At 42.1% G+C, this 57,671-nt stretch carries 48 protein-coding genes, 1 tRNA gene and 1 riboswitch (2 of these 50 only partly in view); of the genes, 23 read left to right on the top strand and 26 right to left on the bottom strand.

What is annotated here, in order from left to right; genetic code table 11:
- Positions 1–961, bottom strand: partial view of an ABC transporter substrate-binding protein gene (locus M3O96_RS02630; RefSeq protein ID WP_249718501.1) — the 5' portion only. It extends 254 nt beyond the left edge of the window; the window shows 961 of its 1,215 coding nt (coding positions 1–961); it begins with the start codon at positions 959–961; the stop codon falls past the left edge of the window.
- Positions 962–1,021: 60 nt separating this feature from the next.
- Positions 1,022–1,238, top strand: a riboswitch (cobalamin riboswitch).
- Positions 1,239–1,562: 324 nt separating this feature from the next.
- On the opposite strand from M3O96_RS02630, the gene M3O96_RS02625 reads away from it, so the two are divergent.
- Both M3O96_RS02625 and M3O96_RS02620 read left to right on the top strand, forming a co-directional pair.
- Positions 1,563–3,377 (top strand): TonB-dependent receptor, encoded by a 1,815-nt coding sequence (locus M3O96_RS02625; RefSeq protein ID WP_249718499.1) that lies wholly within the window; start codon positions 1,563–1,565, stop codon positions 3,375–3,377.
- Positions 3,374–4,435, top strand: coding sequence for a YncE family protein (locus M3O96_RS02620; protein WP_249718497.1), 1,062 nt, complete (start codon positions 3,374–3,376; stop codon positions 4,433–4,435). The genes M3O96_RS02625 and M3O96_RS02620 overlap by 4 nt, the downstream gene beginning before the upstream one ends.
- A gap of 71 nt (positions 4,436–4,506) precedes the next feature.
- On the opposite strand, the gene M3O96_RS02615 is transcribed toward M3O96_RS02620, so the two are convergent.
- From M3O96_RS02615 to M3O96_RS02600, 4 genes are all read right to left on the bottom strand, one after another.
- Positions 4,507–5,430, bottom strand: coding sequence for an aspartate carbamoyltransferase catalytic subunit (locus tag M3O96_RS02615; RefSeq protein WP_241139804.1), 924 nt, complete (start codon positions 5,428–5,430; stop codon positions 4,507–4,509).
- A gap of 7 nt (positions 5,431–5,437) precedes the next feature.
- Positions 5,438–5,980 (bottom strand): bifunctional pyr operon transcriptional regulator/uracil phosphoribosyltransferase PyrR, encoded by a 543-nt coding sequence (gene pyrR / locus M3O96_RS02610; protein ID WP_249718495.1) that lies wholly within the window; start codon positions 5,978–5,980, stop codon positions 5,438–5,440.
- Positions 5,981–6,255: 275 nt separating this feature from the next.
- Positions 6,256–7,905 (bottom strand): transcriptional regulator, encoded by a 1,650-nt coding sequence (locus tag M3O96_RS02605; RefSeq protein ID WP_249718494.1) that lies wholly within the window; start codon positions 7,903–7,905, stop codon positions 6,256–6,258.
- On the bottom strand, positions 7,902–8,309 hold the full coding sequence (locus M3O96_RS02600; protein ID WP_249718492.1) for an EVE domain-containing protein: 408 nt from the start codon (positions 8,307–8,309) through the stop codon (positions 7,902–7,904). The genes M3O96_RS02605 and M3O96_RS02600 overlap by 4 nt, the downstream gene beginning before the upstream one ends.
- Before the next feature lie 151 nt (positions 8,310–8,460).
- On the opposite strand from M3O96_RS02600, the gene M3O96_RS02595 reads away from it, so the two are divergent.
- From M3O96_RS02595 to M3O96_RS02585, 3 genes are all read left to right on the top strand, one after another.
- Positions 8,461–10,119, top strand: coding sequence for a DNA polymerase/3'-5' exonuclease PolX (locus M3O96_RS02595; protein ID WP_249718603.1), 1,659 nt, complete (start codon positions 8,461–8,463; stop codon positions 10,117–10,119).
- A 2-nt stretch (positions 10,120–10,121) separates the two neighbouring features.
- Positions 10,122–10,409 carry a hypothetical protein gene (locus M3O96_RS02590; RefSeq protein ID WP_249718490.1) on the top strand — a complete coding sequence of 96 codons (288 nt, stop codon included), beginning with the start codon at positions 10,122–10,124 and terminating at the stop codon, positions 10,407–10,409.
- Positions 10,410–10,519: 110 nt separating this feature from the next.
- Positions 10,520–11,173 (top strand): YiiX/YebB-like N1pC/P60 family cysteine hydrolase, encoded by a 654-nt coding sequence (locus M3O96_RS02585; RefSeq protein ID WP_249718488.1) that lies wholly within the window; start codon positions 10,520–10,522, stop codon positions 11,171–11,173.
- Between the two features lie 10 nt (positions 11,174–11,183).
- Here the strand turns inward: M3O96_RS02585 and M3O96_RS02580 are convergent, their stop codons facing one another.
- From M3O96_RS02580 to M3O96_RS02570, 3 genes are read right to left on the bottom strand one after another with little or no spacing between them, the layout of a single operon-like run.
- Positions 11,184–12,560 carry a putative oxidoreductase C-terminal domain-containing protein gene (locus tag M3O96_RS02580; protein WP_502798891.1) on the bottom strand — a complete coding sequence of 459 codons (1,377 nt, stop codon included), beginning with the start codon at positions 12,558–12,560 and terminating at the stop codon, positions 11,184–11,186.
- Between the two features lie 4 nt (positions 12,561–12,564).
- Positions 12,565–13,935: a Gfo/Idh/MocA family protein gene (locus M3O96_RS02575; protein ID WP_249718485.1), complete on the bottom strand. Its 1,371-nt coding sequence runs from the start codon at positions 13,933–13,935 to the stop codon at positions 12,565–12,567.
- Between the two features lie 26 nt (positions 13,936–13,961).
- On the bottom strand, positions 13,962–14,855 hold the full coding sequence (locus M3O96_RS02570; RefSeq protein ID WP_249718483.1) for a DUF6807 domain-containing protein: 894 nt from the start codon (positions 14,853–14,855) through the stop codon (positions 13,962–13,964).
- 154 nt (positions 14,856–15,009) lie between these two features.
- Between M3O96_RS02570 and M3O96_RS02565 the strand changes: the two genes are divergently transcribed.
- Positions 15,010–15,939, top strand: coding sequence for a ThuA domain-containing protein (locus tag M3O96_RS02565; protein ID WP_249718481.1), 930 nt, complete (start codon positions 15,010–15,012; stop codon positions 15,937–15,939).
- 216 nt (positions 15,940–16,155) lie between these two features.
- Here M3O96_RS02565 and tnpA read toward each other — a convergent pair whose 3' ends face one another.
- The 4 genes from tnpA to M3O96_RS02545 all read right to left on the bottom strand — a co-directional run bounded on the left by tnpA (position 16,156) and on the right by M3O96_RS02545 (position 21,055).
- Positions 16,156–16,605, bottom strand: a complete 450-nt coding sequence (gene tnpA, locus M3O96_RS02560; protein ID WP_241139787.1) for an IS200/IS605 family transposase — start codon at positions 16,603–16,605, stop codon at positions 16,156–16,158.
- Positions 16,606–16,945: 340 nt separating this feature from the next.
- Positions 16,946–19,225, bottom strand: coding sequence for a xanthine dehydrogenase family protein molybdopterin-binding subunit (locus tag M3O96_RS02555; RefSeq protein WP_249718480.1), 2,280 nt, complete (start codon positions 19,223–19,225; stop codon positions 16,946–16,948).
- Between the two features lie 25 nt (positions 19,226–19,250).
- Positions 19,251–19,709: a (2Fe-2S)-binding protein gene (locus tag M3O96_RS02550; RefSeq protein ID WP_249718478.1), complete on the bottom strand. Its 459-nt coding sequence runs from the start codon at positions 19,707–19,709 to the stop codon at positions 19,251–19,253.
- Positions 19,710–19,765: 56 nt separating this feature from the next.
- A complete protein-coding gene (locus tag M3O96_RS02545) occupies positions 19,766–21,055 on the bottom strand; it encodes a Gfo/Idh/MocA family protein (RefSeq protein ID WP_249718477.1) in 1,290 nt (429 codons plus the stop codon).
- Between the two features lie 202 nt (positions 21,056–21,257).
- Between M3O96_RS02545 and M3O96_RS02540 the strand changes: the two genes are divergently transcribed.
- The 3 genes from M3O96_RS02540 (at position 21,258) to M3O96_RS02530 (ending at position 22,608) form a co-directional block, all read left to right on the top strand.
- On the top strand, positions 21,258–22,115 hold the full coding sequence (locus M3O96_RS02540; protein ID WP_249718475.1) for a hypothetical protein: 858 nt from the start codon (positions 21,258–21,260) through the stop codon (positions 22,113–22,115).
- A gap of 168 nt (positions 22,116–22,283) precedes the next feature.
- Positions 22,284–22,357: transfer RNA gene (locus M3O96_RS02535), tRNA-Asn, on the top strand.
- Between the two features lie 113 nt (positions 22,358–22,470).
- Positions 22,471–22,608 carry a hypothetical protein gene (locus tag M3O96_RS02530; RefSeq protein ID WP_249718473.1) on the top strand — a complete coding sequence of 46 codons (138 nt, stop codon included), beginning with the start codon at positions 22,471–22,473 and terminating at the stop codon, positions 22,606–22,608.
- Positions 22,609–23,040: 432 nt separating this feature from the next.
- Here M3O96_RS02530 and M3O96_RS02525 read toward each other — a convergent pair whose 3' ends face one another.
- A complete protein-coding gene (locus M3O96_RS02525) occupies positions 23,041–26,214 on the bottom strand; it encodes an Ig-like domain-containing protein (protein WP_249718471.1) in 3,174 nt (1,057 codons plus the stop codon).
- 391 nt (positions 26,215–26,605) lie between these two features.
- Positions 26,606–26,761, bottom strand: a complete 156-nt coding sequence (locus tag M3O96_RS02520; protein ID WP_249718469.1) for a hypothetical protein — start codon at positions 26,759–26,761, stop codon at positions 26,606–26,608.
- Between the two features lie 82 nt (positions 26,762–26,843).
- On the opposite strand from M3O96_RS02520, the gene M3O96_RS02515 reads away from it, so the two are divergent.
- The gene (locus M3O96_RS02515) at positions 26,844–27,191 is read left to right on the top strand and encodes an Lcl C-terminal domain-containing protein (RefSeq protein ID WP_249718467.1); all 348 of its coding nucleotides are present in this window, start codon (positions 26,844–26,846) and stop codon (positions 27,189–27,191) included.
- 306 nt (positions 27,192–27,497) lie between these two features.
- Here the strand turns inward: M3O96_RS02515 and M3O96_RS02510 are convergent, their stop codons facing one another.
- The gene (locus tag M3O96_RS02510) at positions 27,498–28,415 is read right to left on the bottom strand and encodes a TolB family protein (protein WP_249718466.1); all 918 of its coding nucleotides are present in this window, start codon (positions 28,413–28,415) and stop codon (positions 27,498–27,500) included.
- A 369-nt stretch (positions 28,416–28,784) separates the two neighbouring features.
- Here M3O96_RS02510 and M3O96_RS02505 point away from each other — a divergent pair, with 369 nt between their 5' ends.
- From M3O96_RS02505 to M3O96_RS02495, 3 genes are all read left to right on the top strand, one after another.
- The gene (locus M3O96_RS02505) at positions 28,785–29,066 is read left to right on the top strand and encodes a type II toxin-antitoxin system HigB family toxin (protein ID WP_283773940.1); all 282 of its coding nucleotides are present in this window, start codon (positions 28,785–28,787) and stop codon (positions 29,064–29,066) included.
- Between the two features lies 1 nt (position 29,067).
- Positions 29,068–29,424: a helix-turn-helix domain-containing protein gene (locus M3O96_RS02500; protein WP_249718462.1), complete on the top strand. Its 357-nt coding sequence runs from the start codon at positions 29,068–29,070 to the stop codon at positions 29,422–29,424.
- A gap of 490 nt (positions 29,425–29,914) precedes the next feature.
- Positions 29,915–31,072, top strand: coding sequence for a Fic family protein (locus M3O96_RS02495; RefSeq protein ID WP_249718460.1), 1,158 nt, complete (start codon positions 29,915–29,917; stop codon positions 31,070–31,072).
- 56 nt (positions 31,073–31,128) lie between these two features.
- Here the strand turns inward: M3O96_RS02495 and M3O96_RS02490 are convergent, their stop codons facing one another.
- Positions 31,129–31,446 carry a MotA/TolQ/ExbB proton channel family protein gene (locus tag M3O96_RS02490; RefSeq protein ID WP_249718458.1) on the bottom strand — a complete coding sequence of 106 codons (318 nt, stop codon included), beginning with the start codon at positions 31,444–31,446 and terminating at the stop codon, positions 31,129–31,131.
- 149 nt (positions 31,447–31,595) lie between these two features.
- Between M3O96_RS02490 and M3O96_RS02485 the strand changes: the two genes are divergently transcribed.
- Positions 31,596–32,294 (top strand): LytR/AlgR family response regulator transcription factor, encoded by a 699-nt coding sequence (locus M3O96_RS02485; protein ID WP_249718456.1) that lies wholly within the window; start codon positions 31,596–31,598, stop codon positions 32,292–32,294.
- 278 nt (positions 32,295–32,572) lie between these two features.
- On the opposite strand, the gene M3O96_RS02480 is transcribed toward M3O96_RS02485, so the two are convergent.
- The 4 genes from M3O96_RS02480 to M3O96_RS02465 form a co-directional block, all read right to left on the bottom strand.
- Positions 32,573–33,307 carry a LytR/AlgR family response regulator transcription factor gene (locus M3O96_RS02480; protein ID WP_249718455.1) on the bottom strand — a complete coding sequence of 245 codons (735 nt, stop codon included), beginning with the start codon at positions 33,305–33,307 and terminating at the stop codon, positions 32,573–32,575.
- A complete protein-coding gene (locus M3O96_RS02475; protein WP_249718453.1) occupies positions 33,304–34,743 on the bottom strand; it encodes a sensor histidine kinase in 1,440 nt (479 codons plus the stop codon). Before M3O96_RS02475 ends, M3O96_RS02480 begins: the two co-directional genes overlap by 4 nt.
- A 261-nt stretch (positions 34,744–35,004) precedes the next feature.
- Positions 35,005–35,256 (bottom strand): hypothetical protein, encoded by a 252-nt coding sequence (locus tag M3O96_RS02470; RefSeq protein WP_249718452.1) that lies wholly within the window; start codon positions 35,254–35,256, stop codon positions 35,005–35,007.
- Positions 35,257–35,390: 134 nt separating this feature from the next.
- The gene (locus tag M3O96_RS02465; protein ID WP_249718450.1) at positions 35,391–37,484 is read right to left on the bottom strand and encodes a penicillin acylase family protein; all 2,094 of its coding nucleotides are present in this window, start codon (positions 37,482–37,484) and stop codon (positions 35,391–35,393) included.
- 361 nt (positions 37,485–37,845) lie between these two features.
- Between M3O96_RS02465 and M3O96_RS02460 the strand changes: the two genes are divergently transcribed.
- Positions 37,846–40,275 (top strand): TonB-dependent receptor, encoded by a 2,430-nt coding sequence (locus M3O96_RS02460; protein WP_249718449.1) that lies wholly within the window; start codon positions 37,846–37,848, stop codon positions 40,273–40,275.
- Between the two features lie 560 nt (positions 40,276–40,835).
- Here the strand turns inward: M3O96_RS02460 and M3O96_RS02455 are convergent.
- The 3 genes from M3O96_RS02455 to M3O96_RS02445 all read right to left on the bottom strand — a co-directional run bounded on the left by M3O96_RS02455 (position 40,836) and on the right by M3O96_RS02445 (position 44,472).
- Positions 40,836–42,371, bottom strand: coding sequence for a S8 family peptidase (locus tag M3O96_RS02455; RefSeq protein ID WP_249718447.1), 1,536 nt, complete (start codon positions 42,369–42,371; stop codon positions 40,836–40,838).
- Positions 42,372–42,513: 142 nt separating this feature from the next.
- On the bottom strand, positions 42,514–43,008 hold the full coding sequence (locus M3O96_RS02450; RefSeq protein ID WP_249718445.1) for a cupin domain-containing protein: 495 nt from the start codon (positions 43,006–43,008) through the stop codon (positions 42,514–42,516).
- A 144-nt stretch (positions 43,009–43,152) separates the two neighbouring features.
- A complete protein-coding gene (locus M3O96_RS02445) occupies positions 43,153–44,472 on the bottom strand; it encodes a prolyl oligopeptidase family serine peptidase (RefSeq protein ID WP_249718443.1) in 1,320 nt (439 codons plus the stop codon).
- A 220-nt stretch (positions 44,473–44,692) separates the two neighbouring features.
- Between M3O96_RS02445 and M3O96_RS02440 the strand changes: the two genes are divergently transcribed.
- Positions 44,693–45,508 carry a helix-turn-helix domain-containing protein gene (locus M3O96_RS02440; protein ID WP_249718441.1) on the top strand — a complete coding sequence of 272 codons (816 nt, stop codon included), beginning with the start codon at positions 44,693–44,695 and terminating at the stop codon, positions 45,506–45,508.
- A gap of 58 nt (positions 45,509–45,566) precedes the next feature.
- Here M3O96_RS02440 and M3O96_RS02435 read toward each other — a convergent pair whose 3' ends face one another.
- From M3O96_RS02435 to M3O96_RS02425, 3 genes are all read right to left on the bottom strand, one after another.
- Entirely contained in the window at positions 45,567–46,175 is a 609-nt protein-coding gene (locus M3O96_RS02435) for an alpha-ketoglutarate-dependent dioxygenase AlkB family protein (RefSeq protein WP_249718601.1), read from the bottom strand.
- A gap of 105 nt (positions 46,176–46,280) precedes the next feature.
- The gene (locus tag M3O96_RS02430) at positions 46,281–46,898 is read right to left on the bottom strand and encodes a response regulator (RefSeq protein WP_249718440.1); all 618 of its coding nucleotides are present in this window, start codon (positions 46,896–46,898) and stop codon (positions 46,281–46,283) included.
- Positions 46,895–48,850 (bottom strand): tetratricopeptide repeat-containing sensor histidine kinase, encoded by a 1,956-nt coding sequence (locus M3O96_RS02425; protein WP_249718438.1) that lies wholly within the window; start codon positions 48,848–48,850, stop codon positions 46,895–46,897. The genes M3O96_RS02430 and M3O96_RS02425 overlap by 4 nt, the downstream gene beginning before the upstream one ends.
- Positions 48,851–49,123: 273 nt before the next feature.
- Between M3O96_RS02425 and M3O96_RS02420 the strand changes: the two genes are divergently transcribed.
- From M3O96_RS02420 to M3O96_RS02390, 7 genes are all read left to right on the top strand, one after another.
- On the top strand, positions 49,124–51,127 hold the full coding sequence (locus M3O96_RS02420) for an FISUMP domain-containing protein (protein ID WP_249718436.1): 2,004 nt from the start codon (positions 49,124–49,126) through the stop codon (positions 51,125–51,127).
- A 224-nt stretch (positions 51,128–51,351) separates the two neighbouring features.
- The gene (locus tag M3O96_RS02415) at positions 51,352–52,782 is read left to right on the top strand and encodes a hypothetical protein (protein ID WP_249718434.1); all 1,431 of its coding nucleotides are present in this window, start codon (positions 51,352–51,354) and stop codon (positions 52,780–52,782) included.
- 197 nt (positions 52,783–52,979) lie between these two features.
- Positions 52,980–53,246 (top strand): hypothetical protein, encoded by a 267-nt coding sequence (locus tag M3O96_RS02410; protein ID WP_249718432.1) that lies wholly within the window; start codon positions 52,980–52,982, stop codon positions 53,244–53,246.
- Positions 53,247–53,269: 23 nt separating this feature from the next.
- Complete coding sequence (locus M3O96_RS02405; RefSeq protein ID WP_249718431.1) at positions 53,270–55,561, top strand: tetratricopeptide repeat protein; 2,292 nt, start codon at positions 53,270–53,272, stop codon at positions 55,559–55,561.
- Positions 55,562–55,635: 74 nt separating this feature from the next.
- The gene (locus M3O96_RS02400; RefSeq protein WP_249718429.1) at positions 55,636–56,793 is read left to right on the top strand and encodes a hypothetical protein; all 1,158 of its coding nucleotides are present in this window, start codon (positions 55,636–55,638) and stop codon (positions 56,791–56,793) included.
- A 226-nt stretch (positions 56,794–57,019) separates the two neighbouring features.
- Positions 57,020–57,607 (top strand): hypothetical protein, encoded by a 588-nt coding sequence (locus M3O96_RS02395; protein ID WP_249718427.1) that lies wholly within the window; start codon positions 57,020–57,022, stop codon positions 57,605–57,607.
- A gap of 25 nt (positions 57,608–57,632) precedes the next feature.
- On the top strand, positions 57,633–57,671 hold the 5' portion of the coding sequence (locus M3O96_RS02390; protein WP_249718425.1) for a TMF family protein. It continues 1,263 nt past the right edge of the window; the window shows 39 of its 1,302 coding nt (coding positions 1–39); its start codon is at positions 57,633–57,635; its stop codon lies beyond the right edge, outside the window.

Genomic DNA, 57,671 nt, shown 5'->3' with positions numbered 1-57,671 from the left:
AAAAGTCTGCTTGTTGTGCTTGTTCCAACACATACTCATAACTTAACTGCGCGCTTCCTGTTCCTTTTTGGTCTTTGAAAAGGTAATCACCTCCAGCCACCTCCAGCAATCTGGCCCCCCAAGAATCCGCTCCCGGTACATACCAGATATCTTTATACATGACTCCTGCCATTACATTAGGTTTGTTTTGTTGGAGCTCTTTTATCAAATCTGAAGCCTTATTGTAATCTGATTCTATTTGTGAAAAAACCTTTTTTGCTTCCTCAAATTTACCCAATAACACGCCTGTAAACTTGATCCATTCTGCCCTTCCCAAAGGATGCTGCTCCACATATTCTCCATTAAGGAGCGCAGGAATCGCAGCTGATTTGAGGATTTCGAGGTTTTTGAGGTCTTCTCCCAAGGTTGAAATCATTACCCAGTCAGGATCGAGTTCGATGATCTTCTCGATATTCGCCTGCGCACCGGAACCTAGATCCGTAACTTTGCCGGCATCAATCCATTTCCTTGTCTGTGGAGAGGAAATCAAATCCAGGTTAGGAAATCCCATCAATAGATCCGAAACCCCCAAATAGTCCAGATGAGGAACCTGTGTCGTGGACGTCAGCACCACCTTCGATATTGGCAGTGGAATAACAGCGTCAAACGCTGTTTCATCCAATTTTAAATCTGGAATTTCTTTGATTAAATATCTGAAAGGCGGATGTTCATCCGGGAATGCCTGTCGCACCTCAATCACTTTATAGCCTTCCCCCTGAAAAACAGCAAAGCCCTTTGCATATGAATTTGGAATTTCGACCAAGTTCAGTTCTTGAATTTCTTTGGGAGATTGACAAGAAATCAGGATAATAAAAATAGAAAAGATGAAATATGAAAAAGGGTGAAGCAAAGTGATTTTCATCGTGGAAGTGTCAACAAATGTTTTCCAAATATAACACCCGAAGCCAAAGTCTATTTTCAATTTTGGTTTTTGAGCAAGAAATAATCCCTCAGATAGCCGGTCAAAAAATTTCTTTGGCTATGTTTGTCGTAGAATTATGGTTCCCGAACCTGCATCAGGCGCTCGGGATGAAAAGGGAATTCGGTGAAATACCGAAGCTGTCCCCGCAACTGTAACCCCATCCCGATCAACTTGGGATAGTGATTTACCCACCTCCATTGCCATTGTGCGCTGCGGCGTGCGAGAAGGCCGGTAAATCCAAGGAAGCCAGGAGACCTGCCATTTTTCATCAGATTCAAAGCTTTCGGGTGAAAGGCTGAGGTAAAAGGCTGTTGGTTTTCCACAATTTCAAATAGCATAGATGGAGCTTTCTGGAAGGTTTCTCCAAAATTTTGATTTTGAATGCTTAGGTAATTCATAACTCATAATTCTTCATTCTTAATTATTTGTTGACTTTTGTCTTTTCTCTCATAATTCCCTCTATTTGGCTTTGGGTTAAATCGGTGTTTTACTTCATTTAATTCAAAAGATTTTGATCTTCTTCGTTGTTTTTATGTTTCAAACAATCTTTAATCAGGAAATTAGTCCTGTAAAGGAAAGTAAGATCTTTGAAACAGAAATAATGAGTCAAGATACCATCGCCTTGGCTTCAGTGGAGGTTTTTTCATCTTCTCTCGACAAATACGCTTTTGGAAGTACCATCCAAACCATTTCCGAAACAGACCTTGAAATTCACCAAGGATTACCTCTATCTGACTATCTCCTGCAAAGAACCGGACTGTTTCTTCGTCAATATGGATCCGGTATGCTCTCTTCACTCACCATGCGTGGGACATCTGCCGGACACAATGCCGTCTTTTGGAATGGGCTTCCAATCAACAGTCCTTCGCTTGGACAATCGGATTTTTCGATTTTGCCGGTAGGAGGCTTTGACAATGCTGCCATTCATTTTGGAAGTGGTGGAGCGCTTTACGGTACGGATGCCATTGGCGGTGCTGTCCATTTGACCAATAAACTCAGATTTGAAGAAGGTCATAAAACTCAAATTTCTACCCTTTTTGGGAGTTTTGGAAAATGGAACCAACAGTTGGAATATGGCTTTTCAGATAAAAAATTCTCTACAAGAACGAGGATTTACCGAAACTTTTCTGAAAATGATTTTCTCTTCAGAAATATTACCAAAATGGGAACACCCATAGAAAGGCAAGCTAATTCGCAGATTGAACAAGTTGGTGCGATGCAAGATTTTGCATGGAAAATCAACAACAAAAATCTCATCAGTACTTCTTTGTGGTGGAATGAAACAAAGCGGGAAATTCAACCGCTGATGGGTTCCAATACCCGCGATTTTCAATCAGACCAAAATCTGAGATGGGTTTTGGATTATTTCCATTTTGAGAAAAATAAAGTCTGGAATGTAAAAAGTGGCTTGGTCAGGGATGATCAATCATTCAATAATTCATTCAATCAGACTATCCAGTATTTTCTTGCAGGGGACTTGGATTGGAAGATCAACAACAAATGGAATTCAAAATCAGGCATCAGGTTTACACATATTCAAGGTAATTTGAGCACTTATCAGGCAAAAGAATCCCGTGTGGAATTGTACCAATCCACCAATTTTCAGCCTTTTGAAGGTTTGGGTTTTTCATTCAATCTCAGGCAAATGATTTATGATGGGAATTTGGCTCCATTTACACCTAGTCTTGGCGGAGAATGGAAGGTATGGACGAATGAATCCAACCAAATTCGCCTCAATTCGAATTTGGCAAGAAGCTTCAAAGTTCCGACATTGAATGACCGATTCTGGGTTCCGGGTGGCAATCCTGACTTGGAATCAGAAAAGAGCTGGAGTAGTGAATTGGGATTGAACCACATTTTCAAAAAAGAGACATTTGAACTGAACCAAAGGCTGACAGTATACAGGATGAGGGTGGACAATTGGATTATTTGGCTTCCCAAAAGAAATGTCTGGAGTCCCGAAAATATCCGTGAAGTCCATAACACCGGTTTGGAATATGGCTTAGAAGCAAACCAACACGCCGGAGAATGGAACCTCAATCTGAAAGTAAATTATGCCATGACCCGTGCCATCAACCAAACTGATATTTCAGAAAATGACCGTAGCAAAGGAAATCAACTTCCTTATACCCCTTTGCATAAATTCCAGTCAATAATTATGGTTGGGAAAGGGACATTCAGTACATTTCTGAATTACCAAAAGGTAGGGGAGAGGTTTACGGGAACAGATGGCTCTGGGAGATTGGATCCTTACCAACTTTGGGATATCGGTAGTAATTATAATTGGTCCATCCGATATCTGAATGGAAGCCTAGGTTTTCAAATCAATAACTTATTCAACACCGACTATCAGGTCATGCCATTGCGTGCGATGCCGGGAAGAAATTTGCAACTCAATTTAAATGTAAGAATATGAAAAATTTACGCTTGCTTTTGCCATTGATCTGGCTCGCATTTTTTGTCGTTTCATGTAACGATGATACTACAGGTCCAACAGATATCCCTGTTGGCGAATTTGAAAAAGGAGTTCTGATCATGAATGAAGGTGCTTTTGGTGTCAATGATGGGGAGGTTTTTCACTATGATCCTTCAAGCGGAGCGATCAAGGAAGATATTTTTCGGGCAAAAAACCTAAGGCCTTTTGGAGGATTGATTCAGGATATGGTGGAAGCGGAGGGGAGAATGTACCTTGTCGCCAATACCGGAAAGGTGGAAATTGTAGCCCCAAATGACTTCGGCCTTCTTGGAGGTGTGAGTTTGGGTTTGAATATCACCAGGTCTTTGGTTGTTGTCAACCAAAAGCTATTCATCAGCGATTGGGGTCCATATGATGCCGGGTTCAATAATCCCGATTCGTATGTTGCTGTGGTCAATGACCTCAATGGAGGGCCAATCGCAAAGAAGATAGCTGTTTCAAGCCGTCCTGAGGGAATGATTGTTGCCGGAAATTTCATTTATGTGGCTTGTACTGCTGCCCAAAAATATGATGTGATCTCCGCCTCTTCGGAAAATTTGACGGCAAGTATCAAAGTAGAGGGAAATCCAACACAGTTTTTGGAAATCGAAGGAAGGCTGTTCCTCTATGCTATTGATGATAACAATGCAATTTTCCATGAAATCAATCCTGGGAATTATGCCCTTGTGAGAACAGTTAAAATCCCTTTGGCCAACCCAACTCCAATAATCACCTTGGGAGAGGGGAGTGAGATTTTTATCGTAACCTCTACCGGTTGGCCGGATTATACGGATGCCGTGGCGAAAGTTTCCGTCAATACCGGACAGGTTATCAATGGGTCCTTTTATACGGGTTCAGGACTGTATGGAATAGGATTCAAGATTGAAGGAAAGGAAATTTATGTTGCAGAGAATAATGGTTTCCAAGGAAATGGTTCTGTTTCCATTCTCAGTCCGACAGGTCAAAAAATCAAAACTTTGAGCGTAGGGAAAGGTCCTTCAGGGTTTATTTTTAAATGAAAAAATTTAAGTTATAGAATGAATGTAATCAGGGTGAAAAATTAAATTTTCACCTGATTATATAATTTGGACTATTTCGCCCCCGCAAGCAGATACAACACTGCCATCCTGATAGCGACTCCATTTTCAACTTGCTGGAGAATGATGGAATGTTCGCCATCTGCTGCATCCGAATTCAGTTCTACTCCACGGTTGATAGGACCCGGGTGCATGACCACAATTTTCTTGTCAAGGCGGTCAAGCATCTTTTTGTTGATGCCAAAATAAAGCGAATACTCCCTCAGAGATGGGAAATATTTGATCTGTTGTCTTTCGAGTTGGATGCGGAGGACGTTTGCTACATCGCACCATTCAAGCGCTTTTTGGACATCGTATTCCACTTTGACACCTAGACTGTCTATGTGTTTTGGCAAAAGGGTAATCGGTCCGCAGACCATGACTTCAGCGCCGAGTTTTTGCAGGCAAAAGATATTGGAAAGAGCGACCCTTGAGTGGAGGATATCTCCAATGATCGCTACTTTTTTTCCGGCCACATCTCCGAGTTTTTCCCTGATTGAAAAAGCATCTAAAAGGGCCTGTGTCGGATGTTCATGCGTACCATCACCGGCATTGACTACATTGGCTTGGATATTTTTGGAAAGGAAGTGTGGCGCACCAGGACTTGCATGTCTCATCACCACCATGTCCACTTTCATGGAAAGGATATTGTTGACTGTGTCGATAAGCGTTTCACCTTTTTTAACAGAGCTGTTGGAGGAAGAAAAATTGATCACATCTGCAGATAGCCTTTTTTCGGCTAATTCAAAAGATAATCTGGTACGGGTGGAATTTTCAAAAAATATATTGGCAATGGTAATGTCTCTCAGGGAGGGTACTTTTTTGATCGGGCGGTTGAGGACTTCTTTGAAATTGTCCGCAGTCTCAAAAATGAGTTGGATATCATCTGCGGTGATGTCTTTGATGCCTAATAAGTGTCGGGTGCTGAGTTGTGACATGTGTTTTTTATGCTTTTTCTGTTATCCAAATGGCATCTTTTTCAAAGCCTTTTTCTGCCCATTCCACTGAGACATATTGGCTCTCAAGCGTATTGACTTTCACCCCGCAATAATCCGGCATGATGGGATAATCTCTTGTATATTTCCGGTCGATCAATATCATCAGTTCCACTTTCTGTGGCCTGCCAAATGCGATCATGGCATCCAAAGCCGCCCTTACAGAGCGCCCCTTGTACAGGACATCGTCTATCAGCACAACTTTTTTACCCTCGATCAGAAAATCGATTTTGGTTTCGTTGGCTTTGAGAGGAAAATCCCTCCTCCTGAAATCATCCCTGTGAAATGTCGCGTCTAGGTAGCCAAAAGGCACTTTTACCCCTGCGATTTCTTCTAATAACCTCACAATCTTGTCCAAAACAATCGGTCCACGGGGCTGTAAGCCTAAAAGTACGGTATTGTCAAAAGTATCGTGGTTTTCAATCAACTGATGGCAGAACCGCTTGAGGATGATGGAGATCTGCTGTTGGTCCAGAACAAGTCTTTTTTGCATGGCTTTGCTTTGGGAGCAAATATAAAAAGTTTCAAGGTGTTTGGACTGAAAAATTTGAAAATTGAGGATTATGCTCGTCCACTTCTTTGCCACTCGCAAAAAATAAAGATTTAAGATGCGGCAATCAGACCATATCCGCTACCCTGCAACTGACTACTGAACACTTCCACTGCCTGTATACTGAAAACTGCGACTGTCAACTGAACACTGCGACTACTTACTGACACTACGACCTGCCAACTGACCACTGCGACTGCCTACTGCGACTACCCACTCTATTTCTTTGCCCCATCTTCGCTCTCCTCAGGCACATACAAGTCTCCATCCACTTTGATCCTTGTGAGAAAAAAAACCTCTTTGATTTCCTCCTTATTTTCAGCATTCATATACCGGATTTTCTGCTTGCCGGTCAACAAAAAATAATTGTCCATCCAGTGGCTAAGGGAAAGACTACCTTCCTGTGTTTCTCTCAATCTTTCATTTTCATTAATCAATTCAATTTCGAAAGATTGGTTTTGAAAAATCACCTCACCATTTTTGATATAACTCATGTACATATTAATGCCATCAAGGTACATATAATGGATTTTTTCCCCATCAAAACTTACTTCACCATATTTACTTGGGATGCTGGTCGATTTATTGAGAAGGTCAAGAGCACTGTCCCAGATGACATCACCTGCACGGTTTATAAAAAGGAAATAGGAGGATACAAATTCGTATTCACCTTGCTCTTGCCAGTTAAATGAATTCCCATACCTGGTACCGGGAAAGCTATTTGCGTATCGCCCATCTCCGTATCCCACCTGATCCATCATCAGCCTATTGGCGCTATACCGGTAAGACTCATTGGCATAAACCCCATCTCTGGGAATGTAGCGTGGATTGGTTGCCAAAAAATGATCACTGTAAACCAGATATCCCTGATTAAGTGTGATGACTTCTCTTGCAGAAAATACAGGTTTGATGGAAGGTGTTTTTCCTTTGGCAAAATACTTTTCCATATCTTGAAGCTTTTTTTCCTTTTGCTTTTCTTTCATGTAATTGAAAAAACTAGGGAAATCCTGAAGTGTCAGGTATTTTATTTTGTATTCACCAAATTCATTGACATCTGCCAAATAGATTCCCTGATAGGATTCTCTTTTTCTGTTTCCAAAAGTGCCGAGTATGGATTGTTGGTAATTTTGGATGGGGGTGAGGATACCTTCCACCAATTCCAGATTCGGATCTTCAAGTTTTTCAATGACTACTTCCCTTATTTTATTGCCGTTATCGTCAAAAGTCAACAGCGAAATCTGCTTCATTTTGTATTTATCCCTTCGACTGACCAACAAATCCAGAACACCCAGGTCACTTTCTTTTTTCAATTGAAGGATTTTAGTATCCTTGAAATATATACCCTGCACGGTGATAATGTTGTTCTCGGCAATATCAAAAATCTGTACAATAGGTCTTATATCAACTGTACCCATGAAAATCGCACTTCGGTTGAGTACAAAAAACTCCTGAAGTTCCATGGCGTAAAGATTTTCCAGGGGGATTTCTTTGGCAATCTCGCTTTTCAAATCGATTTCAATCATGTACCTATCCGAAGTTGCCACCGTGCCTTTTTGCATCAGGAGGTACAGGAAATCGCCCTCTAAATCGTAGCCCATCAGATCATACCCATCTTTAATTTTGATTTCCTTCAAACTATCCGAATTCAGGTTATTATCAGTCAAAAAATACTGGAGAGCCCGCCTGAGGTTCATTCCTTTTTCGGGCTGTACCCGAAATGCGATCAGACCACCAAGATTGGGAATGACTATGAAATTTTGATCAGAGAAACTTGTAGGAACCTCAAATCGATCTACATACATCACTTGTGAAAAGGCCGAAAAAGCCAATGAGAATAATAAGAGTAGGGTAAATATTGGTTTTTTCATGACCCTAGTTGAATGATGTGGTCAAATTGTATTTTTTCTACTGGCATTGTCGAAAGTCTTGATTGCTTGACCAAATATATTGTTGACAATATGCTGTCAGATTTTATTTGTTCTAATGTAACGGAATTAGCCAAAGCTTTGTGCGGTTTTAACTTCACTGCTACCCAACCTTTGTCTTCCCCATCTTCCAGATCAGGAAAGGCTTCCTGTGAAACCTTCGCTATTCCCACGATTTCTTTGTTTTTGCCGCTGTGGTAAAAAAGGACCTCATCTCCGGTTTCCATTTCCTTCAAAAAATTGCGGGCTTGGTAGTTTCGGATGCCATCCCAAATATCCTCTCCCTTCGAAAGCAGATCTTCCCATCCGTATTCGCTTGGTTCTGATTTGACTAGCCAGTATCTCATATTTGGGTTTAGTTTTGTAAGTGTCAAGTTAAGGGTTAAGATTTTATTTTGAAACATTAATTGATGACATTTGTCTATCTCAGGAACAAACATTTTCAAGATTTTGGACCAAAAAACAATCCTTCGCCTTCTCAAACGCAGCATCCAACTGATGGAACTGCATGATGAAAATTCATTTAAAATCAGAAATTACCAATCAGCGCTTATTAACCTTGACCGGAATGAAATTTCAGTTGTCGGAAAATCAGCCGAACAGTTACAATCGGAAGCAGGGATGGGCAAAAGCATTGCTGAGTTTGTTTTTTCTCTAGCGACAACTGGAACGCACCCTTATCTCGAAGATCTTTTATCCAAAACCCCAACAGGGATTTTGGAGGTTTTAGAGATTAAGGGACTTGGGCCAAAGAAAGTGAAAGCACTTTGGGAAGAGTTGAACATCACATCCACGCATGAATTGCTTGAAGCTTGCCAATCTGGACAAATAGCGAAAGCAAAAGGATTTGGAGAAAAGACGCAGGTTAGCATCCTTGCTTCGCTACAGTTTAGAGAAGCTAATCAAGGGAAATGGCTTTATGCCGACTTGGAGGAAATGGTGGAGGCTTTGGGAGCCAAAATCAAAGAAATAGACGGAGTCAAGGAAGTGATGGCGGTAGGTGAGTTTGGAAGAAAATCTGAGATTATAGAAGTGGTTGAATTGCTCGTCGCTACCGAAAACCATGCTGATACAGTATCCCAACTTTCAGGTTTGGAAAATCTGGAGTATAATAAAAAATTATCCAGTCCATTCAAATGGCGAGGGAAGATTACAGATCCCGAAGTGAACATGTTGATTCATTTTGCCCAACCTTCCCATTTTGTCGAAGAAAAAATTGTAAGGACCGGTACAAAGGCCCACTTACTATACCCTTTGGAAGGTGAGAAAACATTGATTGAAATCCTCAGGGAACCGGCATTGATTACCTCAGAGGATGAACTTTTTGCAAAAGCCGAATTGCCTTGGATTCCTGAGGAATTGCGTGAAGGATACATCGAATTTGATTTGGCAAAGGATGGGAAAATTCCACAATTACTTGAAGACAATGATCTGAAAGGGATTTTGCACAACCACTCTACTTACAGCGACGGCAAGCACACCTTGAGGCAGATGGCCGAATATTGCAAGGAATTGGGGTATGAATATCTGGGAATTTCAGACCACAGCCGCTCCGCTTTCTATGCTGGAGGTCTTGAAAGTGAGAAAGTTCAGAAGCAACATCAAGAGATCGATCAATTGAATCAAGAATTGGCTCCATTTCGCATCTTCAAGGGAATAGAAAGCGATATCTTGACCGATGGAAGCTTGGATTATCCTGCCGAAGTGTTGGCAAGCTTTGACTTTATCGTTTCATCTATCCACTCCAACTTAGGAATGGACCGGAAAAAGGCAACCTCAAGACTGCTCACTGCGATCATGAATCCTTATACCACCATTTTGGGCCATCCTACGGGAAGATTACTCCTGCGAAGAGAAGGCTATCCCATCGACCACAAAGCGATCATTGATGCCTGCGCAATATATAATGTAGTGATTGAAATCAATGCTAATCCATGGAGATTGGATTTGGACTGGAAATGGATAAACTATGCCACGGTTAAAGGGGTGAAGCTATCTATCAACCCGGATGCCCACGAAATGGAAGGCTATGCCGATATGAAATACGGTGTGATCGCAGGGAGAAAAGGAGGGTTGACCAAAGACATGACCTTCAATGCCATGTCAGCGGATGAAATCGGAAAATATTTTCAGGAAAGAAAAAGTAAAATCAAGTAAGGATGAAGTGGTTTGATAAAGATGAGAACCTGCTTTTGCAGCGTTCTTTTATTTTTGGAGTTGTAGGTATTGCAATTTGTTTGGTGCCGCTTTTCAACGGATACTTTCAGTTTATGAATGCTCCGATGGGACCACTTAATGGAGTCGGATTGTTGTTGCAGTTTTTCGGTTTAAGTATCGCCATCATGGTATTGAGGAAAAGGAGAATCTCCGAACAGTCAAAGGACAAAGCCAAAAAAATGATTTTGGTGCTCGGAGTAGCCTTGGTGTTTTTTTTTATGGTGATTTGATAGTTTCACAGTCCATAGTCGACAGACCACGGCAGCTTCTTTCTTAATCAACACTAGACTTATTGAATGGGAGATTTTGGTAAAAAAATATGTCACGAAAACCTTAATCAATGAAAGCTCAGAATTCCATAATTTTTTCAATTGTATTTATGATGCTGGTTTTTTCATGCATCCAAAAGGAGTTTCAATGGCTGGAAGGCGATATCCTTTTTCAGGATGGGGATTGTGGGGATTTTTGTGAGGCCATCAGGAAAGTCACCGAAGGATATCAAGGCATCGAATTTTCGCACAATGGCTTGATGATGAAGGAAAACGGTGATTGGTTTGTACTTGAAGCGATCGGAAAAGGGGTGAGTAAAACACCTTTGCAGGAATTCCTCAATAGACACCTTGACGAAAATGGAAAGCCAAAAGTAATGGTCGGCAGGCTAAAACCGGAATTCCAACATTTGATTCCAACTGCTATTATGGAAGCTCAAAAGTACCTTGGCAAACCGTATGATTCGGCTTTTGATTTTGACAATGATGCTTTTTATTGTTCTGAATTGATCCACTTTGCCTTCAAAGCTGCAAATGGAGGTTCGGACCTTTTCCAACCCAAACCCATGACCTACAATGATCCTGACACAGGGGAACTGTTTCCGATTTGGGAAGCTTATTTTTTGGAATTGGGAATTCCCGTTCCTGAAGGAAAACCAGGTTTGAATCCGGGAGGGATGTCATTAGAACCAGTTTTGGAGATGATGGAAATTTCGGGAAATTGAATTGATGGATTTATTTCCTCGCCATCTCCAGCGCCTTAGTAGTGGTATAATACTTCACGATCATATTGGGAACCTCCCAATCCGGCATTTTTCCCGATTCGAAATACTCCAAAAACTTCTCCGTCACCTGCCCAAAATGCGCTTCATGCCCGATATGGTAGCTGTCAGGAATGACGATCAGGTATTCTCCGGTTTCTTGTTTTTGGAGTCCGAGCCCCGGGTATTTGGTCTGAAGGGTTGAAGCTATCGCATTTTCGAGTGCTTGGTCTTGTCCCTCCAAGAGTGCCACATACAAAGTGGGTTTGAAGTATTCTTCTTTTCCCTGCCGGATAATGAGGTTTGCTTTGGTGCCCTGCATCATGCTGTAATGCGTATCGCCGGCACCCTCAGGCGCCTCAAAATTCCAGATGACGCTGACTTTGGCATATTTTCCTTTCAGCGTGTAATTCATTTCTCCATTGCAAAACACCTCGAGGTTTCCGTTTTTAAGGTTCTTTTGCAAAAACTCTGGAAACTCCGCCTTGCCGGTGACTTTACTGAATTCTTCTATTGTCAGGGAAGTTGGCCATCTTTTGGCAGTCAGCATCTGCACGTCCGTGGTATCCAAAACGACCTCAGGAAAAGCCTCCCATTGGATCAAATCCACCAAATGCGTCGTCACATCAACAATGCCTTCCCCTTCTTTGATCACATCAAAAAACCAATCTGGTCTCACCAATGGATTACCGGAAACATACTTGAAAAAGTGGTGCACGCTCTCTTTGGTAATGGCAGGATTTTCCGGTGTTCCTGTTTCCAATTCTCCAAAAACCTCCGGTAACATGGAGAGCTCCCGCTGAAGCAGAGAAGCGATCTCAAACCGCTCGGTCATGATGTCATACAAGAGGAGATTTTTCTCAGAAGCTTCATTAAATGCTTTGACCAATTTATGAAAACCTTCCTGATTGATGACCAAAGGCTTGTCAGCATAGACATGGACACCATTGGCTATGGCAGCAGTGATATAGTCGATTTTCTGGTCATTCTTTCCGGCGACGACCATCACATTGCCGGGTTTTTTGGAAATCATTTTTGCCAAAAAATCATTCCCTTTTTCCACTTCTATGTTCCATGCTGTCGGGGATTCTTCCCTCGAATTGTAGCCCGAGATCCTTTTGATATAATCTTCCAATTCCGCCCCCTCGGGTGCAAAAACATAAACCGTCGAATCAACCTGCGGATACATGGTCTTGTGGATGAGCCCTGCATGGAAATGTCCAGGGTCAAGACTCATGATGGTGACTTTGCCTTTATCCGGTTGATTCATATTTTCATTTTTTGGTGCAATACAGAATTGGAAGCAAATCAAAAAAGCCAAGAAAGGAAGTGTGCGGAGACGATTATTCATCTGATTAGATTTTGATGTGATCTGTTCCGTAAGGCGCACGCTGTGGTCTGCTTAGGTGGGCGTTTGCTTCCTCGTCATTGACAAAGCGCTCTGTTTTGGGATCCCATTCTAGTTTCCTACCCACTTTCATGGCCACATGGCTGACCAAGCAAACAGAACAAGCACGGTGACCGATCTCGGCAGGAGAAAGCGGTTGCGCTCCGGATTGGATGCAATCGAGCCAATTGCCGTGGTGTTCTTCGCTTTCATATAAGTGTATTTCTCCGGCTCCGATTTCGGATTCAAGGATTTTTGGATCAGAGGCATCCAAAGCTTTGGCGTTGTTGCCTTGAGAGACAGGGTCACTTGCTGATGCGGTATAATTTCCTCTTGAAACCCAAATCCAACCTTCCGATCCCTCAAATCGGATTCCGTTGGGATAGCCGCCGCTTGTGAGCATCGTGATGCCGTTTTCATATTCTGCTTTGACCATAAAGTCGCCGTGGACATTCCATAAGCCTGAGCGCGGAAATTCGGCAACTGCTTCGATAAATCTTGGTCCTGTCAATTCAGTGTCCATTCCCCAAGCCGCTGAATCAAAGTGATGCTGTCCCCAACCTGTGATCATCCCTGCGCCATAATTTTCATGGCGGAGCCAACCTGGACGACCATAATCATGCTGCGGGTGAACGCCGATTTCTGTGTAGGGGACTTCCGGCGTGGATCCAAGCCAGATGTCAAAATTCAGGTTTGTCGGGATCGGCATCGCAGGGGCTTCAGGTCCTGCTGGATCACCGGGCAAGCCTATCCTCACAGTATGCAGCTTTCCGATCCTGCCATTTCTAACCAATTCAGCTGCCCTTCTGAACTGAAAACAGGATCGCTGTTGTGTCCCGAGTTGTAGGATAACCTTGGTTTTGTTGATTGTTTCCACCAACTGCCTGCCTTCCCTGATGGTCAAGGAAGTTGGTTTTTGGAGGTAAATATGTTTGCCAGCCAAAGCCGCTTCCATGGCAGGCTGGGAATGCCAATGGTCCGGCGTGCTGATGATGACTGCATCAATGTCTTTGTCTTGGAGCATTTGATGGTAGTCTGCATACTGCTTCACGGCTAGATAGGGACTGCCCATCTTTTTGGTGTAGAATTGCTCGATCAGTTCTTTTCCTTCGCGCATCCGTTTGCTGTCCACGTCTGATACCGCTACTATTCTGGCCACATCATGCTGCCATGTTCCTGGCAGGTCGTGATCCCTTGCGATCCTGCCGCATCCAATCTGACCGATATTTATTTTGTTGCTTGGAGCATTTTTCCCAAAAACGGAAGATGGGACGATCGTAGGAAATCCGATTATTGCTGAGGCCATGGCGCTGTTTTTAATAAAGTTTCTTCTTTTCATGAGGAGGATCTAAGGATGGTTTGTGGTCAGTTTTTGGAGAAGATTTTCCAATATTCGTCTGCTTCCGCAGTAGTTATTTTTCCGTCAAAGACGACCATTCGGTAATGGAGTGTGTATTTTTTGCCTGGAAGGATTTCCCAGGATTCGTGACGGATGGGGCAAAATTCGACAAAGACATTTTCTTTTCCTTCATTGGAATCTTCCGGCCATACCCGCATCGGTTCGGGGTGTGACCTGTTGTCAGGATGGCTGAGAAAAAGGATTCCACTTCTCCCTGAAGGAGCAGCGCTTTCACCTTCCACGATCAGCCACTTGGCAAATGTCCCATCGGCTGATTTCCTGTCACTACCTTCGGAAGTCAAAATGGTACTGTTGGTATGGTCCCACTCTTCGGTGGCACGAAAACCAATTCCGCCACCATATCGGTATGCTTCAAGCATGATGCTGGATTTCAGGGGGGTGGAGATTGTGGTGGAATAATCGACGATATACTTTTCGCCTTCTTTGCTCCAAACCCGGATGGAAAGGTCTTCCTCGAGCGCCAATTGCGGACCTTTTGGAGCCAATAGGTCCATGTGGTTTTGTCTGACCACCAATTCTGAATACTTGGAATTTGTTTTTCGGGAAAGGATGCGCTCAAAATCTACTCTACCTTTCAAATCTCCAAGGTTCCAAAAATCTACTTCCCGGCCTTCAATGGTGGTTTTGGTCCACGGTCCCCAAATCCCATAGTGGTGGTAATGATCTGGAGGCTGGATTCTCGTAAGAATTTGACCGGAGGGGGAAACAAGGGGATGGATAAATCCTGACTTGCGGAACTCAGGCTTGACATCAGGGGGAACATCTGCTGTCGCAGTCTGATAAGTCAATAGGAGTTGGCCGGAGGCTTTAAAATTGATACCGTTTGAGGTTTCTTCCATGGTTGTATTTAGGGAAAAAGAATTGCAGGAAAAAATAATTGGAGCAAAAGTGATATATAAAAGTCTTTTGAATGTCATTGGTTTTTAAGTTATTCGGATATGTAATTTATCAAATTCCTCAAAAAACCAACCCTCCTTTTACACTAATTCACAGATGATTAAAAAGATTTTGTCTGCATTACTTCTTTTGCTTCAGGTTTATTGGGTGCAGGGACAAGACCTTCCTGAAGTAAAACTGGACCAAACATGGAAAGATAAGATTCATGAACTTGCTCCCGAGAAAGCAACTTTTCCCTTTTCTGAAAAGAATAACATCCTTGTGTTCTCCCTTCATACAGGATATGAACATTGGGTGATTCCGCATACGGAGCAAATGATCAAGATAATTTCTGAAAAAAGTGGCGCTTTCCATGTCAAAGGAAGCAAAGATATCAACATGTTTGAATCAAAAAATCTTGCTAAATATGACGCTGTCGTACTCAACAATACTTGCTCTAAAGAAGATCACCGCAACCTTTTTTGGGATAAACTCCGTGCAGAATCCGATGCAGACAGTGCGGTATTGATGAAGAAGGCACTTCAATTGGAAAAGAATTTATTGAAATATGTTGAGAAAGGTGGAGGCTTATTGTTGGTACATGGGGCTGTAGTCACCCAAAACAATTCTAGAGCTTTTAGCAGGTTGGTCGGTGCAAGTTTTGATTACCATCCGCCACAGCAAGCTATTCAGATCCGGTTAGCGGATCCCAAGCATCCTTTGGTGCAGGCATTTCCTGCTACTGGATTCAACCATGTCGATGAACCTTATTTTTACAAGAATGCCTATGCAGATTTGGATTTCAAGCCTTTGCTTTACTTCAACAATGCAGAAATTATCGATCAGAAAAATCCTTTGACCAAAGGAAAAACTTATGTCGCATGGATAAGGGCACAGGGCAAAGGAAAAGTGATGTATTGCTCTCCTTCCCACAATGCGCAAAGTTTTGAAAATCCAGATTTACTCAGGTTCTATCTGAACGGACTGCAATATGTGGTGGGAGATGTGGAATGTGACGAGACGCCAATAGGGAAGGGAAGCCTTTGAGGGATTGGTTCAACTCCTCCTGAGTTGTCCGTTTCATGCTAGTTTGCTCATCCACTGGTTTCACCCGCGGTTATCATTGTGGAAACCTTTCCAAGGCTTCTTTGGTTTTCAGGTCAAGAGCAAGTACGGAGTACTTGAAAAACAATAACCCCCAATGTAATTGGGGGGCCAGAGATATGTAAGGGTACGGCCAACTCTAAAGGAGTTGAACATATTCTATTTGAAAAGATACTCCTCTTTAAACTCAATTTCATTTTCGATCAATAGCCTCTTATATTCATCATAGAAGGATTCTTTTTTATGGTGTTCTTTTTGATTTTTGATGTATTCAACAAGATTTGGTTTTTCTTTATTTGAGTAGGTAAATGCACCATAACCTAGTGCCCAACCATCCCAATTAGGAAAATCAGGATTTTCCTTCATCCAATTGCTACTTGCAATTTTGATATCCTTGATAAAGTCTGCTAAACTTTGACTTGGGTGTAAATCAGTCAAAATATGGATATGGTCTCCGATCCCATTTATTCGATAGAGGGTGCATTTTTTGTTTTTTGTGATTCCCCAGATGTATTTATAGAGTTCAAGGCAATGAGATTCTGGAATTGTGAATTCTCTTCGTTTAGTTCCAAAAATCAGGTGGTAAATGATCTGTTTGTAACTGCTCATATTTTAAAAAGGGTATGTGTAAAATAAAATTAGTTAAATATTTTAAATAATTCAACTCCTTCAGAGTTGCCCCTAACACCAAGATTTCGATGGTCCACGGGTTTCACCCGTGGTTATTATTGTTGAAGCCTTTTCAAGGCTTCTTTTGATTCAGTGATTTCTTGCAAATCCATGGGTTTCACCCGCGGTTATTGTTGTTGAATCCTTTCCAAGGCTTGTTTGGTTTTCAGGTCTGTAGCAAGTACGGAGTACTTGAAAAACAATAACCCCCAATGTAATTGGGGGCTTTGAGAAAATCTGAAGAAACACCAACTCTGAAGGAGTTGAACTTGGCACACATTTATGCCTTAAAAGGCAGCTGATAGATTCTTTCGCCTGTCAGTTTATACATCGCATTGCACAAAGCCGGGATGTAAGGAGGCACCGGAGGCTCGCCGACACCCGTTGGTTTTTCCATACTCTCTATAATATGGACGTGGATTTTCTTGGGCGATTGGGGCATCCTGATGATTTGGTAGCCATCAAAGTTGTTTTGCTGTGGGATTCCATTCTCGAAGGTGATGGCTGAAGTGGTCGCCAAACTTGTCGCAAACTGTGCCCCACCCTCAAACTGGGAGCGGATCCTATCTGTATTGACTCCGATACCACAATCCACCGCATAGAATACTTCAGGGATGGTAACTTTGCCTGAACTGTCTTTTTCCACCACCACAATACAAGCCACATAAGTCAAGAAGCTTTTGTGGGCGGTAAATCCTACTGCTTTTCCATCTGCCAGTTTTTGGTCCCAATTGGCTTCTTTGGCAACCCTTTCAATCACTTTTTTCATCCTTCCCGTATTCCATGGAAAAGTTTCTATGGCCTCGCCATAGTTTTCATATTTCCCGTCTGTTTCCGGTTTGAATTCAATGTTGCGGTCCTCACCGAGCATCTGAAGCGCATGCTTTACAGAATCGATGCCTCGGGCTTCGGCGATTTCATCCATCATACATCCGATAGCAAAAGCGTGGTGGATATTACTCACCGATCTCAGCCATCCGATTCTGGTATGCGCTGTTGACTCGTGGGTTTCTATCTTAATATTCGGCACATCATAAGGAAAATCCGTACAACCCAAACCCAATTCACCATCAGAAGGATGAAGTTCTGTGGTACTGCCTGTTGCTCCGATGGCAGGAAAAACCGTGTGGTGATTCCATCCTGTAAAGTTCCCGTCTTTGTCTATCGTTGCCTTGATCCTTTGTGCACTGTGGGAGTGGAAAAAGTCAAAATGTAGATCGTCTTCCCGCATCCACTGTACCCTCACCGGTGATTTTGCGGCTTTGGAAAGTAAAGCAGATTCCACCACAAAATCAGGTTTGGACTTTCTTCCAAATCCTCCTCCTAGCAAAGTGACATTGACTTTGACTTTGCTTACATCAATTCCCACCGCTGCGGATACCGCTTGTCTTGCCCACTGCGGATGTTGGGATGGTGCCCATATTTCACAAGTTCCATCTTCCTTGTAATGTGCGATGGCAGCAGGCGGCTCAATGGTGGCATGCGCATAGAATGGAGCCAAATAAGTCCTTTCCAACACCTTTCCTGCAGCTCTTTGGGCAGTAGCAAAGTTGCCTCTTTCCCTTCTGACTTTCCCATCCTTGGTGGTGCTTTGGAGCATTTCTTCCAATTGCTTGGTGGAATTGTAGGTTTGGTTTGGACCCAAATCCCATTCTATTTCCAAAGCATCACGGCCTTTCATGGCTGCCCAAGTATTGTCTGCTAGGACGGCGACACCCTCCAAGGCTTTGTCCAATCCGGGAGGAATTCCTGCACCGTCGATCTTGATGACTTGAGTTACACCCGGGACAGCGAGGGCTTTGGCATCATTGATGGAAATGACTTTTGCTCCGATGACTGGGTTTCTCCTGATAACCGCAATCTGCATTCCTGGCAAATCCACATCAGCACCAAAAACAGCCTTGCCTGTGGTGATATCTCTGGCGTCATAGATGGTGACATCTTTTCCGATTAGTTTATAGCTTGAAAATTCCTTCAAAGTGATACTTGCCGCATCAGGCAATGGCATGTCTTTGACGGTGGCAACCAAGTCTCCAAAGTCGATTTTCTTTCCGGATGAATGGATCACCTGAGAGTTTTCGGTATGGCATTCCTCGGGACTAACCTCCCATTTTTTGGCTGCGGCGGCGATAAGCATGTGTCTTGCCGTCGCTCCGGTTTTTCGCATAGGTTCATAAAACATCCTGACTGAAAATGAGCCGTCGGTGTTTTGGTTTCCATATTTATCTTCATCGCCTTCGGCTTGCACAATTTTTACTTTGGACCAATCGGCGCCCAATTCATCCGCCACGATCTGTGGTAGGGTGGTGCGGATGCCTGTCCCCATTTCGGATCGGTGAGCGACGATGGTGACTTCATTGTCAGAGGTGATGCTGATAAATACATTGGGGGCAAAAGTGATGGTCTCACCTTTGGGTCCGGCACATTGGAAATTGACCCCCAAAAGGAATCCTCCTGTAGCCAGAGAACTGAGTTTCAAGAAATCCCTGCGTGAAGGAACAAAGACTTCGCTTTTGTCTTCAGCTTTTTTGTTTTTTAAAAACGGGAAGTTCGGCATCATATTTTTTGATGTTTTGGGTTCAGGATTAAAGTGCTTTGGATGCGGTGAGAATGGCTTCTTTGATGCGGTTGTAGGTGCCGCAGCGACATAAGTTTCCTGCCATGGATTCTTCGATCTCAGCATCCGATGGGTTCGGACTTTTCTTAAGTAAAGCCGCCGCATTCATGATCTGACCTGTCTGACAATACCCGCATTGGGGAACCACATGCTCCACCCAAGCGTCCTGAAGGGGGTGATGCCCTTCAGAGTCAAGTCCTTCGATAGTGGTGATTTTCTTGCTTCCAACCGTAGAGATGGGAGTATTGCAAGACCTTACTGCTTCGTCATCCATATGTACCGTACAAGCTCCGCATAGCGCTTGCCCGCAACCGAATTTGGTACCTTTCATTGAGAGCAGATCTCTCAAAACCCAAAGCAGTGGCATGTCCGGATCAGCGGTCACTTCCTGATTATTTCCGTTGACAGATATTGTGAATTTTTCCATAGTGGTCGGATTGGTCTTTGTTGTTTGATGGGTAAAAGTTAATGATTATGAAGAAATTATGCACCGATGAGGTTCCATTTTTCCCTGTAAGACCTGAATAACAATTCATTGGAAGCGTCATCTTTTACGAACAGCTCTTTTTTTGCATCCCATTTTAGGGATTTTTCCTGCTTGTAGGAAATCAGTGCCAGGTGCATCGGTAAAGTCATTCCTCTCGCATATTCAAGGTTGGATTCAGGTTGCTGACGGGATTTGACGGCATCGAGAAAATTCTGTTGGTGGCCCGGCGACCTTGGGATTGACTTGGCGATTTCAGGAATATCAGTCAAAGTTTGGCCATTCATGTGAATGGCCATCGAGCTGTAATCACAGATCAGGTTTCCTTTTGTACCTTCAAAATAGGCTCCTATTCCCATTTCCTCAGCACCTTGGACAGGTGGAGGCGTGGAGGTCCAATGGAGATTGAGTTTTTTAAATTTGAAATCCACATCAATCCATTTTGGGGTATCGCCGACACCGTCAGATTTTTCTCCTTTGGCCGAAATGGATTTTAGCCCGCTTGGCGCAATAGACATCCACACCACATCAGCGATATGACACCAAAAATCCTGGAAGACACCTCCGGAATAATCCATAAAATACCGGTAAGTGAAATGACATTTTTCAGGGGCATATTCTGAATAGGGTGCTGGGCCAAGCCACATGTCCCAATTCAGGTTAGGTGGTGGAGTTTGATAGTTGAGCTTTTCTATGAGTGGAGGTTCCCCTGTTTTCCAAAGCCTCACAGTTTTGATTTTTCCGAGTTCACCCGATTGGATGATCTCGGCAACCCGGTGGTAATTGTCTCCTGCATGGATCTGTGTGCCCAATTGGAAAACCCTGTTGCTTGACTTTTGCGCAGCCAACATCAACTGTCCTTCCCTAAGCGAGTAGGAAAGCGGCTTTTCGCCATAGACATCTTTGCCTGCCTGAAATGCCAAGATGGCAATCTGTGCATGCCAATGGTCTGGTGTGGCGATGGTGACTGCATCGATATCCTGCCTCTCCAATACTTTTCTGAAGTCGGCATAAATTTGGGCTTTGGTATCCGGATGTATTTTTTTGAGTTGGGCCAAAGCTTCCTTAGCATGCTCTTCGTCCACATCACAGAGGGCGACGATTTCTGCTTCGGGTAAGTTGGCAAACCAATTCATATGTGCCAATCCCATTCCGCCAAGGCCGATATGCGCGATCCTGACCCTGTCAGAGGCGGCGGCTTTGAGGCCTTGAAATGGTAAAAATTGAAGTCCGAGGGCTGTAAGGACAGAGTAGCGTACAAAATCTCTCCTGTTGATGTGTTGACTCATGGGATTGGTTTTCTAAGGTTGGTGGTGAATTTTTGAAACAGAGCCTTCTTTAAATTTGAATATAATCAAAAATAATCTGTGATTTTTATCTCCTTCTTTGAGATTGACTTTTGTTTATATTTATTGGACAATAGAAATATGAACGGGCAGCGGGTGCCATAAATGGCTGATAACCAAATTCGAAAATTGAAGTTGTATAGGTATGATAAAGAGGTTTTTTGATTGGCAGATTGGGATATTTGATTTATTAGATGAGCATTGGGAAAGTGACCCCGTGTCAAAGTGGATCAGCAACATAGTTGTTCTATTCTTTGTAGGAGGATTGCTGATGGGATTGCTTTCCTACCTTAATATTTTCCATTTTGGTGAGAAATTTTCTGCCTTTTATGCCATCGAATTGGCGTTCAATGTGCTTCTGGTATTTGAAGTGTTGGGATTGATTTTTCTGATTCCAAAGTCAGTGGCGGATTCAGTTGGAAAGCAGTTTGAGATTATTTCCCTTCTTTTGCTTCGGGATGCTTTCAAGGAGTTTGGACATTATTTGGGAGACATGACCTGGGAAGTAGGGTTTTTGATGGAACTCCTGCCTATTGTTTCCGATGCTTTTGGTGCGATTTTGATTTTTTTGATCACAGGGCTTTTTTATAGGGCGCAAAAACATATCCGCATCACCAAAACTTACGAGGAGCAAAAGGGATTTGCCTCCATTAAAAAGCTGATTTCGATTTACCTGACGGCTTCCTTTATACTGTTGGGGATATATGACATTTTCACGGCTTATCAGACTCATGAGTTTATTTACAGCATCAAGTTGTTTTACACTTTGCTGATTTTCACAGATGTGTTTATCCTGCTGTTTTCATTGCGGTACACTACCAAGTATTATAACCTTTTCAGGTATTCCTCTTTTGCCTTGGCGACGATATTCCTGAGGCTGACCCTGTCGGCCCCTGCCTATTACAATGCTTTGTTGGCAGTGATTGCAGGTTTGATGGTTTTGGGAGTTACCTATATTTATAACAAGCTTTTGATAAAGCAAGTGGTGGAGGGAAAGGAATGAGATGTGGGAAGGAGATCAAAATATAAAAGTAAGTCCCTGATTTATAGGAATAATTAAGTTGCAGTTGATATTATTCCAATTTTTTTGTGGAGTCAGTTTGGAAAAAATGGCTTAACCTGCTAATATTGCATCACCTTAGACCAAAGGGTCTGATAAAATCAATAAAATTCCTCCTTAGCTCAGTTGGTTAGAGCACATGACTGTTAATCATGGGGTCCTAGGTTCAAGCCCTAGAGGGGGAGCAAAAAGCCTCAGAGAAATCTGAGGTTTTGTCGTTTAAAAAGGCTTCAGAACGCGATTATGAGGCCTTTTTCCTTTTTTAGCAGGTTGGGTTTCCTCAAAAATATCTCAACACATGAAATGGGGAAAAGTGCTGATTTTAGTACTTTATTCTAAAATGCGGATGAAATGCATCTACCTTGAAATCTTTGACAATGATGTTTTGGACAACATGCATGATCAGGTTTGCAGAAGGGTCTTTGGGAAGGCCTAAATGGCACACGTTTAACCAATGAATATTTAACTCATCAAGCATCACCAAATCGGTGGGGCTTTTCTCTTACTGATTTTCCACCCAAACTCTTATCTTCGCGAATAAAGTTTTCCCCACAGGGGCAATCCTTTGGAATTTCAAAGCAACTTGTTTCCTAAAAACCTAAACCCGTGGAGGTTATTCCGGTCAGAAAATACCTGTGCGACATTTCTCCAGAATGATCGGCTTTTCACAGCTTCTAAAATTTTGTGAAGCGAGCGCCGGAAACACCACTATAAGGAAACCCAAAATAGAACCAGTTTTTAACCTGGTTCCATAGGATGCAAACACAATTCTGAAGACCTGCAACCATTTAATTCGTATATTCATAATCTTCAGTTTACTTGTTTATGGCGTTTATTCCACGTCCAGAGACTCCCTGGTCAATAGCCACTAGCGCAAAAGCAGCATCTTGTTGGTTACCTGTTTTGAGTTGTACTGGATTTGATAGATATACAACCCCGAATTTTGTAGGGTGGCGTCCCAGATAATGGAATGCTCCCCGACCTCCATTTGACTTCTGCCAAGGACATCAACTAACCGCCCGGCATGGTCGAAAATGTTAATCTGGACGAATGCAGGCTCTGGTAGATTGAAACGGATGGTGGTTGTTCCTGCAAAAGGATTCGGATAGTTCTGGTGCGACATGGTTAGGTTTTCTGAGTCGGATAAAGAGGAAACTTCAGATAATGGCAGAATACCCCCAAGTGGAAGCGTAGCTTCACTTATACTTGTGTTTCCATTGCCGTCTGTGGCGGTACAGCGTAAAACCACGACATTTCCTTTAACCGACAGCAGTTTGCCTTTCGCATCGAAACTGAACTGATATTTGGTCTTATCATAATAAGCACCGATCACTTGGCCCTCAGTCACCTGTATTCCTCCATTTGCTACTACTTCTGCCCAGAAGGCTGCTGCATTCGGAGCTTGAACACTTACAGTATTTTTGGCTGGATCAATGGTCAGGCTGTACCCCTTCCTGTTTTTAAGGGACACTTTAAGATTGGTCAGGTTAGGGATCAATATCTTCGAACTGCTTGCCACCACCTCCGAGCAGACGTCCGAAGAGTTGCAAGAAATGGCGTAAGTGTTTGGCTTGGCGGCAGGCTGCAGGGCAGCTTCCACTAAAGGACCTGTTGTATCCTCCACCGTCACGATAATATCTAACTCGGTGCTAAGGCCACACTCATCCTCTACCTTAAGCTTCACCTGGTGTACGCCAGTGGTAAAGATTACATCAGATGTACTTGAAGAGGTTGGACCCGCGATGATAATATTGTTCTCATACCAAGAATAGATCAGGGCTCCGCCTTCTGGATCAGTACTGTTTGAACCATCAAGAGTAACATTTGTGCCGGATGGGTCTGCACACTCCGTCGTTATGTCATCTGCCTGGGCCACAGGAGGCTCGTTTGGCCCAACCACTTCGAAAGTCACCGTAATAGGTTCGGAGTCATTTAATTCCGAATCCCTCATTCTGTACTGGAACTGATCAGTGCCGGTAAAGCCAGGATTAGGGGTATAGTTAAATGATCCATCAGGGAAAGCAGACAAGGACCCGTTATCCACGCCGTCTACAATAAGGGTTGCCGTCAGGGCATCACCGTCAGGGTCAAAATCATTTACTAAGAATCCTGGGGCCGCTATAGTCAAAGGAGTATTTTTTACCACACCGAAAGCATCATTTGTACCAGAAGGGACCCTATTGCCTTCATAGACCTGAATAGTCACCGTAATGGGTTCGGATTCATTTAATTCCGAATCCCTCATTCTGTACTGAAACTGGTCAGTGCCGGTAAAGCCAGCATTAGGGGTATAATTAAATGATCCATCAGGGAAAGCAGATAAGGACCCGTTATCCACGCCGTCTACAATAATAGTTGCCGTCAGGACATCGCCATCCTGATCAATGTCGTTCATTAGAAATCCTGGTGATGCGATCACGAGTGTGGAGTTGGCCAAAGCACCATATTGATCATTACTGCCCAATGGAGTTCTATTAAAGGGCTCCCCGACTTGAATAGTCACAGTAATAGGTTCTGATTCGTTTGATGAGGCATCTCTCATTCGGTACTGGAACTGGTCGGTCCCGATAAATCCTGGATTTGGTGTATAGTTAAATGATCCATTTGGGAATGCAGACAGGGTCCCATTATCCACGCCGTCCACTATGATGGTGGCCGTCAGGGGTTCCCCATTCTGATCAATGTCATTCATTAGGAAACCAGGAGCAACAACTGATAATACCTTATCGTTCGCCGTTTTGTAAGCATCTGGGAACCCCACCGGAAGAACTCCAGGACCAATCACTTCGAGAGTCACCGTAATGGGTTCGGATTCATTTAATTCCGAATCCCTCATTCGGTACTGGAACTGGTCGGTCCCGATAAATCCTGGATTTGGTGTATAGTTAAAAGATCCATTTGGGAAGGCAGACAGAGAGCCATTATCCACGCCGTTTACAATAAGGGTTGCCGTCAGGGCATCACCGTCCGGGTCAATGTCGTTAACAAGGAATCCTGGCGCAGCAACAGTACGGACTGTGTTTTGCATAACACCGAAAACATCATTTGTCCCCGATGGAGATCTATTGCCTTCATAGACCTGAATAGTCACCGTAATGGGTTCGGATTCATTTAATTCCGAATCCCTCATTCTGTACTGGAACTGGTCAGTCCCGATAAATCCTGGATTTGGTGTATAGTTAAATGATCCATTTGGGAAGGCAGACAGAGAGCCATTATCCACGCCGTCCACAATGAGGGTGGCCGTCAGGACATCACCGTCCTGGTCAATATCATTGGCCAAGAATCCAGGGGCGGCTACTGTCAACACCTTGCCAGAGAGTGCACCAAATGCATCGTCGGAACCAATGGGAGTTCGATTTCCCGCCTCACGAACTTCAATAGTCACGGTGATAGGTTCTGATTCGTTTAATGAGGCATTCCTCATTCTGTACTGAAACTGGTCAGTGCCGATAAATCCTGGATTTGGTGTATAGTTAAATGATCCATTTGGGAAGGCAGACAGGGTCCCATTATCCACGCCGTCCACTATGAGGGTGGCCGTCAGCGTTTCCCCATTCTGGTCAATATCATTCATTAGGAAACCAGGGGCAGCAATGGATAACGCCTTATCGTTCGCAGCGACGTAGAGGTCGTTTGTGCCGATAGGGGTGTCATTACAAAAAACGGCTGCTATTCTACCCTGGCTCTGCTGAGTGTCGTGGTTTTCAATGGTTAACACACCTTTTTGAATTCCTGGTTTTAGCCGACTTGGTTTATCAACAGGAACTTCATTTTCTGTTAAAGGGGATGAATTGATTTGGCTAAACTTTTGGATGAACTGGGGCGAATCCGATTTGTGCTGAACTGAGTTTGTGAGGGGAGTTCGATCGCTTGATACCCGTTGAACATATTCTTTTGGGACGGCAGAACGGGTGGTTAAGGGGGGAACATCTGATAATTTTTCCTGCGCAAAACCTACATTTGAAAAAACAATCATCAAAAGCAAAAATGCTAGCGCTTGCGTGGTGTATGAGACGAAAATTTGGTAAATTTTTTTCATAATTCGAGGAGTTTTGCGTGGAGAATCATAGAGCTACCCTAATTTTATCAATTACGTTATAACATATTGATGTTAAGGTAGTTGAAAAATATTATATAATCAATAGGTTAGCTTTCATCATTTTTTCCCGTACCAATAGCCGTCATTTGGAACGCCTCCCGAAATTTCACTGAATGTTTGGTTCATCTGAATTCCATGAGAACTTTGCCACGGATTATAAACGAAGCCATATCGTTTTTACCGCTCCAATCAATTAAGTGCGTACACTTTCACGAGGAATTACCTTGAGCTCTTTGACAACGATGTTTGGACAAAATGCATGAACAGGTTTGCAGAAGGGTCTTTGGGAAGTCCTAAATGGCACACGTTTAAACAGTGAGTATTTAACTCATCAAGCCTCGATATTCAGCTTGCTTTGATCTGTGATTTCCTCTCCACTAACTTTAACAAGTAAATAAACCCTGCTTCGGTTGCAACTATCGTTGATAAGGGGAGCCAATTCAAAAAAGAGGTCAGAAATGACCTCTTTTTTTGTTTTTATATTCATCAAGTTCCGTTTAAAGAAGGTTTTTTCGGTTGTAATTTTTTCATTTCTGAACTAGGAGAATTCCTTAAATCCCCTTGAAATTATGATAAATACTCGAGCAAGAGCTGACGGCATTGGTGCAGGTTTGAAGAATACAGCAATTTTTATAGCCAACCGGGGTTCCGTTGATGGTAATTATTTTGCCGCGACTGTTTGTAATGAATATGCTGTTACTGTCGATGGAGTTACTTATGGTGACTGGTATTTACCTTCAAAATACGAGTTAGATTTACTTTATATCAACCGAATTGAAATTGGAGGTTTTGGCAATAGCTTTTATTGGAATCCAACTGAAATCGATAATCAAAATGCGTGGCGCCAGCATTTCGTCGGCATGGGTATGGCAGGTAGCAGAGAAAAGGCCAGTACCAGCCATGTTCGTGCTTTTTAAGCACAAAAAAAGTAATTTGCAAGGCATACAAATTTCTCATAAAAATGAAATTCAGTGATCAGAGGTAATGGATCTTTTCCATTAAAATATAAATAGGATTATCCGCAATCATACCAATGATTCAACAGGAGTGTTAACCACTGCGGATAATCGTCAACAGATGGTAGTCCATAGTCCAAAGCTTACTTTCTTAACATCCAAATCTTATTCCCTTAGGTTCCTACTCATACAAGTTGATAATCACTATTATTGACCTCATACCTGACGAAATAAAATCAAATCCTCAGGCAAGAAATCAATCAGATATTACTTTTTTGTCAAGTCAGTATAGCGTACAAATGCGATAGATTTTCCGTCAGGAGACCAGCTGTGTACATTGATTGTTCCCTGACCCCCGTAGAATACAGGAGTTATGTCTTTAATTTCTTTGGTCTCCAGATTCATTATTCTCAGCTTCACTTCTTTTCCAAAAGGATGTCCTGCTTTTTGATCTTCCAAATAGGAAATGTAAACAATTGATTTATTGTCAGGACTCGGGTGAGGAAACCAATTATCGAGTTCGTCTTCGGTCAGTTGTGCAACGCCGGATCCATCGGGTCTCATTCGGTAAATATGCATTCTGCCTGATCTGTGGGAGTTGAAATAAATCCAATTTCCATCGTAGCTGTACTCCGAACCGTCGTCCAGCCCCGCTGTATTTGTGATATTGATTTCTGTTCCGCCCTGAGTAGGGATTTTGAACAAATCCCAATCATCGTTTCTTCTTGCGGTATAGATGAGAAAGTTGTTGTCAGGACTTATTCCATGCCAGTAACTGGGGAAATTAGGGGTTACTAATCTTGGGTTGCTGCCATCAGCATTTGCTACATAGACTCGGGAATTGTTGGTAGGAGCTGCATCCTTGTCATTTTTACTAAACACCAGAATTTTGCCATCAAAGCTTAGTCCATGGTCATTATTGACAGTGTTGATTCCTTCTGGATTGATCTTGCCCAGATTATTTCCCTTTAAATCAATTTTCTCTAAAAAACCACCAGCATTTATGATCAAGAATTTGCCGTCTCGGCTCCAATTTGGAGCTTCAAAATGTCTATTTTCCTTGATTAGAACTTTCTCCTTTCCAGATTTCACTTTTAGAATGATCAATTCACTAGATAGTTCTTTGGGTACCTGCGCAATTGAGTTGAAGGAAACCAGAAGTATTAAGGCGAGTAATCGTTTCATAGGTTTTGGGTTTTTAATTGGTGACAATTTGATACCCTCAATTTCAAGTTTTTATTTAAATTCTAAAGCAAAATTTTGTAGACGGTGATTAGTCAAGGTCTGATGCAAGCTTCCGATTAGTTACGGCTTCCCTCCTCCTTTTAAAAAATGGAAGTTTTCAATCAGGGATTTTGGGCTTAATCCCTTGGTTCATTATGTCTTTCAGTGCTAGAATAACCTGTTTTTGGTTACAACTATCGCTGATAGGGGGAGCAAAAAGCCTCAAATCGCAAGATTTGAGGCTTTTTTTGTGATTTTTTTTAAAAGTTTTCTTTTAGTGAACTTTTTGTAATTTTGACTGTGTTTAATATTGTCACAAGAAAAACTCTATTGGAGTATTCCATAAAATACCCTCAGGCAACCTCAGCACTGTTTGAATGGTATCATGAAATCCTAAGGTCGGAGTTTAAAAGTTTCAACGATTTGAAAAGTGTTTATAGAAATGCAAGTCTCGTTGGCGACGATAGGGTAGTCTTCAATATTATGGGGAACAAATACCGCTTGGTTGTAAGGTTCGTTTTTGATTTCAAAGTGGTCCAAATCAAATGGTTTGGTACCCATAAAGAATATGACAAAATAGATGTAGCATCAATAGTCTTTAAGAACAAATGATATGGAACTGATAGTAATTAAGTCCGATGTTCAATATGAGCAATATTTGAATTGGATAGATGAAATGTTTGACAAACAAATAACTCCGGATACTGCGATAGGGAAGCAAGTTGAAGTTGCGCTGTTATTGATCAAGGATTATGAAGACAGAAACTTCCCCATCCCATTACCCGATCCCATAGATGCTATCAAATTAAAAATGAATGAATTGGGTCTGAAAAATAAAGATTTGGTAGGGAAGGTTGGGAGCAAAAGCTATATCTCAATGATTTTAAACCGTAAAAAGCCACTTACTTTGGATTTGGCCAAACTATTTCACAAGGAGTTGAAAATACCTGCAGAAATACTCCTTTCTTGATTGCTAGAAAAGTTCTTAAACACTATTTTAATTTTTAGAGGTAGTGTCCTCAAATCCCAAAACCTGATTAACATTTTTCCTACACCAACCTCGTCTCAGAATACAGATCGTATGCAGCTACCAAAAGTTGGTGGTCAGGGGCTTGACCTTACCGTGCAAAATTTTTCAATTCACTCCGCTGCTCGACATATACTGGGAAATAGGTGCGGTCCAGTTCATCCCACATGACCAATAGATAGGAAAATGGTGTTTTGCTTAAACGCCCTTTTTTCAGCCATTCCTCAAAAACCGATTCATCAAGCGCATTGGAGTAGCATGGCCCTTCAAAGATTATTGGATTTTATTGCTTAATATCTTTTTAGCTCTTTGAATTATGCTGCAATCGTAAATATCTATATTTGCAAAAAAGTGTAAAAACGCAATTATAATATTTTATATTTGCAATGAATGTATTTTTCGCAATTACAAAATTCTACAGGGGCAGATAGAGATGGAAATAAAAGATATCAAGAGCTTTAAGGCTGGTGATTGGGTCAAACGTCAGGAATATCGAAGCTTCAGTCCTGAAAAAATCAACTACGAATGGGTGATTTCAGATCCAAAGCTGGCAAACTTACTCAGTCAGGCAGATAGAAGTTTGGGTAAACTAGATGCTTTTTCTGAGCTGATTCCCGATATTGATTTTTTTATTTCGATGCATATCACAAAGGAAGCGACTGTTTCAAGCAAAATAGAAGGGACTCAAACATCTTTTCAAGAGGCTTTGGTCAAAGAACAAGATCTTGATCCAGAGCGAAGAGAGGATTGGAAAGAAGTACGGTGCTATATTGAAGCCATGAACCAAGCCATTGGGGATATGGATAAACTTCCCATCTCAACACGACTGATCAGACAAACTCACGCAACTTTATTGAAAGGCACAAGAGGGAAAGAAAAACTTCCCGGGGAGTTTAGAACCAGTCAGAATTGGATCGGACCAAGTCTTAAGAATGCTGTATTTGTTCCACCAACCCATCCTGAGATTCCTGAACTGATGGGCGACCTCGAGCAATTTATACATGCTGATATAAGTGAAAATCCGACCTATGTACCCCATCTTATAAAAATTGCTTTGATTCACTATCAGTTTGAAACTATCCACCCATTTCTCGACGGGAATGGAAGGATCGGAAGATTACTGATCACGCTGTACTTACTTGATAAAGGACTTTTGAAGAAACCTGTTTTGTACCTTTCAGATTTCTTCGAGAAAAACAGAAGGGATTATTATGACAACCTGATGAGAGTGCGAGAAAAAGATGATATGTATACTTGGCTTGGTTTTTTCCTGATTGGTGTAATAGAAACCACCGAAGCCAGTATCAATACATTCCAACAAATCTTAGCACTTCGAGAGAGAGTCGAATTCACACAGCTTGTTGAACTTGGAAAGCGTCAGCAGGAAGCAAAAAAAATCTTAAACTACCTTTACGGGAACCCGATTATTGACAGTTCCAAAGTGGCAGAAATCCTAGGAGTGCACGTTTCGACAGCCAACAGATTGATCAAGGACCTCGTTCAAATGGGAATACTTGTTGAGCTTACTGGATTCAAGAGAAACAGAATCTTCGCCTTTCAAGCGTATATCGATTTGTTCAGCACACCTTAAGTAAAAAAATTGGAAAGCCTCAAATCGCAAGATTTGAGGCTTTTTTGTTACATATCTTACAAAAACCTAGGCTTATTGACCACCCGAATAATCAGGGAGACAATATAAATAAGCACTCCAAAAATTGTTGAGATCGTGCTATACTTGAGCCCTCCGGCAATCATTGCCTGATTTACTTCTCCTCCAAAGGACTCTATACCCTCAAACATTCCATAAAGCCCAATCACTTGCCCTAGAATTCCAACTGACAACGCTATTAGGCCTATTTCTTGGGTCCATTCCTGAAACTTAAAAGCTGTCACTAGAACAGCTACTAAAATGAGAGCCAGAATACTCATGATAATCGGACCCCCTGCATAAAATAAATCTATCATATTTTTTTGGTTTTGGTACATCTCAAAATTACCCCAAAACTCACCCAAAAGGCAAGTAATAAACCCTCATATCCCAGTCGAATACGGGATTATAGTAAATCCGGATATGTTAAAAACACCTTTTGAGATCTATTTTACTATTTTTGAACATGTACAAATCCATACGACTCGAAATTGTATTCTGGCTAGGAACGGCTTTCTTGATGGCTTTGATTGTACGAGACGCATTTTCCAATTCCCAAGGAAGCTGGCTTGCAGGCTGTCTTTTACTACTCCCCACCTTGCTCCTTCAAAAGGGAATCTCTTGGGCATTGAAATTCTCCAGCTGGAAGCGCTACAACCGCTTGTTTTTAATTGTTGTTTCCTCACTTTACCTCGCTTATTTAGCGATCACTTTTGTGTATTGGTACTTTTTGGGTTTTAATCCAAACTATTTTGAAAAGTCCATCATCAATCCCGTCCTTCTTTGGGTCATTATGGGATTTTTTTCAGGGCTTTATTTCTTCCTTTTTCGAAAAAAACTATCAGAAAACAGCCGTCCAAAAACTATCAGTTTTTACAGCAACAGGAAGTTAATCTCCTTGAGACAGGATGAAATCCTTTTTGTGGAAAGTTTGGGAGAGTATACTGAAATCCAGTTAGTCAATGGACAATCTCTGAAAAATGGGGTAAAAATCAGTGAATGGAGTAATCGCCTACCTCAGTTTCTCCGAGTTCATCGATCTTTTTTAATCAATCCTAAATTTGCGATTTACAAGGGCCAGGAGGTGGAAATCAACGGAAAGCAATTAATTTCGATTTCGAGAACTTACAAGGAACAGACAAAAGCTCACTTTTTGAAAATGTAAAAAAATCTCAAATCTAAATATTTGAAGCTTTTTTTTGACTAAAAAATTTGCTGTCTCAAATATTGAAACCTGATTAACATTTTTCCTACACCACCCTCGTCTCAGAATACAGATCGTATGCAGCTACCAAAAGTTGGTGGTCAGGGGCCTGACCATAGCGGGCAAAATTTTTCAGTTCGCTCCGCTGCTCGACATATACATTGATGTAGGTGCGGTCCAGTACATCCCAAGTTCAACTCAAATTTTTTTAATTGAGTTAAGTAGGTACCTGATTTTTTTTACATGAAGAGCCGTTTTACCTCTTCCTTTTTCAATCTTGCCACTGGGACTTGACTACCATCAGACATCAGGAAATATCCGCCTTCAGTTTTGATATATTTACGGATGTGGTCCTTATTGATAAGATGCGACTGATGTGTCCGATAGAACCGGATATCATGCAAAAACCTTTCAAAATGCCCTAGATTGCCAGATAATAACAAGGGGGGGTTTTTATCTATAAAAATCCGAGTGTAATTCGCTTCTGCTTCAAGGCGTATAATGTTGCTAATAAGGACAAAAACTACCTCATCTTGAGTGGGTAGAGCAATACGACGGTCTTCCCGATTGCTAAGGTTATATTTAAGCAAATCCAGTCTTTCCTTTTCTGATTGATTCCTGTGTAATTTCTCAACTGCTTGGACTAGTTCAAGAGGATCAACAGGCTTTAACAAATAATCCAAAGCACTGTACTTTATAGCTTTTAGTGCATAAGAATCAAAAGCCGTCACAAAAATGATGTGGAAGTTAACTTCCCCAACTTGATTTAAAAAATCGAATCCACTTCCTCCCGGCATTTCTATATCCAGAAAAACCACATCAATATCATTGTTCATTACTACAAAAAGGCCTTCTGCCGCAGAAGAGGTTTCTTTAACCGTAGAAATGGAGGGGCAGAGTTGCTTAATATGCGTCGCCAAAAACTCGCGATTTCCGGCCTCATCATCGATAATCAATGCATGGTATCCCATCATTCAATTGGAAGCTTAATAGAAACTTTTACCCCACTTTGATCTTCCCTGTTGGAAATTTCAACAGATGCCTCTTTCAAATATATATGATTTAGGGTTTTAATATGCGCATTTCCTAGGTGGATTCCTGCCGAAGACTCCTTTGGTTCGGAAAGTCCCGGTCCATTGTCCAAAATTTCGATTTTCATGAATTCACCATCTCTTGATATCAAAATTTGGATCTCTCCTTCTTCTCCCTTTGAAGCGACGCCATGTTTAACCGCATTTTCGACGTAGGGCTGGAGAAGCATCACGGGTACCAGATTTCCTAGTTCCACGTCATTTGAAACTTTGATTTTTGAAGAAAACGCAAAACGCAGCTTCTCCAATTCAAGGTAAAGTTCCGTCAACTCTATCTCCTGGTCCAGCTCATGAAATTGTTTTTCCGAGATAGAAAGTACACGTCTGAGGAATTTGGACAGTTTACGGAGATATGAATTAGCCAGTTCATTTTTTCCTTGACTAACTAAATTCTGAATAGAATTAAGTGAATTAAATAAAAAATGAGGGTTCAGTTGAGCACGAATGGCTTTCAGTTCAGCTTGAGTAAGTTGTTGAGCCCATTGCAATTCCCGGGTTTTTCTTCTTTGTGTAGATCTGTAGAACAGAAAAAGGGTAAGCCCAAGGAGAACAACACCCAAAAAAGTAAAAAGTACAAGGGCTAGTGACTCCTTCCACCACGGGTTACTTATCGAGAAGGGATATCTGAGTGTAATTGAATCAGGTGCATTTTTATAGGGCCAGACCACAAACTCATAATTGCCGGGTTTTAGATCATCATAAAGAAAAAGAGCAAAGGGGTCATCTTGATTGAGAGCTTGTGGTGCAGAATGAAAACCGACCAATTGAACTTCTGCCCCTTCAACCAATTGATCTACGACAAAATAAAGTCCATTCTGAGAATAAGGGAACTTTGGATTAACGGGCAAGCCCCTGTCATTCAATTCGGATATATACTCCTTACTTTTCCAATCGTATTGGGAAGAGTCAGGATAAGATTCAAAAATATATTTTATCTGTAGCGCTACATAGTTTTTGAAAAACTCAGCGGGATATAAGTCAGCCAGTTCTACCTGGTTATAGTCAACTTGCCAGCTGATTTCGAGTGTATCTTGTCGTTTTTTATCTATAAAAACATAACTGTTTTCAGAACCAGGTGAGGAACCCATAGCGAATCCATTCTTTATTATAATGGGCTGATTAAAATCAGTAGCGCTTTCGTTATTGATAAGCAAAGCAATATCAAGATCATCTCCAAGTGAATCAGATACAATCCCCAAGGAACTTCCTTCCGGAATTACTAGCTTTACCGGAACGCCTGTCCTAGGGTCAAATGAGTCAGATAAACTATCAATGTCCAGGACCTCATCATTTAAGGTGACTTTTATCCCTATTTTCATCTGCCCTTTTTGTACAAAATGGATTTGTCCATAGGCAGAAATAGGAGACAATCGAAAAATTAATAAAAGGAGAAAGATTTTGGATAGGCGCATAGTTTTAGTGTTTTGTTTGACCAAATCTCACTCCTTTTCAAGATGATTTTCTTGATGGATGTATATTCGGGAAGTTACACTGTATAATGAGGAAACTTAAATCCTCAATCCCCTATTTCTTATTGACCCACTTCGGTTCTCCCAAGATTCAACTCCTAAATTGCTCTCCTACACCACCCTTGTCTCAGAATACAAGTCGTAAGCTGCTACCAAAAGTTGGTGGTCCGGAGCCTGACCATAGCGGGCAAAATTTTTCAATTCGCTCCGCTTTTCGATATATACAGGGATGTAGGTGCGGTCCAATTCGTCCCACATGACCAATAGATAGGCAAAAGGTGTTTTGCTTAATCGCCCTTTTTTCAGCCATTCCTCAAAAATCGATTCATCTAGCGCATTGGGATAGCTTGGGCCTTCAAACATGATTTGGTTGTTTTAATATGAATTTCAAAGATAAGGATTGGTTGAATTATCTATTCCTAAAGGTAACAAATGAGGTCTTACTAATATGTGGGGATTTTTCAAGTTTTTACCTCACCAGAAGGCAAAAAATCAAATCACTTCTTACCTTCCGGATTATAAATCTCTTTTGCTGTTTTCAGGACCTCGGCCTTATCCAATGTCATCGGCTTCAGCTTTTGACCGAGGAAGAGTTCCATCTGATCATCAAAGTGAGGGCTGTCAGGGTCATTGCTTGCTCCGAAGACATTGATTGTTTCGATCTTTGGAAGGCCTTCCCCAAAGCGAACCATCATAATATATGACTCTCCCTGTGTGCCTTTCCTCATCCCGTTTTCCCAAGGCAATGACCGCATGGCTGTAATCACATCATCAATTCCCTGCAAAGGCAGTACTTTGTCGCCTCTAACGAGTTTTTGATATTCTCCCAAGGTCACCACTTCTTTTCCAAAATGGGTGATAAAATGGGTCTTGGCTGCTTGGAGACTTTCTACTGATTCTTCTTCCGTCAGTGTGGTTTCCCAACTCCGCCCATTTTCAGCAAATTTGTCCCACCAATAGTAATAGACATAAGCAAAAACTGCCGCACCTTCACTCTCGATTCCGGAGCGTTTATCCCAGTTGTTAATGGCTTCTATCTGCTTTGCGATTTCGGGGTATTTGCTTGGGTTTAGGTCAAAAAGAGATTCCATATTGGTACGGAAAGCCATTTTTTCAGGCAATTGCCCATCATACTTGATTTGTTTGAACTGCTCGTAGGAAATCGTTCCGGTTTCAGGCATCAATTCACGGAAGCGGGTCGATCGGTTATTGTCGCGCAGCAGGTAATTCATCGATTTGGGGTAATTGTCGGGATTGAGATTGTCAGCCAATCCACTCGCTTTGAAAGGGGAATGATTGGTATTGAACAGATATCCTGAACTCGGATTGTATTGCTGCGGCAAATCCGCAAAGTCATGATAACTGCTCCAAAGCGCTTTTTTTGTATTTCCGGCTACTGTCCCGGTGAAATCGATGGAAGCATCTCTGATCGGGATCAAGCCATTGCTCACATAAAAAATCGTATCGTGTTTGTCCGCATAGACAGTGTTGAAACTGGTCAGTTCCATTCGGGTCATGGCTTCACTGAATTCTTTAAAATTCCTCGATTTGTTCATTCTCCACCATTGCTCCGGCGCTCCGATTCGCTCCAAGGCACCCAAGCGGATTGAAAATGTTCCTTGTTCAGTAACCAAGGTAGGACCGTAAATGCTTTTCCAGATTCCCTTTGGAAAGGGAATCGTGATCAAATCCCAGAGTTTTACCTGAAGCCAAACTGTTTCTTCTTCCAATTCCAGCCATTCTCCGTCTACCTTGTATTGATCCTCATCCTTAGGATTGATTTCCAATTGGTACAGGTCCAAAAGGTCCGGGAAGTTGACGGTGTGCGCCCATCCAAGATTTTCATTTACCCCATGAAAAATCATCGCTCCACCGGGGAAAAGTCCCCCAAGTATATTCCATCCTTCCTCCGAATGGAGGTGTGCTTCATACCAAGCTACAGGTCCATCTAGGGGTTGGTGGGAATTGATGGCTAGAAAAGCATCACCGGATTCAGTTCGCGAAGGGTGGATGGCAATGGCATTAGAACCTTTGGGATTGGCATCAAAAGGAAGGATTTCCACTTTGCCGGAGACAATTTGTTGAACAGCCCCATCTGCTCCTGACATTTGGGCAAGGGAGAGAATATACGCTGCCGTCATTTCTTTGGTATTGACGGGAAAAGCTTTTTCTAGTAAAACTTCTTCGGGATGTGCCAATGCAAAGTCATTCATTCCCGCCGCATAGGCTTCCAAAATTGCTTTGAATTCTTCTGAGTAGGCCGATTCATATTTGGCCTCGGCGATTTCAATGGTCTGAAGTAAATGTCCAAAGAAATCCACGGCAGCTCCATCTTGGCCATAGACCCTTCCCAACATTCGCTTTCCGGCAAGCAATGTTTTTTGGATTGTTTCAAAATCATCTTCGGCATGCGCCCAAGCCAAACCATAAGCTACATCTGCATCTGTTTGGCCAAAAATATGCGGAACTCCAAAATCATCCCGGGCGATTTGAACCTTCGAAGTGTCCCAACCTGAATGATCGTATAGGGAGTCACAAGAAAAAATTAAAAAGGGGAAGAGCAATAAAATCCCTGTTCGGATGATTTTCATAGGGTGTGAATCGACGGTTAGAATGGATTGCAAAATGCGTTTTTATTGTAAACAAAAAAACTGGGCAAGTGGCCAATTTTTGGAGGTTCACTGTACAGTATTTTGCTTTCTTTACCCCTAAGGTAATAGGAGGCGTTATGTATAGATTTTTCAATAATCTATACATATATAAATTTGAATGTATAGTTTTTAGGTAATCTCTTTCTCCCCTGGAATTTTTTTAATCCATAAATAAAATTAATGTCCATAATTAAAATAATTTAAATAGAATTAATCTAAATAAAGTTAAAATCTAAAAAGATGTTTTCTTAATATTGTGTTCTTATTTAAAATTAATCCAAATAAAAACAATATATAAAACATGAAACTGGTTTTTACAATTGTAATCGCTTTTGTCTTAGGTCTGACTGCTTCATTTGGCCAAAAAAATATGTTGAAAGGCAAAGTCTTGGACGAAGCCAAGCAGGCTATCCCCGGCGCCGCTTTGACGTTGGAGGGTACCGTAAGGGGAGTTCAGTCTGACCTTTCTGGCAATTTTAGCATGAGGGATATTCCCTCAGGAGATTATATCCTCAAAGTAAACATGCTTGGCTACAAGGAAGTCAGCATCCCTTTTACTATTGCACTGCAGGAAAATAAAGATTTGGACATCACCCTGGAGGAGGCGGTGGTTTCCTTGGATGCATTTGAATTCTCGGTAAGTAGGGGAATTATGGGACAAGAGCGCCTTCCGGAGGTGGACCGCTTCCGGATCAATGCCGGCAAAAAAAATGAGGTGATCCGGGTAGGAGAGATCAATGCCAACCTTGCGATGAACAACAGCCGTCAGATTTTTAGCCGTACGCCTGGTATTTCCATCTGGGAAAATGACGGTTCAGGGATTCAGTTGGGAGTTGCATCGCGGGGTTTGAATCCAAACCGCTCTTGGGAGTTCAATGTCCGGATGAATGGATATGACATCACACCCGATCCCATGGGTTATCCGGAGGCTTACTACACTCCTCCCATGGAAGTGGTGGAGCAGATTGAAATTGTACGCGGAGCATCTTCTATACAATATGGTTCTCAGTTTGGCGGATTGATGAATTTCGTGATGCGAAAGCCTGATAAATCCACGCGCTTCACTTTCGAAACTTTGAACACCGTGGGAAGCAATGGGCTTTTTAGCACTTTTAATTACCTCGGGGGAACAGAAGGGAAATGGAGTTATACTGCCTATTACCAAAAACGTGTAGGGAATGGATGGAGAGAAAACAGCTATTTCAATACAGACCATGCCCATGTGGAAGTCAATTACGCCGCCAGTAACCGCCTGATGATCGGACTGGAAATGACTTATATGGATACCGAAAGCCAACAGCCGGGCGGTCTTACAGATGAGCAGTTCAACACAGACCCAAGGTCAAGTTCTAGAGAAAGGAATTGGTTCAGCACGCCTTGGTTTATTCCGGCTTTGACTGCCGAATATATCGTCAGCGAAAAAACCAAGCTGAGCTGGAAAACTTTCGGGACCTTTGCGGAAAGAAATTCAGTTGGGTTTATGCGTCCCATAAACCAAGAGGATGATATGGGCAACAGGCAAGTGGATAGGGATTTCTACACCACCTACGGTTCGGAAGTCAGGATGATTACAGAGTATTCATTGTTTGGCAAATCAAATACCTTGGCAGCCGGACTTCGGTATTTCAACGGCTTTATCGACAGAAAGCAAGTAGGTGGCGGAGATAATGGCACTGAAATGAACTTTGACCTTATCGACGGCGAGGTTTTCAGAAGGGATTTTGATTTCACCAATATCAACCAAGCCGCTTTCGCAGAGAATGTATTCCGGTTTTCAGACAAATGGTTACTCACCACAGGCTTGAGGTACGAGAGGATCTCCTCCAACATGGAAGGTTTGTTCAATATCGTCAATGGCCAAGACCAGATTTTGCTCCCACAAAACACGACCAGAAATTTCGTTTTGGTTGGAATAGGATCTGAGTATAAAATCACCCCATCCATGGAATTTTATTCTAATTTTTCACAAGCATATAGGCCTGTGCTGATATCGGACCTCACACCTCCGGCCACCACAGACATCATCGATGAAAACTTGCAAGACTCAAGGGGATTCAATTTTGACTTTGGATACCGTGGTGCAATTCAGAATTGGATGAAATTTGATGTGGGGTATTTTTATCTGAATTATGCCGACAGGATCGGGACTATTGCTGTACAAGATGACAATGGAGCTATCTCTCAGTTCCGTACCAACTTGGGCAATTCGGTAAGTCAGGGTTTTGAGGGATATGTAGAGTTTGACCCTGTATCCGCCCTCACCAAAACTTCTAGATTTGGCTACCTGCACCTATTCGCTTCACTTGCTTTCGTAGATGCCCGGTACGGAGATTTTGCCACGACTTCTGTCAGGGAGGGTGAAATTGTCCCGGGTAACCTCAAAGGAAACCGGGTCGAAAATGCCCCACGAAAGATCAATAGATACGGAGTGACGTATCGGTACAACAGATTTTCTGTGACTTGGCAATTGAGTGATATCGGAGATGCTTTCTCGGACGCTTCCAACACCGTTTTATCCAATGCGGCTGCAACAGTTGGTTTGATTCCTGCTTATCGGGTTCAGGACATCTCAGCCTCTACAGACATCAAAAGACGCTATATATTCAAAGCAGGGATCAATAACCTGACCAATGAAATGTATTTTACCAGAAGGGCGGGCGGTTATCCAGGACCGGGAATTATGCCAGGTGAAGGAAGGACTGTTTACTTTACTTTTGGATTGAAATTATAGTCAAGCTGTGATTTTTTAAAAAGGCTGCCCATACATAATGGGCTGCCTTTTTTTGGTTGGACAAATGGATGAAAATCTGCCAGCTTTTGGATAAAGTGTAACTTTTTGAAAAGTTTGAATACTTTATAGAATATAAAAACTGAATCGTAAATCGATCTATCGGATTGCTTCAAAAATCCCTGAAAGATGGTTTCTGGTCTGGTTTGCTGTAATATATCAGGATATGTTGTTCCGACTATGGATTTTCAAATATCATTTAATTTGTCTATTGTAGATAGAAATTTGTGATTCCTGACATGGTCTATTAGACCTTAATTTGCGATCGTTGACCCACATTTAGTGACAACAAAGTAGCAGGCGAAACAAATTGAAGATAAAGACTGAAAAGCCAGTGAGTTAAAATATATGGCTACCCATTCTGACCTGATTTTGGGTTCTAGGTCCGAACTGAAAGGCTTGGCGAAATGTAGGCGCAGCAAAAATCGGGGATTTGGAATGACAGTACATAGAAAAAGGAGCCCTAGAGCTCCTTTTCCCTTTTATCAATTTATATAAATCAATTAATTGTAAGCCACTGTAATCGTAGAAGAGCAAGTAGCACTTCCCGCCGCGCATACCTTATATGTCAACGAACCACTGCCTTTAAGGTTAGTCCTGTCTTGATAAGTTGTAATGTTGGTTGTAGTTGCTATTCTGGTCCCGTTTCGGAAAATGTCCACTGAAGTACCACTCGCAAATCCTGAATAGGATAAATTTACACGAAGCCTTCCTGACACTTTTGCCCAAGTGGCAGAAAGTGTTATCGGACTTGGTTCAACTGTTGGAGGAGGTGTCACTTCTCCACCTGAAGCCCTTGTAAACAGAAGGTGGTTATTTGGAGAACTGGCACTAGTGATGACTCCTTTTGTAGCATTAGCACTGACCAGATCATAGATTTGTTGTGCTGTGGCGCTTGAATTGGTCTGAAGCAAGAGTGCTGCAGCACCTGCCACATGTGGACTAGCCATGCTGGTTCCATTTAAAGTTGCTGTCGCTGTGGTACCTGTGTACCAAGCAGAGGTGATTGATGATCCCGGGGCAAAGACTTTTACGGTTGTTCCAAAATTAGAGAAGCTTGAGCGCGCATCAGTGTTGGTGCTCGAACCTACAGCATAGGCATTAGGCGCATTTGCTGGGGTAAACCCTGAAGCATCTACGTTGGAGTTTCCTGCTGCCACGATTACCGGAATCTTTGCGTCATAAAGTCTTTTCACTGCATCATTCATAGTGGAGCTTGTTCCTGAGCCTCCTAATGACATATTGACTACAGCGGGGGATGTTCCTTTGTTGGCTACCACCCAGTCCATTCCAGCCAATACTACCGACCATGAGCCTGATCCGTTGTCTCCCAAAACTTTTACTGAGACTAGGGTTACTTTTTTAGCAACGCCATAGACTGTTCCGCCTACCGTTCCTGCTACATGGGTTCCATGTCCATTTAAGTCAGAACCATTATCGTTGTATCCAGAATAACCTTGCTGTGTTCGACCTGTAAACTCGACATGGTCATATTTGATTCCTGTATCCAAGATGTAAACTTTTACACCTTCTCCGGTCTGAGAGTAGGTATAACTGTTGCTTAATGGCCTAGCAGCCTGATCGATCCTATCGATACCCCATGTCGCCGGGCTTTGGGTGATGTCCGCAAATGCATAGGCAATTCCGTCTTCTTCGATTAGTTGTACACTTGGATCCTCCCTTAGAGCGCTTACCTGTTGTGGAGAAAGAGTGGCCGAAAATCCGGTAAATAAGCTACCGTACACTTGGTCTACCTGAATAGGGGTTATCCCAAACTTTGCGACAAGGTCTACGGCTACTTTTCTCATACCTGCCTGCGCATCTTCATAATCAACGGTTTTCCTGAAATTAATATTGCTTTCATGGAGTGTCACAATATACTTTCCGGAGAGATGAGTGGGTTTACCGTCGAGGGTATTGAACTCCTCCACTGAAGGGTTTATTTCATCTTGTGTCTCACACGATATTGAAAATAGGGACAAAAAGAGTACGCCTATTCCAAAAAACAAACTGGGCTTATTTAAGCTTAACTTTTCCATAAAGGTTATATTTTAGATCAATTAAATTTCAGCATAATAATTTGGATTTATGCATTTTATTTTGATTTAATTACAACAAATACTGCTAAAGTAAATAAAGTGAATAAAATATGTACTAAAGGTTGATTTGAATCCCAGGTTATCACCTTCCAAAATCATCTTGAAGTCTGACTATATCATCTTCATCGGAGGGATGGGAAGCATCTGTATGTTGCCAAATCTCCGCGACTACCCCCCAATCTTCCAAGCCAATCAACCGGTGTCTTTCCCCCTGTTGGAGCTTGATTTTGTCTCCTTCCAAAAGGGTTTTGATTTCATTTTGCACATCCGTCATGCTTGTTCCGACTGCTACTTTTCCCTTGATGCAGCGCCAGATTTCTGCTCGACGGAAGTGGTATTGCCAGCTCAGTCTCTTTTCAGGAGCTACCAAAAGGATTTTTGGGCTAAGTATTTCTGATATTTTCAGGGATTCAAAATCCTCCTCAGGAAAAAATTGAGCAGCAAATTGGGAAGCTTGGTTTTCATTGATCACCAAAAATCCTCCCCAAGGTCTTTGTTCGTCTTTTTTGACAATTTCAAATCCCGAACCTTCAATATACTGTTCGGTTTGTTTAAAAATCTCTTCTTTAGATTGCATTTTTTTCTATTTCAATAGTGTGGCAATAGGTCAAGAATGTAAAATGAATGGAAGAGAATTCTTCAAATTTATCCCTATCACATTTTAAATTGGCAATAAATATAAAGATCATTTTTAAAAACAGGACCGAGGAACTTCTTATCTCTACTTTTTCTTCTGCGCTGCGAGCCATTCCATGATGGTTACCGGGCGACCGTTGAGCATGACGGGAGAGCCGTCTAAGTCCGTTCTAGCTGTATTGGCATGGGAATAAATCCACGACCAATGTCCGTTGTATCGGTAATTTTCACCCCCATAAAATCCCGTGATGTCTGTCACGTTATCATAATAAGACAAAATCACATTTTTCGAGCCCGCTTGTTTCAGTCTTTGGTAAAGAGGAACGATTGTGTCATCCGGTTTGGTGGTCTCGTCATCTTTGGAATGGATAAACCACATCGGCACGTTTTTGATTTTCTGTACCTGTGCGTCACTTATAAACTCATTAGAGTAAGCCAACGCACTGATATATGCACCTGCAAAATAGTCCGGGTGCTCCAAAATGAGTTTGAGGGACATATAACCACCGTTGGAACAGCCCCCGACATATATTCTCTTCGTATCGATATTGGGGTTTTTGGAAACAAAGTCTTGGATCAAAGCGAATACGGCTTCGTTGAAGATGTCGTTGTCCTTACCGCGTGTCATGCCCTCTGCCGCCTGCATCCAAAAGCTGGAGGCTTGGGGTGCCAAAACATAGGCTCCGCCAAAAAGAACCTGAATTTCCGGTGAAGCATAATTGGCTGCCTTATTGCCTAGCAAAGCAGTGGTTGGGTCGTTGCCTCCTTCGCCACCGCCGTGTAGCCAAATGATCAGAGGAACTTTTGACTTGATGTTTTTGGGAGTAAAGGAAGCATAAGACATGCAAAGACCATCTCCGTATTGGAATGTTTTGGATAGATCATATTGGTCAACCAAGGGCATGATTTTGCCTTTAGAATTGTTCCAAACTTTCCCCGTTTTGCTGTGGAGGATGGTCATTTTGTAATCCACCCAATAGTTGGAGCCACGGTTGTTGATCCTTGTGTATTGGAAAGGCGATCCAAGTGGCATGACTGGACTGACGGCCAATATCAACGTGATGTGCCTGCCTTCTTCCAACCTACCACCATCTTCATCCGAAACATAAGCATAGACTACTGATCGGTTTCCGGAGGCACTTTCAGCCGGTATTTCGGCTCCTGCCAAACTCCGGGTAGCAAATACTTGGTATTCTGTGGCGTTTGCTTCCTTGACAGACTCTTCCAAGCTGAGGATGACTTTGTTCACAGCAGGACCCCAATCAAACCCTTCCACTACCCATTTGTAATCGCCCGGAGCAGAGGCGGTATTTATGTGATTTTCATTTGGATTGGCAGCCGTGGTTCCAAAAGAAATATGGCCAAGCAATGAAGCCAAGATGAGGAGAAAGTAAAATTTTTTCATATCGGGAAAATGGGTTTGGTTTGATCTTTAAAAGGTAAATCAAAGCATTGAGGTTGGATACGGGAATTACAGGAATGGAAGGATTGGGGATATGGTAAGAGCTAAGATTGTACAATTTATTTTCCTCCAAACAATCCTATATAAAGGCAGTTTTGCATTTGGCACAAAGATGTCGCATGTTTGGCGTTTGTGTTTAGGATAGGAAACAAGAAATTTGGTCGTGAATCTAGAAGAAAAAATCAAAACCCTTCGACTTGCCAAAGGATTGACGCATCAGGATCTTGCAGATCAAAGCGGTATTTCCCTGCGGACCATTCAAAGAATCGAATATGGGGAAGTCAAACCCAGCCTGTATTCTTTGAAGAAACTTTCCAAGGTATTAGAAGTTGATTTGAACGCTTTTTCGCAGGATTCCCAGAAAAAAACTGATGTTCCAAATTCTAAACTTCCCAAAACCATGAACGGCTTCTTTTACTCCTTTACCTTGTACCGAATTCCTATTCTAGGATCACTTGCACTCGTCGGATTGTCTATCGCAACATTTTTGCTTTGGCCAAACAGCAGAAATGAAAGTCAAACAGCCCAGAATTATGCTTTTGAAGTAGCCACGGTGAATTGCGGTTCTGAAACGGAGTGCGACATTGAAGTGACCAAAAAAGATGCTTTGGGCAATATTCTGTGGCAAAAAACCTACGGAGGAACAAGCTATGACAAAGCATCCGAAATCCTTCCCACCCAGGATGGCGGTTGCTTGGTGCTCGGTTCTACCAGTTCATTCGGCGCCGGCAATTATGACGTGTTGCTCCTCAATATCGATACCGCAGGTGAGCTCCTTTGGCAGAAGACTTATGGGGGATTTTTTAATGAATACGGAGAAAAGTTGGAAGTCGCTTCTGACGACAATGGCTATGTTATAGCCGGCACCCAACAGGCTTGCCCCGGTTCAAATGTATCAGCAGATTGCAGGGATTTCATTTGGACCTTTGAAGTAGATAGGGAAGGAGAAGAAAAGGGAGTGAAGCTTATGGGTGGATGAATCTTTGAAATATGCCATCAAAACCCAAAACCCCGGTTGATTTCACATTTTTTTTTCATTAACCAACAATCGTCCTGAAGGTCAGGTTGACCCTTGGTCTTTTGACCATTTTGGTGGGAGGCAAACGGTGGAGCCAATGTGTTTGGGTTTTGCCTGCCATCACAAGCAGGCTTCCGTGTTCAAGAATTAATTCCACTTTCTCGGCGGTTTCTTTGTGTTTGAAGGCAAATTTCCGCTCGGCTCCAAAACTTACCGAACCGATCGCACCGTCTTTTTTGAGGTCTGTTTCTCCGTCGCTATGCCAGGCCATGCCTTCCTCACCGGTATGGTAGAGGTTGAGCAGGCAGGAATTGAAAGTCTCCCCGGTTTCTTTTTCGATGGCTTCTTTAAGCATCAGCAGTTCCTTGGTCCAAGGCAAAGCGGTCTTGGTAGCATTGGAGTAAGTATACTCAAACTCCCGGTCTCCGTACCAGGCAACTTTACGCTTGGTGATGATCTTTTTCCCGAAAATGTGTGCCTCATCATTTTTCCAATCGATGGTATTCAGGAGAACCTCGTAGTAAAAATCAGCTTCTTTGGGATTGAAAATTTTCCCATAATAATTGACAATCCCTTCTTTGGGAAGCCAGTTTTTGGAGGGATTGGTAGCCGGTTCGAAGAGATTCAGATTCATTGTTGCAAGTTGGGGATAAAAAATTTAAATGATAAAACAACCCTTAAGGTTTTGGATTGAGCCATGTTTTTTAACGATCTTATTGAAAAGAGGAATTTCTTACAAAAACCCTCCTTTGCCGGCAAGATTGATCATCGCAGCTACATTTTTAGCTTCGAATTTCAGCATCAGATTTTTGCGGTGTGTGTCGACTGTGGTTGAACTTATAAAAAGATTGTCTGCTATTTCCTGATTGGTCATGCCTGAAGCTATCAATTCAAGAACTTCTTTTTCCCTCCGGGTCAACACGGGCAATTCTTTGTCATTTGGGTTTCTCAATGCCTGTGCAGCATCAAAACTCAGGTAAGATTTGAATGATTTGGCAGCCATAATCGCTTTCAATAACTCTTCTTTCCCGGCGTTTTTCAACACATATCCACTCGCCCCGTTTTCAATCATTTTTTCTACAAAACTCTTTTGGTCAAAGGTGCTCAATCCCAATATTCTGATACCGGGAAATTTAATTTTTACCATTTTACAAAGGTCAATTCCGGACATCCCTGGCATGCTGATATCCATAAGGATAACATCAGGTTCATGGTTTTGAAGAAAAGCAAGACAGGATTCTCCATTGGTAGCATGGCCCATCCATTCAATGTCATCTTCCTGCTGTAGAAGAGAACGTATTCCTTCAATAACCAAATAATGGTCGTCGACGATAAAGAGCCTTGTCTTCATGGTAATTCTACTTCGATATGAATGCTACTGCCCTTTCCCGGGGAAGAGTCCAAGGTAAATTTAGCATTGAGGTATTCCAATCGGCTTTTGATATTGGCCCAACCGATCCCATTGCTGAGCAGCATTTTGGAATGTTCAAATCCTTTTCCATCATCTTCCACATCCAACAAAATCAGGTTTCCGTTTTTGGTGAGCTGCACCAAAGTCTGCTTGGCCTCAGCATGCTTCAAAATGTTATTGACTAATTCCTGAATGATCCTGTAAAGCGAAATGGCTGTGGTCTGTTCGATTTCCTCTCCTTTAAGTCCGATGGAAATATACTTCAGTTGGACCACACCACTTTGGTTGATGCCTTCACAAAAATCCCTCAAAGCGGCATCCAAGCCGAATTTGATGAGATTTTCAGGCATCAGGTTATGTTCAACCCTTCTCATTTCCATGATAGAGGTGTCCAACATATCCAGACTCCTTTCAAAGAGCCTGGCATTCTCAGGAGTCAAAATCAGGTTGCCTTTCATGCTTTGAAATGAAAATTTTATTCCGGATAGCAGTCCTCCCAATCCGTCGTGGAGGTCTTTGGCCAGTCTGCTTCGCTCTTGTTCTTCTCCTTTTAAAACAGCCTCGGTGGCTGTAAGTTGTTTTTCTGTCTCCAATTCTTTGATCCGTTGGAGATGTAGGCTGTGCTTGTGTTGGTTTTTCCTTAGGATCAATAATCCAATCGCCATCAGGGAAGCTGCCAAAAGGACCAAAATCCAAATGACCATTCGCCGCTGTTGGTTGATAGCCAATTGTGCTGTATTTTCTGCTTCAAGCTTCAGGATTTGACTTTTTTGCTTTTCGGATTCGTATTTCTTTTCGATTTCCAAGGTCTTGCTTTGGACTTCCTCATTGATTAGCCGATCTGCCAAAATCGATGATTCTTTCATCGCCTGTCTTGCTTTGGGGATATCCTGAAGGGCAAAGTATACATTTGAGAGTTGTACGAGGGACTTTTGCCGTTCGAGCGGATATTCCGTTTCCGAAGCCATATCCACTGATTTTAAAACCAAATCCAAGGCTGAGGTAGTATTTTTAAGGTAAAGCTGAACAATACTCAAGCCTCTCAGTGCAATGATTTCCCCTTCTTCTGATTCAAGTTCCTGAAATATCTCCAAGGCTTGGGAATAGGAATGCTCCATTCTTAAATAGTTATCCGAAATTCCATAGGAATCCCCAAGATTCAGTAATGCGGTACCTTGCATATTGAAATCTTTGGTGGTTTTTCCGATCTCCAAGACTCGTTGGTATAAAGGAATAGCGTCGGATGTTTTTCCTAATTTGGAATATGAAAGTCCCAGATTATTCATCACCGTGCCAAGCATACGTTGGTCCCCTGTTTTTTCATAAAAATCCAGCGCTTCCAATCCAACTTCTATTGCCCGGTTGTGCAGTTTCAAATCAGAATACATTACTTGCAGAACGTTTAGAATAAAGCCTTTCATGCCATCATCCCCGATTTTCTCGAAAATCAGCTTTCCTTGCTGAAAATACTCTGAGGCAGTTTCATAGTCGGAAAGGTAACGATAGACCGAACCTGTATTGAGCATGGCTTTCGCCAGATTTACAGAATCCTTGATCTCTCGGGACAGCTCAACTGCCTTCAGGTTGTAATAAAGGGAGGAATCATAATCCCCTTGCACATTGAGCACGTAGGTATAATTGTGTGCAAATTTGATTTCTCCGGTTTGGTAGCCGATCTTTTTACTGAGATTCAATGCCTTTCGATAATAGCTTTTAGCCAGCTCAGGTTGGGAATTTTCGTATTGTTGACCGATGTGGATATATAAGTCTATCGTGGATATTTCCTCTTTGGCCTTCGGTAAAAGTTCTAGCAAGCTATCCAAGTCCATAACACTCTGCCCAAAAACAGATAGGGAAAAAAGGCATCCCATCATCAAGCACAATCTTTTCATAGCAGGTATCTGTTGCAGTCTAAAACCTTCCAATAATTTACTCCATTCTTTAATAATTTCTAAAAAAGAGTCTCCATTTATTTTTCAAACCTACCTTTTTCTAAAGTTTTTAATTATCCCTGTTTTACAGGATTTTTTTGATTGAAATATCCTGTTTTTACAGGATAGTTTAGATGCTCTTTTAAACTTAGTTTTGGGTGAACTTGTGTTAAAAATTATTTGATTAACATCAATCTTCATTATACAGGTATGAAAATAAAATTTATAGTTGTTATGATTTTCGTATTTACCGTTTTTTCAATCTCTGGTCTTTCGCAGACCAAAGAGCAGAAAAAGGATGAAACGTCTATTTCGGCCCAAGTTGCGGAAAGGACTTTGGCAACTAGCACTGTAACTGACATTAATCTTCTACCGGTTTATGATCTGGACAACAACAAATACACTGTTGTAAATATTGGCAAACAATACTGGCTTCAGCAAAACCTTAGAACATCACAATACAGAGATACAACAGCTATTCTAACGGGTTTGGATTCCATTGATTGGAAACAGACCACAGACGGAGCGTTTTCCTATTATGAAGACCTTTCGAAAAATGCGGATTCTTATGGATTACTGTACAATGGTTATGCTGTATCAACGGGGAAACTCTGCCCTGAAGGATGGCATATTCCTAGCGATGAAGAATGGAAGGAGTTGGAAACATTTCTGGGCGTTGGCAAAGATGAAATAGACCGTACTGGAGGCCGCAGCACACTTTCTGGACTTGTAAAATTTTCCGACTACTGGAAAGACAATACGGAGTCAATGGAGAACACATCCGGTTTTTCAGTTATCCCTGCGGGAACACGAAACGATTATGGTGATTTTATGGTGGCAGGTCAGTTTGCCGGATTCTGGACATCAACACCGTATGAAACAGCTGATAATTATTTATGGTATCGACACTTTTATTATAATACCTCCGAGTTTGGCAGAAACTATGTAATCAAAAACAATGGTTATTCCTGCAGATGTTTAAAAGACGTTATTGTTCAAATAGAAGATCTGATTTCTATCAAAAATGGACCTTCGGATAAAATTGCTGAGTTTGCAAATAAAGGAATCACGACCTCAAATAATCTTTCAGAAGATCTGACTAACATACAAATGTGTGTGGATTTTTTGCCTCAGGCCAACACTCCGCTCCCTTCACGGGTACAGGTCAATGGCAATAAATTCTACAAAATCAATCCCGATGGTACGGTTAGTAACGTAGCCACGCAGCAGCAGGGACTCACGGCATATTCAGAAAAAATGTGGACGCCGGGAGAAATCATAAAATATGCCATAATTGATTTTAACAGTAAGCAGGAATCACTCAAGGATACTGTGCAAAAATATGCAGGTATATGGGAGAATTATGCCAATGTGAATTTTGAGTTTACTGAAAAAGCCGATGAAGCACAGATTCGCATCGGTATGGAATCCGGATCATCGTGGTCGTGCATTGGGCGTGATGCCCTGCAGGTTGCTTCAAATGCCAAAACAATGAATTTTGGATGGCTTGGAAATGATGCCGAAGCAAACCAACGTGTGATCCTTCACGAATTTGGGCACGCTTTGGGCTTCGTCCATGAACACAACGGTCCTGACGCAAACATCAAATGGAAAAAGAATCTTGTTTATCAATATTACGCGCAGCCCCCAAATTTCTGGAGCAAAGATATAGTTGACCAAAATGTAATGTTCAAATACAGTCAAACCCTCACAAATTACTCCAATTACGACGAATACTCAATTATGCATTACCCGATTGATCCACGGTTAACAACGGATTATCGTGCGTATCCTTTCAAAGTTGGTCTTTCTCTCACGGATAAACAATATGCATCCATTTTTTATCCATTTCCCAATAACACTGTAGAAGGATTGCTGAAAACGGGGGATGATTGTGATGAAATTGATTTCAAAATTGAGTATGACGCAATTGACAGAAACAGGATTGAAGTGATACTGGCTCCCGGAATAAACAAGCATGGGAAATTAGTTGATTGGTGGAAGCAAATATCATTGCCGTTAAAAGGAGGAAGAACTTATCAGATTGAAATGGAAGGTGGAAAATCAGCGAACTTTTCAATTGAAAGGGAAAACTTGGATGATACAAATAGCTTCGGATTTGCAAAGGCAAAAATGTTCGGTGTACATACCGAACTAGCATATAAATGGAATATTCTGAAAGCCATTCCCGGAGGAACCCGTATTACGCTCACCTGGAGAAACGACAGTTGTTTGTAAATCAGTTTTATCAACATGGAAAACATCGCTGTGGTAGAATGTGCTGATTCGGGAGGAACCACAATTGTTCAGTTACATGCAGCGCGAATTGGATGGGACTTACTATTCTTATACAAAAAAGGGAGAGCGATCGGTTTCCGGTAAAAATGGCTGGGATGGGGAATCGGGAACCCTGTAGAACAATTTCTTAACCTCTGAGAATTGCTTAAACAAAAAGATAAATTATGAAAAAGTTCTTTTACCTGCTCATCATTTTGGCAATCCCTGAAATGCTTTTTGCTCAAAAAAATGTGATATCAGCCACCCGAATTCCTGTCTTGAACCTTTCCCTTCCGGATGGTACCAAACAGGATAAGCGATTTCTTATCACAGTGGCCGCAGCTACACTGTTAGAGACAGAGGTTCATGATCCCAATATCAAGCTTACGGAGGTTGAGGTTTACTATCTTCCATCTGTTGCTAAGTCGGGATTTGATGGAGATGTGCTATTCGACGATCTGGAGAAATCCGGTTTTAAAATTGTTCCTACACAAGATGAAAAAATGGCTTGGTTGATGAAAGGGGCCACCACCTTTCTGATTTATTTCTCGATGGATAAATCTGAATCCAGTTTTTATTTAGCCAAGTCCAATATGCCTCCCAAAGCTCAAAATCAAATAACTACTGCACCTTCACAGGCACCAAACTCACAGGAAGGCTCTATGACTATTTATGAACATATTCCACCTTTGCCACCAGCTCGAACATCTACAACTCTAGGTTCCGTTCCGACTCAGCCTCAAACTTCAACACAAACTGCCCCAGAGGAAAATCCTTCAACTCCTGCTAACACTTTTTCTGGCTATCAATTCACCACCAGCAATTTTGATGATGGCTGGGTGGCAAGTATTGAACCGGATTGGGTGTTGGTGCAAAAGGGAGATTCGAAAGTCTATCTGTTTTTTGTGCTTCCTTATCGTACCGAAAATTTTGACGGAACAGGGGTAATGGATCGGGATTATTACTGGGACAACCACATTGCTCCGCTTTTCAAAACGAGCTCCAAAACCTATCAGGATGCGGGGGAGTTCATCAGCTCCATGCAACCCAAATACGTTGAGGGTTGGGGTGCAGATCCACAAACTGGTCAGAAACGATTTATTGGAATGTTTCTTACCGTTTCCCCCAATGCAGCTATGCTGGCAGTTGCAAGTTCTACTGATGAAGCTAGTCTAAGGCAGACCTTCCCCAAAGCTGCTGACCGATGGGACTCAGACCTTGTTAGGATGAGCAGCTACAACAAGTTTGCCGTGGGGCCCAATGACCTGAATGGCACTTGGCAAAGTGGCGGTTCTCAAATGACCCAATGGTATAACTCAGTGACCGGAGCGTATGCAGGAGCCACATTTGCTTCCTCTAGTGCGACTTTTTCTTTTTCCGGCAATGCTTATTCCAGTATCCACAATGGTGCAACCGGGACTGTAGGAGCTGTGAATACCTTCCAACAAGAATACAAAGGAAACTCAACAATTTCCAACTGGAATATCACTATGACCAATCGCTACCAAGGTAAAACCCAACAGTTTGAAGCACATTTTCAAGCGGTGAGAGGTGGGCGGTTGCTTTATCTAAATGATCGGTCAGGTGGGGAATATACCCTTGTGAAGATCAATTAGTATTTTCGTTGAAATCACGTTTTAAGGAGAATATACATTGCCCTTAGAACAAAAACTAAAACCAAACCTTGGGATATATTATGAATCAGCAGGTAGGGCAGTATCTGAAAATCCCCTTTTTACAGGATATCGGATATTGTTGAGATCACCTAGCTTTCCCTGATAAATAGATGTTCACCCATCCAACTTTCGATATTATGAAAAATCTGACTTTTGTTGGTTTAATGCTCTCTTCAGGGCTATTCATATTTGGTCCCGGTAAAGTATCAGCCCAAGATAAACCTCCCACCAAAGCAGAACTCGAAAAAATGATGAAAGAACTCGATACCGATTCAGTAGGCAGAATTTATACCATTGTAACCAACGGCTATTCCTTCCGCTGTGTCAAGGATCCTGTGAAAATCTCTCCTAAAGATGCAGGAATTAATCATAATATTTTCACTCTTGAATTGAATCCGATATGAAAAAAGAACTGATTTTACATTCTATGAAAACATTTCTCATGGTATGTTCCATGTTTATGGTCACCCTTTATGCCCATGGACAAGTAAAGGAAGAGAAAAAAGCTCCGTTAAAAGGGTTGGGTTCAAAACTGAAGGAGAAAACGATTCCTGCGGTACTCGGGCCGAAAGCTTCTGGAGAAAAACCTAACAACTCAAAAGAAAAACAGTCCGAAAGTGAAGAGGAGAAAGGCGAGGATGACCCCGAGGAAGTAAAATTTGATGAAGACGAGGATGATCCAGACAAAATGATGGAAAAAATGATCCGCAATCTGGGGCACGATCCTGAAGATGTAAAGCGGATGTCGGATGAAACAGGCCCTGACGTCGATGCGAGGACTATTCCTGAACCCGAGCCGAAGATAGTTGCAGGGATAAAGCCTACACCTCTGAGTGAAGCCGAACTTCTAAATTATCTAAAATCCTTCGACACTGGAGCCGATCAGGCCTTAAGTGACAAGGCAAGAGAACAAGTCTTCCCACACCTAAACAAGGGAGAAGAAACCAAGGAAGTAGGGTACATGCTCTGGCTGACAGGGCAACAGGAAGCAGCGTCATACCTGATGCTGAAAGCTGCTCTCGCTAATACGGAGGATGAACTTTTATTGAGCAACCTGGCATCTGTCATTACCATGGCAGGATATGCAGATAAAAGCATTCCGATTCTTGAATACCTAAAAAGCAATAACCCACAAAGCTCCATTGTAAACAATAACTTGGGACAGGCATGGCTAAGCTTAGGGAGGATTGACAAAGCTAAACCCTTACTCTTACAGGCTTTAAGCGAATATGACCAACACCCCGAAGCCAATCGTAGTCTGGCTCGAATAGCTCAAAAAGAGGGTAATACTGCTCAGGCAAAAATTTATCTTGAAAATGCCCTGAAAGGTGGATTCTCTCAGGAATCCTATTTTGAACTAAGAGACCTGACTGGAAGTAGAAGTGATGGTATGGTAGAAAGCATCAAGATTAACCATAAACGATACTTAAAAGAAATTGCTGTCACCAAACGATTTACCATGCCATCCGTACCAATTTCCATTGAAGCGGCAATAACAAGGGAAGGCGAGATTGAGGATTTTTTCCACGGGATCAAACTAACCACCGAGGATATTTCCAGGAAAGTACCTCCATCGGAAGGTAAACTCTTTTTGAACCACCAAAAGGTTACAGGACAAATGGCCGTAAATAACCGTAATATGAACAGCCTAGAGGATATTCAAAAACAGTATAGTCTTGCTGCACAAATCTGGAATCCATATAAAATCCAAGCTCAGGAGATACTGATGAGAGAATTGGACGACTCTTATGCCAGCAGTTTCAACAAAAGGATGGATAAGTTGAAACAATTCAGGGATGGGCAGATAAAAGCGATGGAGGACTCATTTGTTCCTGAACTTGGGAAAATAGGCGAAATCCGCAAACGAATATCAATATTGGAAGACGATGGTAGTCATGATGGAGGTGCAGAAATTGATGCTCTCGAATTACAATTTTGTGCTATGAAAAAGAAATTGGAAGAATTACGAGTAGAGAAATCAGCCACCATTAACAATGCCTATGTTCACGAAATGGAATCCCTTGCTTTTCAAAAATTACAGGAGCAAACCTATTGGTACACCCTCTTTTTTCTACCTCAGGATCCGACAGATTTCAACTACCACCTATATGCTGAATACCTGAGTATCCTTGCAAGTATGAAGAGTCATTATCCATACCCTGTTCCGACACCATACACTGGAAACGGGTGTGAAATAAAATTTCTGGAGCTTGTCACTCCCAAAGGGAAAATGTCGAAATGGGAGGATACCCATTGTATCACTCATTGGGATCTTGATTTTCAGCTTGTGAAGAGCAAGTTTACCTGCAAAGAGGTAACCATAAGTGCTAAAGCATATGGATTTGAATTTGGAGGGGGCCAAAAATATGATCCTTCCACTTTGGAGACGGTGGAACATTCGGTCTTTTTCGGAGGGAAAATCGGGAAGAGAAATGAGGGCGTTGGGAAAACCCTTGCTGTCCAAGCTGGTGCTGGGTTAGTGACCACCATAAAATTCGATGGTAATTGGAACATTATAGATATGGTTGTAAAAGGGACGGTCGGAGCAGAACTTGGGTTGAAAGTTCCCAAATCAACCGACCCCGACGATAGTGGATTGGATTTCCGTCAGGCAGCCTCCATCGGTGTATCGCAAAGCTATGAATTATCCATCGTGAGTGGGTTCAGAGGGGCTGGGCCGAAGGTATCAACCGTGGGAAATATTTTCAACCGTTTGTAATTTAAACCCATCAATTTTGGCTTTTCAAGATGAGGATTGGTAGTGAAATCTGTGAATTAAAAACGATAATTTCGATGAAAATGAAATCTCAAAACATTCATAAAGTCAGCATACTTCTGGGATCGATTCTGTTTGTACTTGTGTTTAACTCATTTGGGCAGACAGCTTCACCTTGTCCTACCGACAACCTGAACAATTACCCTGGTACATGGAAACATTTCAGCGGGTACTCCGCACCTGGTCACCTGAAAGCAGAACCAGGCAGTTATGATAAGACCGCTGCCGACGCCAACCTGCAAAAGCTTTTGGACCTTGCCAAAAAAGCTTACCCCAAACCAATGGGGGGTAATGCTAATTTTACCAAGCATCTGGATTTTTCCAATGTATATGATTACCTGCCTTTTGGGCACAAGCTCTACATAGGACATCCAGGATTTGTATGTACCGTCGGAGATAAAGTAACCGAAACCTTTGAAACAGGTGTTTATCTTGGTTTTCATATTAACAACTATGGGCCATTTGTTTTCCCTGTAAACGCACCGGAGGTACCCGGAACGGAACAATTGATAGGAGTCATCGATGAGTCCGATATATTTTATGGGATCAATGGTAAGAGGGTTTTCCTTATCCATGAGAATTTTGTCAGCAGCAATGGATGGATGGACCACTACACTGAAAAAATCTACCAGGACGAAATACCAAGACAACAATGGTACATTATCAGAAGAGAAAATACCCCGCTCTTCAGCTATGTGACACGTAAGGAATACCTCACACAGTTCCGGGAAGAAATCAAAACTTATACGGATATATACATGAGACATGTAGCGGATGAGTACAAAAAGTATCCGGAAAGTTATAGGCAGACATACGATGGCCTTGATGATTATAGGAAAAGAGTACAAAACGCCATAAGGCTAGTGGATGATTATTTGCTTAATAAAAGCGAAGATGAGCTGGGTAAACCACTTTCAGAACTGATACATTTTGAGGTTCTCCTTTATTCTGAAGATACAGATTTAAAATTTCGCGAAGACCGCTTTCACCTTGCATTTTTTAATGAAGAATACCTGGATAAAAAATTACCCCTTCATATTCCGCAGTTTATCATTGTCGAACTTTCCGCTCCCGCACATGATAAATCCGGTTCGGATGCTTGGAAATATAATTTCAGAAATAAAATGATGGAGGGTTTAGACTTTAAGGCTATCCACGATATGCTAGTAAAATGAATTTGAGAGTTACATTTTATAGCCAAATATCCAAAGCATGAAAATCAAACTGACTTGATGGTAGCTTTTACTTTTCGGAGGGTCATTACTTTGCGATTTATGATAAGACTAACCAAAAAATCCTGCTTTTACAGGATGCCGAGGCTTTTGCTTTCATTCTATTTTTGAGAATGCTCATAAATCCACAAGCTTGGAGACTGATGAGCCAATAAAATTCTTAACTGCTATGGTCAAAAATATGTGGATTTTCACTTTGGTTTCTATGTTCTTTTGGAACAATGTAGCCGGACAACAATTTGAAAAATATCAAGGCGTAACTTACAGTCCTCCTGACGGATGGATAAGGGATGAAGGTCTTGGGTATTTGGTATTCACCAAGGGTAATCCTTCTACAGAGGAATTTGGGAGGATATTGCTTTACAAAGAAAAACCCTCCTCAGGATTTCTTGACATTGATTTCGAAGAAGACTGGAAAGCTTTGATTGTTCCGGAGTATCAGCCCAAAGAACCCAAGGATTCCTCCAAAACATCCTTTAAGTCCAAATGGAATGCTATGATTGGGGCCGCTCCGGGTTTGTATGAAAACCAAAATCAGGTAGTGGTTTTGGTCACTATTTCGAATGGCCTTAGAAAAATCAGTTATGTGTTTGTGACCAACACCCTCTCATTCGAAAAAGAATTGGAGGAATTTGGAAGTTCATTGGTATTTGGGTCTGTACCCCTCAAGACGACAATACCACCACAAAACATGGTGAAGAGCCCAAGTGCTTGGGTGCAAATTGATAAAAATGTTGTTGACAAGAATCTACTTTGATGAGCCAAGACTTAGCCCAAAAAATATGAAAACTGCTCTACTCCTGTTTCTATTAGCTTTTATA

The organism is Aquiflexum sp. TKW24L (assembly GCF_023502205.1).
GTDB lineage: Bacteria > Bacteroidota > Bacteroidia > Cytophagales > Cyclobacteriaceae > Cognataquiflexum.
The sequence above is the reverse complement of the archived record's forward strand: the minus strand, read 5'-3'. Positions and strand labels throughout refer to the sequence as shown.

Coding starts and splice junctions, on each gene's coding strand:
- M3O96_RS02625 (WP_249718499.1), top strand. CDS start 1,563: ATGAGTCAAGATACCATCGCCTTGGCTTCAGTGGAGGTTTTTTCATCT.
- M3O96_RS02620 (WP_249718497.1), top strand. CDS start 3,374: ATGAAAAATTTACGCTTGCTTTTGCCATTGATCTGGCTCGCATTTTTT.
- M3O96_RS02615 (WP_241139804.1), bottom strand. CDS start 5,430: ATGTCACAACTCAGCACCCGACACTTATTAGGCATCAAAGACATCACC.
- pyrR (WP_249718495.1), bottom strand. CDS start 5,980: ATGCAAAAAAGACTTGTTCTGGACCAACAGCAGATCTCCATCATCCTC.
- M3O96_RS02605 (WP_249718494.1), bottom strand. CDS start 7,905: ATGAAAAAACCAATATTTACCCTACTCTTATTATTCTCATTGGCTTTT.
- M3O96_RS02600 (WP_249718492.1), bottom strand. CDS start 8,309: ATGAGATACTGGCTAGTCAAATCAGAACCAAGCGAATACGGATGGGAA.
- M3O96_RS02595 (WP_249718603.1), top strand. CDS start 8,461: ATGGAACTGCATGATGAAAATTCATTTAAAATCAGAAATTACCAATCA.
- M3O96_RS02590 (WP_249718490.1), top strand. CDS start 10,122: ATGAAGTGGTTTGATAAAGATGAGAACCTGCTTTTGCAGCGTTCTTTT.
- M3O96_RS02585 (WP_249718488.1), top strand. CDS start 10,520: ATGAAAGCTCAGAATTCCATAATTTTTTCAATTGTATTTATGATGCTG.
- M3O96_RS02580 (WP_502798891.1), bottom strand. CDS start 12,560: ATGAATAATCGTCTCCGCACACTTCCTTTCTTGGCTTTTTTGATTTGC.
- M3O96_RS02575 (WP_249718485.1), bottom strand. CDS start 13,935: ATGAAAAGAAGAAACTTTATTAAAAACAGCGCCATGGCCTCAGCAATA.
- M3O96_RS02570 (WP_249718483.1), bottom strand. CDS start 14,855: ATGGAAGAAACCTCAAACGGTATCAATTTTAAAGCCTCCGGCCAACTC.
- M3O96_RS02565 (WP_249718481.1), top strand. CDS start 15,010: ATGATTAAAAAGATTTTGTCTGCATTACTTCTTTTGCTTCAGGTTTAT.
- tnpA (WP_241139787.1), bottom strand. CDS start 16,605: ATGAGCAGTTACAAACAGATCATTTACCACCTGATTTTTGGAACTAAA.
- M3O96_RS02555 (WP_249718480.1), bottom strand. CDS start 19,225: ATGATGCCGAACTTCCCGTTTTTAAAAAACAAAAAAGCTGAAGACAAA.
- M3O96_RS02550 (WP_249718478.1), bottom strand. CDS start 19,709: ATGGAAAAATTCACAATATCTGTCAACGGAAATAATCAGGAAGTGACC.
- M3O96_RS02545 (WP_249718477.1), bottom strand. CDS start 21,055: ATGAGTCAACACATCAACAGGAGAGATTTTGTACGCTACTCTGTCCTT.
- M3O96_RS02540 (WP_249718475.1), top strand. CDS start 21,258: ATGATAAAGAGGTTTTTTGATTGGCAGATTGGGATATTTGATTTATTA.
- M3O96_RS02530 (WP_249718473.1), top strand. CDS start 22,471: ATGAAATGGGGAAAAGTGCTGATTTTAGTACTTTATTCTAAAATGCGG.
- M3O96_RS02525 (WP_249718471.1), bottom strand. CDS start 26,214: ATGAAAAAAATTTACCAAATTTTCGTCTCATACACCACGCAAGCGCTA.
- M3O96_RS02520 (WP_249718469.1), bottom strand. CDS start 26,761: ATGAATATAAAAACAAAAAAAGAGGTCATTTCTGACCTCTTTTTTGAA.
- M3O96_RS02515 (WP_249718467.1), top strand. CDS start 26,844: ATGATAAATACTCGAGCAAGAGCTGACGGCATTGGTGCAGGTTTGAAG.
- M3O96_RS02510 (WP_249718466.1), bottom strand. CDS start 28,415: ATGAAACGATTACTCGCCTTAATACTTCTGGTTTCCTTCAACTCAATT.
- M3O96_RS02500 (WP_249718462.1), top strand. CDS start 29,068: ATGGAACTGATAGTAATTAAGTCCGATGTTCAATATGAGCAATATTTG.
- M3O96_RS02495 (WP_249718460.1), top strand. CDS start 29,915: ATGGAAATAAAAGATATCAAGAGCTTTAAGGCTGGTGATTGGGTCAAA.
- M3O96_RS02490 (WP_249718458.1), bottom strand. CDS start 31,446: ATGATAGATTTATTTTATGCAGGGGGTCCGATTATCATGAGTATTCTG.
- M3O96_RS02485 (WP_249718456.1), top strand. CDS start 31,596: ATGTACAAATCCATACGACTCGAAATTGTATTCTGGCTAGGAACGGCT.
- M3O96_RS02480 (WP_249718455.1), bottom strand. CDS start 33,307: ATGATGGGATACCATGCATTGATTATCGATGATGAGGCCGGAAATCGC.
- M3O96_RS02475 (WP_249718453.1), bottom strand. CDS start 34,743: ATGAAAATAGGGATAAAAGTCACCTTAAATGATGAGGTCCTGGACATT.
- M3O96_RS02470 (WP_249718452.1), bottom strand. CDS start 35,256: ATGTTTGAAGGCCCAAGCTATCCCAATGCGCTAGATGAATCGATTTTT.
- M3O96_RS02465 (WP_249718450.1), bottom strand. CDS start 37,484: ATGAAAATCATCCGAACAGGGATTTTATTGCTCTTCCCCTTTTTAATT.
- M3O96_RS02460 (WP_249718449.1), top strand. CDS start 37,846: ATGAAACTGGTTTTTACAATTGTAATCGCTTTTGTCTTAGGTCTGACT.
- M3O96_RS02455 (WP_249718447.1), bottom strand. CDS start 42,371: ATGGAAAAGTTAAGCTTAAATAAGCCCAGTTTGTTTTTTGGAATAGGC.
- M3O96_RS02450 (WP_249718445.1), bottom strand. CDS start 43,008: ATGCAATCTAAAGAAGAGATTTTTAAACAAACCGAACAGTATATTGAA.
- M3O96_RS02445 (WP_249718443.1), bottom strand. CDS start 44,472: ATGAAAAAATTTTACTTTCTCCTCATCTTGGCTTCATTGCTTGGCCAT.
- M3O96_RS02430 (WP_249718440.1), bottom strand. CDS start 46,898: ATGAAGACAAGGCTCTTTATCGTCGACGACCATTATTTGGTTATTGAA.
- M3O96_RS02425 (WP_249718438.1), bottom strand. CDS start 48,850: ATGAAAAGATTGTGCTTGATGATGGGATGCCTTTTTTCCCTATCTGTT.
- M3O96_RS02420 (WP_249718436.1), top strand. CDS start 49,124: ATGATTTTCGTATTTACCGTTTTTTCAATCTCTGGTCTTTCGCAGACC.
- M3O96_RS02415 (WP_249718434.1), top strand. CDS start 51,352: ATGAAAAAGTTCTTTTACCTGCTCATCATTTTGGCAATCCCTGAAATG.
- M3O96_RS02410 (WP_249718432.1), top strand. CDS start 52,980: ATGAAAAATCTGACTTTTGTTGGTTTAATGCTCTCTTCAGGGCTATTC.
- M3O96_RS02405 (WP_249718431.1), top strand. CDS start 53,270: ATGAAAACATTTCTCATGGTATGTTCCATGTTTATGGTCACCCTTTAT.
- M3O96_RS02400 (WP_249718429.1), top strand. CDS start 55,636: ATGAAAATGAAATCTCAAAACATTCATAAAGTCAGCATACTTCTGGGA.
- M3O96_RS02395 (WP_249718427.1), top strand. CDS start 57,020: ATGGTCAAAAATATGTGGATTTTCACTTTGGTTTCTATGTTCTTTTGG.